Raw genomic sequence first — 55,561 nt, 5'->3', positions numbered from 1 at the left:
AGTCGCTCGCGACGATCGGCGAGCAGCTCTACCGCATCGCGTATGCATGGCTGCTGGCCGGCATGATCGGCTCCGGTACCGGATTCGCGCTCGCGCTCGAATGCGTAGCCGTGCTGCTCGTGGCGCTGGCCGCGGGCGGGTTCGCCGCGCGCTGCAGTCCGCGCGGCTCGATGATCGGCGCGGACCTCGCGCGGGCCGCGCTCGCGCTGTTGCCGATCGTCGCGACGGCCGGCCATCGCCTGTCGGTGCCGGCGCTGCTGGTGCCTTCGGTCGCGCTCGTCGCGATGCGACCCCTGTTCGATCCCGCGCTGCAGGCGAGCCTGCCGTGCCTGGCGCGCGATCGGCAGATCCTGGTCGGTGCCAATGCGTTGATGGATGCCACCGCAAGGATCGGCCGGCTGGTCGGGCCATCCGTCGCCGGCGTGCTCGCGGCGGTGTTGCCGACGGTGGGGCTGATGGGCGTCACTTCGGCGTGTTTCGTGGCCTCGGCCCTTGCCGTGCACAGCCTCGACCCCAGGCTCGCGCCCACGCGTGCCGACGCCGGGGGCACGCCGTGGCGCGCACTCGGCCAGGGCTGGCGCGCGGTGCGGGCGCAGGCGGGATTCTGGTTCTTCCTGTGCGCCGGCGGCGTCATCAACGGCTTGTGGAGCGTGGCGATGTGGCTGGCCTTGCCGCTCGCACTGCGCCAGGTGCCGTCGCACGTCGCCGGACGCGATGGCCTTGCGCTGGTGTCCTTCGTCGTCGCCGCATACGGCGCCGGCAATCTGCTGAGCAATCTGGTGACCGGCAGCCGGTGCGTGCAGCGGCCCGTGCGCTGGATCTTCAGCGGCCAGGCTGTCATCGCGATCGGATTCATCCTGCTGGGCGCGCTGTCGGGACACGTGACGAGCCGGCCGGCCTTCGTCGCACTGACGGCTGCCGCCGGCCTCGCCGGCATGGGCGCGCCGCTGTCGGACATTCCGATGGCGACGCTGCGTCAGAGCCTGTTCGCGCGGCAGGACATCGCATCCGTCTTTCGCCTCAAGATGATCTTCGACTGGTCGGGCATGCTCATCGCGAACCTGCTCGCTCCGCTGGCGCTGCGTTACGCCGGGGCGAGCACGCTGATCGTCGCTTGCGGCACCGGCATCGGCCTGGTGCCGCTCATCGGCGTGCTCGCCCCGCGTCTGCGCGCCGCGTCGGTGGCGTGGTCGGTCAGTGCGCCGCGTCCGCTGCCGCGATCGCGCGAAGCCGCGCTGCCAGCAGTTCACGCACTTGGGCATCGTCCAGGGCCGCCATCGTCGTGATCGGATAGGTCATCGCGAGGTCGCGCGCGACCAGCAGGCCGATGTAGTAGCCGCTGCGCGGCGGCGCCCCGGGCGGATGCGCGCCGCCGGTGAAGTACTGCGCGAAAAAAGCGGGATCGGCGTCGTCCAGGTGTTCCAGCATCGCCGCCGCCAGGGTCGCCTGCGGCGGCATGGCCGCTGCGCGCAGGTCGGCGTTGAGCAGTGCCTCGTCCAGCGAACTACCCGGATTCATCTGCCAACTCGCATAGGTGGCCAGGCCCTCGCTCCACGCGGACTGGTAGGTCTTGGGAACGCCGACGCTGAAGGATCCGAAGGCACCGTGCGTGACCTGCCACTGATAGATGTGGAACAGCTCCTGGTCGATGATCATCCGCAGACCGTCGCGCTCGTGCTGCTTCGCGATCACGTCCGGGGCGAACACGATCATCGCGCGACCGTCGTGCACAGCGGCCGATCCGTCCAGATGCCCGAAGCCCGGGGCGATGTAGAAGGTGAAGTCGCAGCGGAAATCCGGGAACGCCTTCGCGAATCCCTCGAGGTATACCGGCACGTCGCGGACCAGTTGCCGGTGGACGGCCCGCACTTCGTCGCGATGCGCGCGCACCCAGGCGAGGCTGTCCTGTTCGGTCACGGTGAACGTGGGTGCGAGCAGGGCGTTCACGTATTCGGCGTTGTAGATCTCCGCGTGGTCGCGGGTCACTGCGTCGCGGAAGCGGTCGATGCCACTGTCGGTTGCGAGCACGCGCTCGTAGGCGGGCATCAGGTCCACGACCGGGCAGTCTTCCTTCGCGGCCGCGGGCAACGCCATCGAGAAGGCCGCCACGGCAAGGCAGCATCGGATCGTATCGTTCACGTGTTCATGTCTCCGGAATCGGGATGTCGGCGCGGACATCGACCGCGCCCGAATCAGTGTGTCACGCACCGGCACGCCGGCGATTCGGTTTGGCACTCATGCGATACAAGTTGGCACGCTGCGTTGCACGCGCCGTGCGCCGACGCGAACGACAATGGCGCATCTCCCCCAAGGAAATGCCCATGGACGCCTTCGTCGAACGCCCGCGACGCCTGCTTGACATCGCCGGCGCGCCACGCCATCCCAGCCCCCTGGCCGCATCAGCGCTCGTCGTGATCGACGCGCAGCTCGAGTACCTCACCGGCGCGCTGCCGCTGAAGGGCATCGACGCCGCCGTGTGCGAAGCGCGGCGCGTACTCGACCGATGCCGCGAGCACGGCGTCCCGGTCTTCCACGTCGTGCACCACGGGCGCGCCGGCGCTGCGGCCTTCGATCCGCAGGGGCCGTACGCCGGCTTCATTCCGCCGCTCGCGCCGATCGCGGGCGAGACCACGATCGTCAAGTCGCTGCCCAACGCGTTCGCGAAGACCATGCTGCACGAGGCCCTGCAGGCCACCGGCCGCAAGGAACTCGTCATCGTCGGATTCGCCACGCACATGTGCGTCAGCGCCACCGCGCGCGTGGCGCTGGACCTGGGCTATCGCACGACGATCGTGGCCGCGGCAACCGCTACGCGCGACCTGCCGTCGGCGAGCGGCGATCGCGTCACGCCGGCGGAGGTGGTGTTCGAAGGCACGCTCGCCGCGCTGGCCGACCGGTTCGCGGTGGTCGTGCCCGACGCGGCGGCGCTGGAACGTTGATGCGCTACGGGCACACGGCCACGCGCTGCGAACGCTGGTCGATCAGCAGCACGTGATCCTGCAGGGCGTGCGCGCCGACCAGCAGCTCCGGGTAGCGGTCCGACACGCGTACCTCGACATCGGCGATGCTGACGCCGCCGATGCGGAACGGACCGTGCACGGTCGCGCGGTCCGCCGCGACTGCGCCGTTGGTGAGTTGCCCCGGCGCTGCGGCCAGCAGTGGCCCGGCGGATACCCGCTCGTACAGCGTGCGGGGCAGCACGAAGTTCACGTTCGCGCCGGTGTCGAGGTTGCCCTGTACCTGCACGTCGCCGATCGCCACCGGAACGCGGAACGCGCGCTCGTAGGCGAGTGCATTCGTGGCGTCGGGAGAGAGTCCGCGTGCACGGCTGAAGGACAGGGTTCTGCGCGGGTAATCCAGCACGAGGAGTCCGTCGGCAAAGAACTCGCGCGCCAGGATTCCGGAGAAGGCGGACTCCGGCGACTTGCGGCTCCTGTAGTCGCGCGTGATCACGTCGAAGTCGTGCCGAACCAGGCCGCCGAGCTCGAGCGAAGCCAGGTGCGTGGTGTCCACCGTCGCATCCTGCACGCCGTCCGACGTGCTCGCCGTGCCCCGGACCGGCAGATCCAGCGCGGCGACCAGGCTCGCGTCGGCGCGCGCGAGGCCGCTCGCACCCGTATCGACGGCGAATCGATACGGTCCGCGTCCATCGACCCGCACCTGCACGTAGATGCGGCCGTCGATCACGTCGAAGGGTACGCGTACCAGCGCATCCGCCGCGGGCATCGCCGCGAGCGTGCACGTATCGTCGGACGCGCCAGCGGCGCGCGCGGCACCGGGAGCGAGCAGCGCGGCGACCAGCGCCAGCGGGGGAAGCAGGCGCCGGGCGGCGAGATCGAAAGCGGATTCCGTGGGCATCACGCGGGTCCTTTGCGATGGGCGGTGGGAGGCGAGCGTCGCGGCGTCGATTGCGCCTGGGGGTGCGGTGCCCCCGGGCCGCGATGCTCCGCACAAAGCTGCATGGCCAGGCGCGCGCAGACAAGGTGCCTGCGACGAAACCACGCGACGGGCGATGAAGCGGCTGGTCCGTGGACTGAAGCGGCGTCGCCGTCTGCATTTGCGCCGCGCGCGATTGCGAACAAGAAGTCCTGCGACGCCGGGCGCGTGGTGTTTGCAGCCAGTGCGCACAGTCCGTACAACGTCATTGCCGGCGCAGAGGCCGCAGCCTCAGGCAACAGCGACGCGCCGGCCATCACGGACGATGGATCATCACCATCGTTCATCACCACACGATACGGAGATCGCAATGAATCTCGTGGTTGAAGAGCAGGAACGCCCGCGCACCAACGTCGCATCGCCCGAAGGTCCCACCACCGATCCGCGGGTTTTCGCCACCGTGCCGCTCGGCGATCAGATCGCGGCCGACGGCGGCAACATCCTTCCCGGCACCGACATGCTGCCCACGCAATGGGCCGCATCCGCCAACGACGGATACGTGCTGATACTGCAGACCGACGGCAACCTGGTGCTGTATCAGGTCGTCGGTGTGCCTCCGCGGGCCGGCGCCTCCATCACCGGTAGCCCGCTATGGGCGAGCAGCACCACGGACGGTGCGAAGTTCTCGATCCAGACCGACGGCAACCTGGTGCTGTACAACGCCGCAGGCGACGTGTCCTGGAGCAGCAACACCTGGGACGATCCGCAATCGCTGCGGTTGCAGGACGACGGCGACCTCATCGCCTACGACACCGACGGCACTGCGCAATGGTCGTCCTTTACCAGTCACCTGCAGGTCTGGCCGCCGCCGCGCTGGGTGTACGTGCAGAACACCGTGCAGCAGGGGTCGGACGGGACGCCCTGCGTGCTCACCGTGGGCGACGATGGCGTGACGCTCGCACCGCGGGTGCCGGGCTCGCCCACGCAGCTGTGGCAGATCACGCCGGACGGCCGTCTGGTGAGCGGACTGATCAACGGCAGCGTGCTCTCGCAGAGCGGCACGGCCGCGATCAGTGCCGCGCAGGATCTTCCGGCATCGGACCAGCAGACCTGGCTGTGGAGCAATGCGCTGGGGCCGACGGCGATCCGGAACGATGCGAGCAACGGCTACCTGTGCGCGGCGTCGGACGGTTCGTCGGTAATGGTCGGCGACTCCGATACGCCCGCGCAGTGGTACTTCCTCTCGTCCAGTCCGCTGGATGCGATCATGGCGATGCCGCCGTCGAATCCGTCGTTCCCGGCGTTCACGGCCGAGGGCGATGCCGTCTACGCGGCCATCAACACCCAGCTGGCGCAGCACTTCAGGCAGCCCGACCTCGTCCTTCGCGACGAGTACGCCAACCTCAGCGCCGACATCGACGGTTATCGGCAGCAGCTACCGAAACTCGACTACAGCGCCTTTCCCGACGACGTCTGGAAACCGGTGGCGGACCAGCTCGAGGCCGAACTCGATGCCGCGATCAGCGTGCGCAACGTGTTCCAGCTGTACGGCGACTTCCACGAGAAGCTCTTCGAAGACAACGGCTTCCTGCTCAACAAGCTGGGGCAGCTGGCGGGCTTCGAACAGGGCGACCAGACCAGTGTCGGTGGCCTGATCCTCGCGATCGTCTCCGGCGTGATCTACACCGTGTTGTCGGATATGGGCGGCGCCTACGGCGTGGCGGCCAACGTGCTCCAGAGCGGCATCAACGCCGCGGTGGCTGCGCAGAAGAGCGACATGTCGCCGAGCCTGTTCCAGGTGGCCTACGCGGACCTGTGGACCCAGTTGAGCGGGACGTTCGAGGCGTTGCTGGCGACGTTCGACGACATGCAACAGGCGATGCTGACCGACTGGGCGAAGATGAGCGCAGTCAGTTCGCTCACCACCTCGAAGAGCCCCGACAGCCTGGCGTGGCCGGCCGGCAAGGACTCCCATCTGCTCGACGTCGCCGCCAATGGCTACACGATCGCGGTGATGCAGATGCTGTTGCCGGCCAGGTTCCAGATCTACCAGTACGTGGACGACAACGACGACCCGATCGACAAGGTGCCGCAGTACGCGCAGCACATCACGCCGTACAAGGACGGCTACTACAAGTACTGGATCGCCGATCCGGTCTATCAGTACGTATGCCCGGACGAGGCGGCACTGGATGCAGTGTGGGCCGCCGGTGCGACGCAGGACGATTTCTTTGCCGGCAGCAACGGCTGGGCCTTCGCCAAGACCATGCCGAACACGTTCGGCGGCAACGACGCGAACCACCTGATCATTGCGCTGACCAATCTCGGTCCGAACCCGGTGGTCGTGGTGAGCCAGGGACTGTCCGCCCTGGTGAAGCCCGACAAAGTGACAATCCCCGGCTACCGGACCGCGTTGATCCAGTGCACGGCCATACCGATCGAGGATATCCGCGTGGGCGTGCAGGTCTTCGACCCCTCGCGCGGGTTCAATGCCGACCAGCCGGTGGGCCAGTTCGTGGTGCACCAGAACTATTCGGTGGCCAAGGGAGGCGAGATCACCATCGAGTCGATCAGTTCCGCCGGCAACTACCAGCTGTCGACGCCGCTGTGCAACCGGGGCGCGTACAACAGCTATCCCGGCGCGGTACAGGTGAGCATCTTCGCCCAGTAACCGCGGCTCGCTTCCGCAAACGACGACGCCCCGCGCGAGCGGGGCGTCGTGATGCAACTGGAGCGGGAAACGAGACTCGAACTCGCGACCCCGACCTTGGCAAGGTCGTGCTCTACCAACTGAGCTATTCCCGCGAAGGGCGCGCAGTGTACGCAAACGGCCGCGTTCTGGGAAGCGGTGCGCGCACCCGGGGGACGGAGCGGTTGCTGCACCATCTCGACGGCGGCTCGCCGTTGCAGGTGCCGCACATCGCACAGAACAGTGCGCGCGGCCGTCACAGCTGCAGCGGTTCGTGGGTCCACAGCGCAGTCGTGAGCAGATCGCGCGTCATCCGGCGGTCGTTGAGCCGGGGAAACGGGACGTCGGGCACGTCGACACCGAGGAATCCGCACAGCGGCGTCCAGCCTTCCGACACGCGGAATTCCAGCAGGCGATCGGCGGGCACGTCGCGGCGGACGGCGTCCACGTGCCGCTGGTAGGCGGCGATGTTCGACGCGCGTTCGATCTTGCCGTCGAAGTGATGCTCCAGCAGCGCATGCAGGACCGGCAGGAACCGGTGGTAGCGGACGATGCGCGCCGGATCGTTGGCGTCCGCGATCGCCTGCCACAGCGCCTGCCAGGAATCGAACCAGTCATCGGGATCGCGCGTGGTGAGCACGACGCGCGCCTCCGGAAAGGCCTGCATCAGTTCGCGGTAGTGCAGGCAGCCGGGCACGTCGACGGAAGCGCGGTAGTGCCGGAACAGCTCGCGCCAGTCCACCGGCGCGCCTTCGCAGCAGTACGCGTGCCAGGCGTCGAGATGGCCTTCGTTGCATCCCGCCCGCGGCAGGGCCATTTCCGCGCCGTGATAGCACGGCGCGAAGCCGAGGTATTCCAGCGCCGCCTTCATGCTTAGCGTGCCGGTGCGGCTGAGCCCGGCGCCGATGATCTGCAATGCCATGTCCGGCCTTCGCTCAGTCGAGGATGTCCATGAGTACTTCGCCGATCAGATGACGAATGCCACGGCGCAGCGAGGGCCGCCGCAATTCCACGCGCTCGGCTTTGGCGCCGGCCACGTAGAAGATCTGCGCGAAGATCAGCGCCACGACCGCCATGAACAGCGATACGAGCCAGGCGAAGGGCAGTATCGCAGTGCCGAGCGTGCAGCCGAACCAGCCCAGGTGATGCCCGACGCAGCCCCAGGCAGCGAAGTAGAGCAGCGCCAGCACGCCGACGATCACGCCGAGCAGCGACAGCAGCGTCCACGCGAGCGCGAACAGGCGGATCAGGCCGAGAACGGGATGGCGGGGCTGGATCGTGGTCATGCAACACGCTGTCGGGATCGCGGGAGCGTGAGCCTAGCGGCTGGCAGCGTGGCGGCCAAGACGGATGCGTCCCGCGGTGACGTTCCGCGCGATCAGAACACCGGGCCGGGCGGCGCCGCGTCTTGCTCGGGCTCCCAACGCAGGCGCCGGCGCGCCCAGGTCTCCGCCGTCTGCGGTTTGATGAAGACCGCCATGACCGCCGGATGCCGCCGCTGTACCGCGTGCTCGATCCGCAGCACGCACTCCTCGATCTGCGGCGTGGTCAGGCGGTCGTGGAAGTCCGCGCTGAGCGCGGCCACGATGCTGTCCGGCCCCAGTTGCCGGGTGAGCACGCCGTTGGCGCAGCGCACGTCGGGATCGTCGCCGGCGATGCGCAGGATGTCCTCGTTGACCTCCCGTTGCGCGACCTCGCCCAGCAGCAGGCCCTTGGTCTCGATCGCGAGCAGGAGCGCGGTGACCGCGAGTACCAGACCGATGCCGAGCGAGGCATAGCCGTCGAAACGCGGGTCGTCCAGCACCTGCGCGGCGATCACGCCGGCCAGCGCGATCAGCAGGCCCAGCATCGCGGCGACGTCCTCGAACAGCACCGTGAACGTGCTCGCATCCTTGCTGTCGCGGACGGCGGCAATCCAGCCGCGCTTGCCTTTCGCGCTACGGAACGCGCGCAGCGCCACCGCGGAACTGCTGCCCTCGAACAACAGCGACACCGCGAGCACCACGTAGTTGACCGTCGGGTTCGCCATGGCGTGCGGGTCGCGCAGGTGCACCAGGCCTTCGTAGAAGGAAACTCCTGCACCCGCGGCAAATACCAGCAGGGCGACGATGAAGGCCCAGAAATACAACTCGCGCGCGTGGCCGAAGGGATGCGCCACATCGGGCGGACGCGCGGCGCGATGCATCCCGTACAGCATCAGCAGCTGGTTGCAGGTGTCCACCAGCGAATGCACGCCTTCGCTGAGCATGGCCGAGCTGCCGGTCAGGGCGGCCGCGATGAATTTGGTCACCGCCACGCCCAGGTTGCCGAGCAGCGCGGCGATCACGACCTTGCGCCTAGATGCGGCCATCGCGCGTCTCCGGAAGTCGAGCGTCGCATCATCCTCTTTGGTCCGCGGGCAAGTCCGTGTGGACGCGCAGTTCACGCAAGGACCACGCAGCCACGGCAGCGCTACGCCGGCGTGAGCAGCGTGCGAAAGCCCGCGTCCTCCCGCAGCTGCCTCACGCAGCGTGCAACCGCAGCGGGCGTACGATCGCTCCGTCATGCTGTTGCTGCCTGCCATCCGTCTCGCCACGCCGGCCGATGCGCGCGCCATTGCCGAGTTGTCGCGCGACGCCATCGAAGTCGGCCTGGGCTGGACCTATACGCCAGACCGGATCCTTACCGCGATGCGCAGTCGCATCACCAACGTCGCCGTCGTCTACGAAGGCTGGCATCTGCTGGCCGCCGGGATCATGGATTACGGAGATCTTTCCGCCCACCTGGTGTTGCTGGGCGTGCAACGCGCGCAGCGCCGCCGCGGGCTGGGGCGGCACGTGCTCACCTGGCTGGAGGCCTGCGCGCTCACCGCGGGCGTGCGGCGGATCAGCGCCGAAGTGCGTGCCGACAATCCGGGTGCCATCGCGTTCTACGAGGCACTCGGTTACGAGCTGCGCGATCGCGTGGCCGGCTACTACCGCCCCGGCCTGGATGCGCTGTGTTTGAGCAAGCGCATGGGTGCCTGAACACTGCTTCACGCCTGCGCGCGGCAGCAGGGCGATATGCAGCGTTCCGCCGCGCGCATGCCTGCGTCGATCGATACGCGCACACTGCGGCCTCCCCCACGCGAATGCGCGATGCGCAGGTCCCATGACTTCCGAATTCCCCAATGCTGAGCAATACGCCGCCGAAACCGCGCGGTTTCCCGGCCGGGCCATCGTCGACATCCGCGCCGAAGCGGCGGCGGTCACCGAGGCGTACCGCAACCAGGTGCTGTTCGACGTCAACGGCGACTGCCTGCGGATGTCGGTGTTCGAGGGCGAGTACCGCTGGCACCAGCATCCGGATTCGGACGAGCTGTTCCTGGTGGTGGCCGGTGAACTGGAGATCGACTTCGACGACGGCGGCCGCGCGCGGCTGCAGCCGTGGCAGGCGCTGGTGGTGCCGGCGGGCACCGTGCATCGCACGCGCGCGATCGGGCGCACGGTGAACGCGACCTTCGAACGGCAAGGCGCGCGCACGTTGTTCGTGGAGTAGCGGGCACCGCGTTTGGGGCGTGCGGGCCGTGCACACCGTCGCTTACGCGATGCTTACATCGCGCTAATGATTCGTTTACGAGTTCGTTTTGCGGTCGCTTTCGAGCGGCGATTCGCGTGCGTCGTGCGCAATGTTCCTGACTGAAACCCCGGTGCGCATTCATGCTTGCGCCACGTCGAACAGCGCGCTTCGCAAGAAAGCACGCTGCTTTGGAATCGCGGTTTTTCCGATCTTTTTGCCCCTGTTTTTGCCTTGGGGATCCGCGCATCGCGCGCGCCTCCGCCTGTTCATCGCGCGCGCTTTTCCGACTCGTCGCTGAACAAATCGCCATGCATCGCACGCGCAAGCGTACGAGACGCGCATCGGAATTTGCCGATGCGCAATGCGCGGCCGAAGTGTGGGCCGTCGCACAAATCACCCTGGATCGCATTCGTAGAGTCCGCGCCCGGTCGTGGAAAGGAACCCACGCCGTTCCTTTTCGGATCACGCGGAGAAGCGAATGTCCTTTACGAAGTTCCTTGTTTCACTTTCCCTCGGTCTTGCCGCCATGGGGTCTGCCCATGCCACGACCTATTACGTACGTACCGACGGCGGCACGGCCTCGCAGTGCACCGGTCGTTCGGATGCGAAATACCCCGGTAGCGGCACTGCCCGCGCCTGCGCCTGGAACAATCCCAGCGTCGCGCTGCCGTCCTCCGGCTCGCGCCGCATCAAGGGTACCGACACGCTGGTGATCGGCCCGGGCTCCTACAAGGTCGGCAGCAACGGCTACATGCAGCCGGTGCCGAGCGGTACTTCCACCCGCAAGACCCGCATCATCGGCAAGTCCGGAACGCGGCCGAAGCTGGTGGGCGTGGGCGGCACGCACCGCGTGCTCAACCTCGATGGCAGTTCCTACGTGGAAGTCGCCAACCTCGACATCACCGACGCCAGCGACTGCGTCTACAACCACTCCGTCTCCGCCGCGCGCTGCACCAGCAGCATGCAGTGGGCGCGCGTGGGCGTGTACGCCCGCAATTCGAAGCACGTGTGGCTGCATGACCTCAACATCCACGGCCTGGCGGCGCGCGGCATCAATGCCGGCGGCCTCGCCTACTGGACCGTGCAGCGCACCAAGATCAACCGCAACGGCACGGCCGGCTGGGACGGCAACGTCGGCGACAACGGCTCCAACTCCGGCACGATGATCCTGCGCGACGTGGAGATCGCCTGGAACGGATGCGGTGAACGCGTGTCGACGGGTGCAGCCTGGGCCTGCTGGGCGCAGCAGACCGGCGGCTACGGCGACGGCTTCGGCACCACCAGCACCGGCGGCCAGTGGCTGGTCGAAGACGTCTTCGTCCACCACAACACCTCCGACGGCCTCGACTTCCGCTACATGAACGGCGCGAGCACCTCCAAGGTGACGATGCGTCGCGTGTATGCGGTGGCCAATGCCGGTAACCAGGTCAAGGTCCGCGGCAATTCGCTGATCGAGAACTCGGTGATCGTCGGTCGCTGCACTTACTTCCGCGGCAAGTACTACATGACCACCGGCGACCTGTGCCGCGCGTACGGCACTTCGCTGCTGCTCGTGCTCACCGGCGGCGATACCGCGACCGTGCGCCACAACACCATCGCCGGCGAAGGCGATGCGCAGATCGCGTATGGCGAAGGCACCTCGAGCGACCGGGTCAACATCCAGAACAACCTGGTGGTGGGCTTCCCGTACTACCGCGACACCAGCACGCGCACGTTGTTCTCCGGCGGCAGCGCGCCGGCGGTGAAGTCCTTCTCGGGCAACATGGGCTGGCACACCCGCAACTGCCCGACCGGCACGAGCTGCTCGCGCGATCCGAAGCTGGCCAGCATGACGTTGTCCACGTTCGATGCAGAGCCGCTGGCGGGCAGTGGCGTGATCGACCGCGCGCCGAAGATCAGCGCGGTGACCACCGACTTCCTCGAGGGTAAGCGCCCGGTTGGTGCGGCCAACGACATCGGTGCCTACGAGTACCGACCGTAATTGCCGCCGCTGCAGGAACGCAGCCAATGCAGCAGGAGAGCCCGGGGTTCCCGGGCTCTCTTTTTTGTGTGCGACCGATCAGCCCCCCGAATCGCTGGTCGCCGCCGCCGCTTCCGCCAGGAATGCCGCCAGCGGCCGCGGACGATCGAACAGATAACCCTGGGCGAAGTCGACCCCGAGCCCGGCCAGCGCGTCGCGTTGCGCGGGGGTCTCGGTGTGCTCGGCAATCGTCGACTTGTGCAGCACGTGGGCGATGCGGGTGATCGAACGGACCACTTCCAGCGCCAGCGGCGACTGGTCCATGTCGCGGACGAAGCTGCCGTCGATCTTGAAGCAGTCGACGTCGAGCGCGCGCAGGTAGTTGAACGAGCACAGCCCGGTGCCGAAGTCGTCGAGCGCGAACTGGCAGCCGAGTCCGCGCAGTTCGCCTACCACGCGCTGCGCGCGCGCCATGTCGCGCACCGCGCTGGTTTCGGTGATCTCGAAGCACAGCCGCTGCGGCGCGACCGGACTGCGGCGCACGCGTTGCACCAGGTAGCCGATGAAGCTCTCGTCGGCGAGCGCGTGGCCGCTGAGGTTGATGGCGCAGATGGCGACCTGCGACGCGGCCTCCGGATGGGCTTCCAGGCAGGCCAATGCGGTGTCGACCACCTTGCGGTCGATGCGCGCGCTCAGGCCGAAGCGCGTGGCCGCGGGCAGGAACTTGTCCGGCGTATGCAACGCGCCGCCGTTGGGATCGCGCAGGCGCAGCAGCAGTTCGAAGCGGTATCCCGCGGTGGCCGCGGCCAACGGCACGATCGATTGCGCGTAGAGCTGGAAACTGTCGTCGGCCTTCAGCGCCTGGCGGATGCGCAGCGTCCAGCGCATTTCCGAGGTGGCATCGGTCAGCGCGCCGGCCAGCGAGCCGCCCAGCGCGACGCGGTTGCCGCCCTGTTCCTTGGCGGTGAAGCAGGCGGCGTCGGCCTGCGACAGGACCTCCGCCAGTGACATCTCGTTGGGCTGGAACGGCACCAGCCCGATGCTCGCGGTGGTGGACAGGCGTTGATCGCCGAATTCGCACTGGCAGTGCTCGACCGCGCGCAGCAGCGCCTGCGCGCGTTCGCGTGCGGCGGTGATGCTGCAGCCGTTGAGCAGGACGATGAATTCGTCGGCGCCGTAATGGCCGAGCAGGTCGCGCGCGGTGACCTGGCCGCGCAGCGCGGTGGCGACTTCGGCGATGAGCGCGTCGCCGGCCGCGTGCGTCGCGGTGTCGTTGATCAGCTTGAGGTTGTCGAGGTCGAGGTAGACCAGCGCCATCGACGAACTTGCCGGATCGGCGAGTAGTGTCGCCGCCTTTGCCTCGAAGCCGGCGCGGTTGGGCAGGCCGGTCAAGGGATCGGTGGTCGCGCGGCGCTCGAGCGAACGCGCGCTCGCGCGCTGCGCGCGCATGGCCATCGCCAGCACGCCGGGCATGGTCGCCAGCAGCGACAGGTACACCAGCAGGATCACCGCTTCGAGCGTGCGCGCCGGCGGCCGGAAGCCGGCGAGGCCGTACCCGGCGAGCATGCCGACCAGGCCGACCGTGAGCAGCACGGACGTGGCGGTGCGCAACGCGGAGAAGCGCAGCGCGCTCCACAGCATGATCGCCAGCGGCAGGCTGGTGAGGCCGAGCACGTACTTGGGCGCTTCGGTCGCGCCCCACGCCATCAGCAGGAAACTCGCGACCAGCGCGATGTTCCAGACCTGGCGTTCGGCTTCGCTGCCGGGCCCCGGATCGATCGCCTGCGGTCGCTCGCGCGCATCCAGCAGCAGCAATACCGCCGGGGCCACGCTGACCACGCCGAGCAGATCGCCGAACATCCAGCGCAGCCACGCATCGGCGAGGCGATCGGCGGGCACCATGTGCGCAAGCCACATGCCGAACGTGCCGACGGTGGCGCCGGTCACCGCCATCAGCAGTCCGGCGACGGGCAGGCGCGTGACCTGATGCATCACGGTGGGTCGACCCTGCCGCCCCGCCCAGGTCGCGCCGAGCCAGGCGCCGACGGCGTTGGACAGCAGCGAGAACGGCAGGAACGCCGCAGGGACCGGCGCGAAGGCCTGCACCAGCAACTGCGCCAGCGGCACCAGCACGACCCAGCGCGCGCCATAACGCATCGCGCCGGCCAGGGCGATGCCCGACGCGGGCCAGTACAGCGCGACGTCGTCGGGTTCGGCCACGGCTTTCACCGCGAACGCGCCGGCCGCGACGTAGGCGGCGATCCAGCCCAGCGCGAGCGCGACATCGCGGGCGAGCGGCCGCTTCACGACAGCGGCTCCGGCGCGTGCGCGGCCGACAGCAGCAGCTGCAGGCGTCCCGCGGCGAGCATCGCGTCCAGGTCGCGGCGTGCCTCGTCGATCAGCGTGGCCAGGTCCGTGCGCTCCGTCGGCAACAGCGCGACCCAGCTGTCGCGTCCGCGGCGGCGCGCGCGATACAGCGCGCAGTCGGCGAGTTCGGCGATCTGTTCCCAGCCCAGCAGCTGGCGGCTGTCGCGATGCAGCGGGTATTCGGCCAGGCCGATCGAACAGGTCAGCCGCACCGGCTCGGCGTCGCCGATGTCGAAGGGGAAGCCGGCGATCGCCGCGCGCAGGCGTTCCCCGATCCTGTTCGCTTCGCCCGCGGCCATCGGCCGGCACACGAGCAGGAACTGCTCGCCGCTCCAGCGCACCAGATAGTCGCCTTCGCGCACGATCGACCGCAGCAGGTGCGCGACCTGCTGCAGCACGCGATCGCCGTTGCGGCGGCCGTGGCGCAGGTTGACCTGCTTGAAACTGTCGAGGTCGATCATCGCCAGCACCAGCGCGCGCTCGTAGTCGCCCAGCCGCTGCTGTTCGCGGTCGTAGTAGGACAGGTCCGCGGGCAGCTGGTTTGCGAGGTAGCGGCGGTTGTGCAGTCCGGTCAGTGGATCGGACAGGCTCGCGCCCTCGAGCCGCGCGTTGGCCGAATGCAGCTGCTGGGTGCGGTCGTGCACCTCGTGTTCGAGCCGGTCGCGCTGGCGCACGTGCAGCCACTGCTGACGTCGATAGATCGCGTACAGCAGGACGGCGAGCAGCGCGACCGCGAGCATCTGGAACAGCCGCGTCTCGTGAAATTTCGGCGCGATGGTGAAGCGCAGGATGGCCGGCTTGCGACTCCACACGCCGGCGTTGTTGGCGCCCATCACTTCGAAGGCGTAACGGCCGGGTGGCAGATTGGTGTAGTTGACGCTGCGCTGGCTGCTGTCCTGCACGCGCTGCCAGTACTCGTCGTAACCGAGCAGGCGGTAGCGCAGCTGGTTGCTGTGCGGATCCTGGAAGCTCAGCACGGTGAATTCGAAACCCAGATCGCGTGCGGCGGCCGGGAGGGCGAGGGTTTCACCCGGGCGCGGCACGTGCCAGTCCTGCTGCGTGCGCACGCGTTCCACCACCACCGGCGGCGGCAGCGGGTTCTTCACGATCGCGTGCGTGTCCAGCGCGACCACGCCGTCGCGCGAGGGCAGCCACAGCACGCCGTCGGGATCGCGCAGGCCCTTCGACATGCCCGCGCCGTTGCAGCACAGGCCCGGTTGCCCGGCGTGGGGTGCGCTGCGTTCGGACAGGACGATCTCGCCGGGCAGCGGCAGGCGCGGCTCCCCGGCGCCGGTGGGCAAGGCCGCGGTCGGCACGCGCGACACGCCGCGGATGCCCGCGATCCACAGCGTGTGCTGGGGATCCTCGGTCATGTAGTACGCGGAATTGGCGGGAATGCCGTCGGGCGCGCCGTAGCGGTGCCAGCGTCCGCCCGCGAACACCGAGATGTGCTGGTCGAGCGTGCCGATCACGATGCGGCCGTCGTGCAGTTCGAGGATGCTGGTGACGTCGAGTTCGGGCACGAGTCCGGCATCCAGGCCGATCTGGCGCGCGTGGCCGTCGCGCAGTTCGAACAGGCCCGATTGCGTGCCGATCAGGCGCCGCCCGTCGCGCAGGAACGCGATCACGCGCACGCGCGGATCGCGCAGGCCCTGTTCCTGCGCATAGCGCTGCAGGTGCCCGTCCTGCCAGCGGAACAGGCCCTCGGTGGTGGTGATCCACAACGCGCCCGCGCCGTCGCGCACGATGCCGTTGATCTGCGCGGTCGCCATCGGCGCGAACTCCGGCGGCGCGACGAGGCGGCCGTGGTCGAGCACGACCAGTCCGCGCCGCGTGCCGATCCACACGCGGTCCCGTTCGGCCAGCAGGTTGTAGGCGTGCGGGTGCGGCAGATCGCTGCCGGGCACGACCAGCCGGAAGCGGCCGTTCTCGAACAACGTCAGCCCGTCGTTGGTGCCGACCCACAGGCGACCGTCCGGTCCGCGCGCAAGCGACCACACCACCGCGTTGTGCAGGCCGTCGCTGGTGCTGTAGCGGCGCGTCCAGCCGTTCCACACGCGCGCCAGGCCATCGGGCTGGGTGCCGAGCCACAGGTTCCTTTCGCGATCCTCGTAGATCGATACCACCTGCGGTACCGAGCGTGGATGCGTTTCGGGCACGAATTCGACGAGCTTCGCGTCGCGCAAACGCGCCAGTCCGGGATTGGTGCCGATCCACAGGTTGCCGTCGCTGTCCGCGCGCATCGACAGCACCGGGGCGCGCGCGAGCACCGGTAGTGCATCGAAGCGCTTCCAGCCGTCGGCTTGGAGACTGAAGAAGCCCTGTGCGGTGCCCGCCCACACCTTGCCCTGCGCATCGGCCAGCTGGCTGACGACCGTGTTCTGCGCCGCGGCCGGCAAGGGCAGGCGGGCGCGCCGGCCATCGGCCATGCGCACGACCGCACCGAGTGTTCCGACCCACACGCCGTCGCGGCGCACCAGCAACGACGAAGCGGGGCGTGGACTGCCTTCCATCGCGACCAGGCGCCGGCGTTGCGGATCGATGCGGAACACGCCTTCCGATGTCGCCGCGAGCAGCCTGCCGTCGGGGGCTTGGGCCAGCGCGTACACGTCGAGCGTCGGCATCGCCGGATCGGCGGTCGGTATCGGCGTGAAGCCATCGCGTTCGCGCAACGCGAGGCCCTTGTAAGTGCCGACCCACAGACGGCCGGCGCGATCGGTGAGCAGCGCGCGGATCCAGATGCCGGGCAGGCCGGGCGTGTCTTCCGGCGTGTACGCGGTAAAACGCATGCCGTCGAAGCGCGCGAGTCCGCCCTGCGTGCCGACCCACAGATAACCGTCGCGATCCTGGGTGATCGCCAGCGCCGAGGTCTGCGGCAGACCGCTCTGCGTGGTCCAGCGGTCGATGACGTAATGGCGGAAGGCCTTGTGCGGATCGAGTGCAAGCACGCACGTCGCCCGAAGCAGCAGAGCGACGAGAACGAAGCACTGCGTCAGGCGGAGGGCCGACATGGCGAGCGAAGGTTCCGCCTATCGCCGCAGCTTGTCCAGTTGCAATGCGGGCGTGTCGCGATGCGTTGCGGCGCTGGCTGAACCGATCAGCGTGCTGCAGGCGTCACCGCATCGGGGGAAGGGCGCGGCTGTCCGGTCCGGGAGCGTGGTTGCGTTGATGCAGGATTGCCCCGGGGCGCGTCGGGCCGACATCGCTGCGACGCGGCCCGTGCATGCGCCGACCAGCCGCGCGGCGCAGCCGGTCGTCGCCTCGCAGGCCGCGCTACGCGCGCGCGGCCAGGCCCTGTCGCCATGCCGACAGCAATACCGCCACGGCCACCGGTATCGATGCCGCGTGCCAGGCCAGCGTCGTCATCGGCGCGGCGAGCGTGTCGAGCACCAGCGCGCCCTGCACGCTGATGTAACCGGCGACCAGCAGGCACAGCTCGAACGGTCGCGGATTGCGGAACACCGCGCCGAGCGCGAGCGCCCACAGCGCCACCGACATGGCGACGACGAGCGTGGCGACCGCGGCGGACGGATGCTGCACGGCCAGTCGCAGCACGGCCGGCAGGACTACGGCGCAGGCCAGACCGGTCGCCATCGCGATGCGCGTCCACAGCAGCGTCGAGCGCATGCCCGCCGCGGTGAACACCAGTGCCGCCGTGCGCGTCTCGTGTTCGCGCAGCACCAGCCGCGAGAACACGTCCATGCACAGCAGCCACGCGGCGATGATGCCCGCTACGAGGCCCTGGTCCGGCGCTGCCAGTTGCACGATGCCGGCGATCGCCATGCCCGGCCACCACCACCAGCGCCGCGAGCGCAGCGTCAGTCGCAGTTCCGCCGCGAGCAGCGTGCCGGCGGTGCCGCGCTGCAGCGGCGCGAGCAGGCGATCGAACACAGAATCGAGCCAGCGCAGTGACGCACCGCGTGGACGCGCCACGCTGGCCGTGCCGGCGCGCGCGGCGAAACGATCGAGGAACGGCGTCGCCGAAAGCAGCAACACGAAAGCGAGCGCAAGCCAGAACGCGCGTCCGGCGAGCAGCGATGCCCGGACGTTCCAGTGCGACCACTCGGCCAGCACCGGCGGTGTGCCTTCCAGCGGCTGCGTGCCCACGCTCAGGCCCGGCGTGGCGTCTTCGTGCGCCGTTTCGGCCCGCTGCGTGCCCGCGCTTTGCGCCTTCGCTGCGAGTCCTGCGCGATCGCGCGTGATTTGCTCGAGGGCCGAGCGCGCCGCCGGCCAGCGATGCGTGACGTCGTACTCGGCGCTCACCAGACCCTGGAAATCGCCGGGGAAGGGCGGCGGTGCGCCGGGCGCGCGGTTCGCCTGCGACACGCCCACGCTGATCAGCACGATGAACACCACGAAGAACAGCACGTTGCCGGCGCTGCGCCGCAGCCACGGCACCAGGTCGAACCACACCGCCAACGCCGCGGTGAGTGCGAGCGCGGGCAGCGTGATCAGCAGCACCGGCTTCACCAGTTCGACCAGGTCGATGTGCAGATCCTCGGCGCGCAGCAGTTGCAGCGCCAGCGCCACGCCCAGTCCGACCAGCAGCGTGGCGGCGAACACGGCGAGATGGCTCAGCCACTTCGCCACGAGGTAGGCGTGCCGGCTCATCGTCGTTGCGACCAGCAATTGCCACGTGCGCGTTTCCAGATCGCGCGCCACGGTGCCGCGGACCAGGTAGAAGCCGGCCAGCGACAGCAGCGGGCTGTAGATCAGCGCCATCGACAGGCCGATCCACGCGCTGGAGTAGCGCCCGCGGACGTGTTCGCCCACCGAGACGGTGAGGTAATCGGCGTCCGCCGGTGGCAGGCACCACCACATGAAGGCGCCCAGCGCGAACACCACGATCCAGAAGCGCGGCGTGCGCACGCGCTGGAGGAGGTCGGCGCGCAGGATGGCGGCCGTCGCGCGCAGGGTGGCGTTCATGCCTCGACTCCCGCGCGATGCAGCAGCCACAGGTAGGCGTCTTCCAGATCGGGGATCGCCGGCATCGCGTCGGCGGACGGCGCGCGTTCGCCGACGACGCGAACTTCGACGCCCTGCGCGCGGCGCTGCGCACGACTGATGCGGAAGCGCGCGCGCACATCGGCGAGGCGGTCGGAAGGGATCGTCCAGCTCCATGCGTGTCCGGCCGCGGCGGCGATCAGGGTTTCGGGCGCGCCGTGGTAGCGCAGGCGGCCGCCGGCCATCACCGCGAGTTCGCCGGCGCTGGCTTCGATGTCGGACACGATGTGGGTGGAGAGGATCACCAGGCGCTGCCCCGCCAGTTCGGCGAGCAGGTGGCGGAAGCGCGCGCGTTCCTCGGGATCGAGGCCGACGGTGGGTTCGTCGACGATCAGCAGGCGCGGATCGTTGAGCAGCGCCTGGGCGATGCCCACGCGCTGGCGCATGCCGCCGGAGTAGTCGCCCAGGCGGCGGTCGGCGACGTCGTGCAGGCCCACCATCTCCAGGCACGCGTCGACGCGCCCGGCGACGCTGCGCGCCGGCAGTCCCTTCACCGCGGCGAGGAAGGCGAGGAACTCGCGCGCGGACAGCGCCTCGTACACGCCGAAGTCCTGCGGCAGATAGCCGAGCTCGCGGCGCAGCGCGTCGGGCTTGCGGGCGATGTCCTCGCCGCACCACAGCACCCGGCCGGTGCTTGCCCGGGCCAGGGTGGAGAGCACACGCATCAGCGTGGACTTGCCCGCGCCGTTGGGGCCGAGCAGGCCGACGACCCCGGTGCCCAGCGTCAGGCCGACGTCCGACACCGCGAGGTGGCCCCGGCGGTAGCTGTAACTTACTGATTCCAAAGACAGTTCCAACATGGGCGCGGGTCCTGAGGGGCAAGATGTTTAGGTATTGTAGTGATGTATAACACCTAAAGACATAGGACCTTCGACAGGGGCCAACCCCGGCAACGGCCGTCATCCCCCGACCGTCGTCATCCCGGCGAAAGCGGGGATCTCGTCTTTCGGCGCCTGCCAAGCAGCGGAAATTCGCCGGATCCCCGCCTTCGCCCGATGACGCCCGGGCGGACGACGGGTCGCCATTCGCGCGCGCCGCCAACACACGCCGTGCATGCCGCAACGGATCCCACTAAGTTGCGACCTCGGAGCGCCAGCGCATCTCGAAAGGAACCGCCATGCCCGCCCAGACCTCCCGCACGCCGGCAACGGCGCCGAAACGGACGGCCGCGAAGAAGGTCGCGGCGAAACCGCATTCGGCGATGCAAATCACCGGCGAGAAGGCCGCAACGAAGAAGCGTGCGGCGAAACAGCGCGCGACGATCCAGGCCCAGGGCAGAAAGGGCGCGACAAAAAGGCCCGCGCCCACCACGGCCGCGAAGCAGCAGGCACCCGCCGAAGCAACCAAACCCCGGCTCCTCGCCGGCGGCAACCCGCAGATCGCCAAGGGCGAGGGCGAGGCGCCGGTGCAGGCCTACCTCGCCGCGATGCCGGGATGGAAGCGCGATATCGGCCGGCGCCTGGACGACCTCATCACCCGCGCCGTTCCCGGCGTGCGCAAGGCGGTGAAGTGGAACTCGCCCTTCTACGGCGTCGCGGAGCGCGGCTGGTTCCTCAGCTACCACTGCTACGACCGCTACGTGAAAGTGGCGTTCTTCCGCGGCGCTTCGCTGCATCCGCAGCCACCGGGCGCCTCGAAGCAGGATGACGTGCGTTACCTGGATATCCGCGAAGACGACGCGATCGACGAGGCGCAGTTCGTCGCGTGGGTGGCGCAGGCCAGTGCCCTGCCGGGCTGGATGGCGAAATGACGAGGATCGAATCGATGAGCGATTCGGCGGGCGAGGCGATGGACGATCGCGAGTGCGATCCGACGCTCCGTTCCCCGGACGCGTCGGTGCCTCGCACCGAAGCGATGACATCCGCACCGCCGCTGCGCGCAAGCGGGCAGGACCCCGAACTGCTGCGCCGCCTGCTGCGCGCGAAGGACCGCATGGACGCCGCTTCGCACGAGGAGTGGCCGGTCGCGCGGCTCGCGCAGGTGAGCTGCGTGTCGGAGGCGCACTTCGCACGCTCGTTCAAGGAGGCCTTCGGCCTGCCGCCGCACCGCTACCTGCTCACCCGCCGCATCGAACGCGCCAGCGCCCTGCTGCGCGACACCGATCTGCCGATCATCGACATCGCCTTCCAGACCGGATGGAAGAGTCTGGGCACCTTCGGCCGCACCTTCCGCGACGTCACCGGCGAGAGCCCGGGCGAACTGCGTGCGCGTGTGCAGGCCGAGCCGCAGCAGCGCGAACGCGTGCCGGGCTGCTTCCTCAGCGCGGCCGAGCGGCCGGACCTCACCATCGCAGTTTCGGAGAAGCGCCGGCAGGAGGCCGCCGCTATAAAAGGCGCGTCCGAATGACGGTCGAAAATCAGGGAGCGGCAATGAGCCAGGGTGTCGGAGTAGTGGGTCTGTACGTGCGCGATCAGGACGAAGCCTGCGCGTTCTATGTCGACAAGCTCGGCTTCCGCGTGCATACCGATGCGCGCAACGGCGACTATCGGTGGCTGACAGTGCAGCATCCCGAGCAGCCGTCGTTCCAGCTCGGCCTGTTCGCGCCGGACCAGCCGACGCTCGATGCCGCCACCGTGCAGAGCCTGCGCGAACTGGTGGCGAAGGGCGCGATGCCGCCGCTGGTGCTGGTGGTGGGCGATTGCCGCGCCGCCTTCGAGCAGATGCGCGCCCGCGGCGTGGAATTCACCCAGGAACCGGTCGAGCGCTACGGCGGCGTCGACGCCAGCTTCCGCGATCCGTCCGGCAACGGCTGGAAGATGATCCAGGCACGACCGGCATGAGCGGCGCGCGCTATTTCAGGAACGGCCAGGCGCCGCTGCCCGCCGTCGGCGAGCGCGAGGCCAAACCGGGACCGGGCGAAAAGGAGAACGCAGTGAATACGAATCGCTGGATCCGCCAGTTCCACCGCTGGCTGTCGATCACCTTCACGCTGTGCGTGATCGCCAATTTCGTCGTCCTCGGCAAGGGCGCGATCGCCACCTGGGTCGGCGTCGCGACGCTGATCCCGCTCGCCCTGCTGCTGCTCACGGGCCTGTACCTGTTCGCGCTGCCGTACCTGGGCAAGTCGCGCGGCAGGCGCGAAGCCGCCGGCGAAAATCCGCAATCCCCCGCATTCATGGAGTGAACACGATGACCGTCGGCTCGACGAGGAAGGTCGCGACGAAGAAGACCGCGGCGAAGAAGGTTGCAGCGAAGAAGGCAGCGGCAAAAAAAGCTGCAGCGACGAAGACTGCAGTGAAGAAGATTACGGCGAAGAAGACCGCGACAAAAAAGCCTGCCGCGACGCAGATCGCAACGAAAAAGCCCGCGGCGAAGCAGCCCGTCGCCGCAGAATCCCTGCGGACCGCCGCCCGCAAGCCGCCAGGCCTCGGCGGCGCCAGCGCGTCGCAGCGCATCGACGAACGCATCGCCGGACTCGGCGACTGGCGCGGCGAACGCCTCGCGCAGATCCGCGCGCTCATTCACGAGGTCGATCCCGACGTGGTCGAGGAATGGAAGTGGATGGGCACGCCGGTGTGGTCGCACGCCGGCATGTACGTGCTGGCCAATCCGCACAAGGACAAGGTGAAGCTGACCTTCTTCCACGGCGCGCAGCTGGACGATCCGGACGGCCTGTTCAATGCCGGACTCGACGGCGGCAAGTGGCGCGCGATCGACCTGCGCGAAGGCGACCGCATCGACACGGCGGCGCTCGCGCGCCTGCTGCGCGCGGCGATTGCCTACAACACCACGCACCGGGTGGCGAAGAGCCGGGGTTCGCGCGCGTAGCCACGCGCGCGTCCCCGTCGCGCGCGGGCTTGATCCGCTGTTGACGTGGCTGCGCACACGCTGGAACTCCCCGCCGGAGGACCGCGCCCGGTGACTGCCATGAACACGACCTTCCCGCGTATCTGCGCGTGCGCACTGGCGCTCGTTGCCCTGTCCATGCCCGCCAATGCCTGCTTCGCGCAGGCGCTCGCCGCGACCGCCACCGAACATTTCGAAGCGCTCGACAGCAACGGCGACGGGCGCGTCGACGCAAGCGAGTACGGCAGCAGCAACCTGTTCGCGCAGCTGGACGGCGACCGCAACAACCGCATCACCGCCGAGGAACTCGATGCGATTTTCGGCCCGCAGCAGGACGGCATGCCGTCGGCCGCGGACCGCATCCGCATCGCCGACGGCAACGGCGACGGCGAGCTCAGCGACGAGGAGCTGCGCCGCAACGGCGAAATGCAGTTCGCGCGGCTGGACGGCAACGGCGACGGCTACCTCGACCTCGCGGAGATGAAGTCGGGCTTCGGCATCCCCATCGTCGCCACGCCGCGCTAGGCTGCACCGGACTTCCGACCGCTGCCGGCCACGCATGACCCTGCTGGACGCACTCGGGCGACGGCTCGCCCGCTACCTGTCGGCGCCGCGCGAAGGGCACAGCCTGCTGCCTCCGACCGTGGCGGAGGATCTGTCCGGCGTGCTGCAGGTCGGCGATGTCCTGCTGGTGGAAGGCACCAGTCGCGTCGCCACCGCGATCAAGTACCTGACCCAGTCGACCTGGTCGCACGCGGCGCTGTTCGTGGGCGATCGCTGCGGCGGCGAGGCGATGCTGATCGAAGCCGATGTCGTCGCCGGCGTACGCCTGGTGCCGCTGAGCGCGTTCCATCCCCTGCACGCGCGCATCTGCCGTCCCGTCGGGCTGTCGGCCGCCGACGTGGACGCGCTGATCGGCTTCCTGCAGGCGCGCCTGGGTTATGCGTACGACCTGCGCAACCTGTTCGACCTGGCGCGTTACCTCGTGCCCCTGCCGGTGCCGGGGCGCTGGCGGCGCCGCCTGATCGCGCTGGGCAGCGGCGATCCGACGCGCGCGATCTGCTCGACGCTGCTGGCGCAGGCGTTCGCGAGCATCCGCTATCCGATCCTGCCGGAAGTCGAATCGATTCCGTGGCGCCCCGGTGCCGAGCGCGCGCGCCGCGAGATCCTGCACATCCGCAACTACGCGCTGTTCGTGCCGCGCGATTTCGACGTCTCGCCGTACTTCCGCATCGTCAAGCCGCTGCTGGACGACGGCTTCGATCCGCACCGGCTGGCCTGGGGCGATGCGCCGCGTCCCGTGGAATCGCGCCCCGCCGGAGCGTGACGGCGTGCGCAAAACGCGCGATCCGACGGCGTGCCGGGCGCTGCCATCACCTCGTCTTTTCGCCCGCGGTCCTAGCGTCCACGATCGGGCACCGGCGACCGCGAGCCATGGACGATCCTGCTGAATCCACCGAAGCAGCGTTGCGCGAACGGCTCGCGCGCGCGGAAGCGCGGCTTGCGCAGGTGCTCGATGCGCTGCGCGCGCTGCCGGACGGCATCGTGCTGGTCGATCGCGACGGCCGCATCACCGACCTCAACCTCGGCGCGATGCACCTGACCGGCTGGACCGAAGCGCAGGCGCTGGGCCGGCCGCTGCATGAAGTGCTGGCCTTGCACGATTCGCACGGTCGCAGCATCGACCTGCTCGCGCCGGGTCGCGATGCCAGCGGCGAAGTGGCCAGCCTGGTGCGGCGCGACCGGCACGAGGTACTCGTCGACGCGGGCATCGCCCCGATCCTCGATCGCGCCCAGCAACCGTCCGGCGCGGTGATCGCCTTCCGCAACGTCACCGCCGCCAAGCGGATGACCGACGAACTCACCTTCCACGCGACCCACGATGCGCTGACGGGCGTGCTCAACCGGCGCGCCTTCGAATCGCACCTGCAACGCGCGACCGAACATGCCGCGCGCCACGGCACGCCGTACGCGCTGCTGTATCTCGACCTGGACCGCTTCAAGGCGGTGAACGACACGGCCGGCCACGTCGCCGGCGACGAGCTGTTGCGCGTGTTGTCGGCGCTGCTGCAACGCAGTCTGCGCGACCACGACATGCTGGCGCGGCTGGGCGGCGATGAATTCGCCGTGCTGCTCGAACACTGCGAGCCCGCGGAGGCCGAGGAAGTCGCCGAGCGCATCCGCGCCGCGGTGGAAGCATTCCGCTTCCGCTGGGTCGACCGCGAGTTCACCGTGGGCGCGAGCATCGGCGTGGTGCCGTTCCGCACCGGTGGCCTGGCGCCGCGCGACGTGCTGCGGCTCGCGGACGAGATGTGCTATCGCGCCAAGGCCGAAGGACGCAATCGCGTGCAGTTTCATCAGCCCGATGCGGGACCGCCGCCGCGCCGCACGCGACCGGCGCAGGCGCGACGGAAGACGCCGTCCCTGCGGCACTGAGCGCGCGTTGCGGTGCGCAGCGCGCGAGCACGCGTCGGCGTCCGCACGCGACGGGTCACTGTCGCCGCCGCGCGCGGCGTCCTATGCTCGCGACGGGACGTCCCTCGCCCGGCGACGGCATCCCGATCCCATCTGAAGCAGACCCGGTGCGGACCGCATGACGCGTCGCAATAGCAGCGGCCGTGCCTCACGACCACAAGGAAGGATTCCGTGAACAAACTCACCGCTGTTTCCGCGCAGCCTACGCTCGACACCACGCTGACCCTCGCGCTCGCCGCCGCTTCGCAAGCCGCTTATGCCTACTACAGCGGCGGACCGAGCGTTCCGCCGCAGGGCTATACGCAGGTGGCCGGCTGGACCGGCTGGGACGCGATCCTCAGCACTGGTTCCGAGGAAAAATACGGACTGGTGTTCCAGTCGCAGACCGATTCGGGCACGTTCATCTTCGCGTTCCGCGGCACCGATTCGGATCTGGATGCGTGGGAGGACGTGCATTTCCTCACCACCGACTTCCAGCCGACCTCGGGCAGCATCAGCCCCACGCCGCGCGTGGCCTCGGGCTTCTACGGCATCTACGACGGCAAGGGCGGCAGCATGACGCAGTCGATGCGGCAGCAGCTGTTCGCACTGCTTGCGAAGTACCGGCCGACGCAGCTGTACGTCACCGGACACAGCCTCGGCGCCGCGCTGAGCCAGCTGTTCTCGCTGGATGTGGCGATCAGTCAGCCCATGCCTGCGCTCAACATCAACTTCGCCAGTCCGATGGTCGGCACCGACAGCTGGCAGAGCGCCTACCAGGCGACGATCCCCGCGGCCAACAGCATCCGCGTGTACAACTACTGGGACTACGTGCCGTCGCTGCCGCCCGATGCGTTCGGCTATCGCACCGTCGGCGAGGGATTCCTCACCTCGTTCTACGTGCAGGGCGAATGGTTCCCGCACGAACTGTCGCGGCATTCCATCGTCAACCTCACCACCGTGCTCGCCAACGCGTTGCCGCTGAATCCGCAGCAGTGGAACGGCACGTTCCCCGATTACGTCGAGCCGTCCTGGACCATGCTCAGCACCCCGCCGCCGACGACGGCGCCGGTGCGCTGGGTCGAGAAGATGCGCGAGCACATGGCATACGAGCGTGCGCTGCGGCATCCCGCGCCGGCGGCGGAGTTGGCGCCGGCGTGACGGGCGACGAGGGCGGGCATCCGGTGAAACGATGCTGGCGATCGCCCGGTTCCGCGTTACGGCGATATGTCCGTACGGCGCCGACCTGTGGCGACATGCTCTGACCTCTGATACCGCGAAAAACGCAAGGGCCGGCACGAAGCCGGCCCTTGCGGACGATCCGGTCGACTTACTCCTGCGGGCGCACGCCGAGATAAGCGCCGGCCATGTGTTCGCTCATCCACGGGTCGTCGCTTTCGAGCTCCAGCGCGCGAGCGAACATGTTCTCGGCGGTCGCGCGGTCGCCATGCAGCATGTAGTACGCGCCGACCTCAGCCAGGCCCTTGGCGTCTTCGGGATTGGCGGCGAGGAAACGGTCGAACAGGGGCTTCGCCTTGTCCCATTCGCCCGCTTCGGCATACACGCGTGCGATGCGGTACACGTCGCTGTCCTCGTGCTTGCCATTGAGGATGGCGTCGAAGACGGCCTGGCCTTCGGCCTTCATTCCGCCGAGGTAATACACGCGTCCGGCGCCGATGCGTTCCCAACTGCCGTTCTTGCCGGACTGGACCAGGGCCAGCTCCAGCAGCGCCTTGCCGGCGTCCGCGGGGGCCTTGTTCTGGTACGTGGCGGGCGTGGGCCGGAGCTTGGCGCCATAGCCGACGCCGATGCCGGCAACAAACAGGACCGCGGCGGCGGCCGCCGTAAAGCGTTTCGTCATTGCATTTCCCCTTTGAGTGACGCGCAGGGCGTGGCGCTCCACGGCGGCCCGGCGGTACTCAAGTCTAGCCGGTGCCCGGACCCGGTTCGATCCCGGGCCGCATGCCACGCGCCCCGCAAGCCCGCGCCTACTGACCGAAATCGCGCAGGTAGCGCACGCTGAAGCGCAGCGTGTTGGCCGTGGCCACCAGTTCGCCGGCGAAGTTGTGGGTGTCGTGCGTGGCTCGCCATTCGTTGGGCAGGTAGACGCCGGCGCGCTGTTCGGCACGGCTGCGGATCGCTTCGATGGAAGCGAGTGCCGCCGCGTAGTCCTCGGCGGCGACCTGCGTTTCCACCTGGTCGATCAGCGCCTGGAACGGCGGCTGTTCGCCCGACGGCAACTGCGCGGTGATGTCGCGCAGCCACTGCAGCTTCTGCGCGATCACGGTGCCGGTGCTGCGCAGGTCGATCAGGATCAGGAACTGCGAGAAGCCGCCGTACGTGGTACGTGCCCGCACGCTGCCCGGGGCGATTTCATCGGTGACATCCCGGAACGGACCGCCCAGCGATGCCTTGAACACGCGCAAGGACGTGCCCGCGTTGTACGGCAACAGATGCGTGTGGATCTCCATCCGCCCGGTGTTGCGGAAGGACAGGCCACCGTTGGCCGGCGGTTCGATCGTGAGCAGCAGCGGCAAGGTATTGGTGAGGCCGGTGAGGCCCAGGTCCGGCAGGCGCGAGAGCAGGGCCTGGTCGAGCAGGTCGACCAACTGCGCGGTGGCGCCCAGGCTGGCCGGGCTCAGCCCGCTCGCGTCCTGGAAGTCCAGCGACACCTCCGCCAGCGGCAGCAGCGTCAGGCCCACGCGCACTTCGGCATGGTTGTCCGCTGCGGTGACCGAAACCGGCAGCAGGCCGGAAATGGTCTGCGTGGGCGGAATCAGTGCGAGGTCCGTGGTGCCCTGCGCGGCGGCGTTCGAAGCCACCAGGCACAGCGATACGACGGCAGTCCATGCGATGGCCGACAGTCTCATGCAGCGTTCCCCCCGAGCCGACGATCCGTGTGCGAGGCGTCCGCGCCCCGGCCCTGACGCGTTCTAATCCCGCCGGTTGCGCCCCGGCAAGCCCGGGCCGCTCCCGACCGCCGCAGGGCCGACGGACGGTCCCGCTGACGGCATGGCAGGCGTTCGCTATGCGCGCAGGCCCCCGCGAGTGAAGCGATGAACCCTTCAGCGTGGCCCGCGCCGCGTCGCGCGCCATGAGAACCCGCCGCCGCATGATGGAGCGGTGAAGAAGGGAGCCCGTCCATGACCCGACGATCCGGCAGCGCCGACCTGCCGTTGCACGGCGGTCGCGTGCCGCACTGGCTGGCCCAGCGCATGGCGCGGCTGGGCGCGGTGCTGTGCCAGGCGATCGTGCTGGAGTATGGGCGCGACGAATTGCTGCGACGCCTGGCGCATCCGTTCTGGTTCCAGTCCTTCGGCGCGGTGATGGGAATGGACTGGCATTCCTCGGGCATCACCACCAGCGTGATCGGTGCGCTGAAGCGCGGGCTGGCGCCGTTGTCGGGCGAACTCGGCCTGCATGTCTGCGGTGGACGCGGCCGGCATTCGCGCGCGACGCCGGGCGAGCTGGTGGCGGTCGGTGAACGCGTCGGCTTCGATGGTTCCGCCCTGGCGCAGGCGAGCCGGATGGTGGCGAAGGTGGACAGCGCAGCGGTGCAGGACGGATTCGATCTGTATCTGCACGGCTTCATCGTCGCCGACGACGGCCGCTGGGTCGTGGTGCAGCAGGGCATGAACGGCGAACGCCGGCAGGCGCGCCGCTACCATTGGCTGTCGGAAGGGCTGACGGGCTTTCTCGACGATCCGCATGCAGCCATCGACGGGCCCGCACAGGGCCGCATCGTGAATCTCGCCGATGCGCGCGCGCAGCGGTCGCGTTCGGCGCAACTCGAACTGCTCGGCGCGATGGCGCCGGAGGCGATCGCGCGCGAATTCGCCCGGATCGAAGCGGACTCGCGTGCGATCGCGAGCGCGCAGACGCCGCCGGAAACGGGCACGCAGCTGGCGCTGCTGCCGCATCTGACGCTGCCGGACCATCACGACGTGCGTGCGTCCGACGTCGTGGTGCGCCGACTGCACGGCGCACTGGCGGCCGCCGCCGAGTGCGGCCCACGCGATTTCGCCGAACTGCTGCAGGTGCCGGGCGTCGGTGCGCGCACCGTGCGCGCGCTGGCGCTGGTCGCCGAAGTCATGCACGGCACGCCGTGCCGCTTCACCGATCCGGCGCGGTTCTCGCTCGCGCACGGTGGCAAGGACCGCCATCCGTTTCCGGTGCCGACCAGGGTGATGGATCGCACCATCGCCGTGCTGAAATCGGCGGTAGGCAACGCGAAGCTCGGACGCGACGAGGAACTGGCCGCGCTGCGTCGCCTCGATGCGCAGGCGCGCGAACTGGAGCGCACTGCAAAGGGCCCGACCGTGGACGAATTCATCGCGCAGGAGCGCCGCGATTCGCACGGCCATGGCGGCCGCAGCATCTTCGGCTGGGAACCGGCGCGGGAAGCGGAACCGGGTGTCGTACCAGGCAAGAAGGCTTCGGCGCGTTCTTGCTGATTCTCCGTTCGCTTTGCGCGAACGCAGCGCGCTGCATCGCGATCGCACTCTGCAGCCGGATCTGCGGCTTCGGCGGGACGCGCTGCCCGTCGGGAGGGGGTGCTGCGCCCCCTGACGGCATCCATGCCTTCAAGTCGGGCCGCGGATCATCCTGATCCGCTCTCCGCACCCCCTCCCGACGGGCAGCGCTCATCGCAACCGTGGCGATCGCGACTTCGACAAGAAGAAGGGCAACAACAAGGAAAAGCCGAACTGCTGATCGTCGTAACGCCCAAGGTGTGGCAGGTCGCGCAGCGCTGATCGATCGCACCCCCGAAGCGCGGGCTGCGGCGCGTTCTGCTGCCGAGGTTCGGCGGCAGCTGCAGGGCGACGACTGTCGGCAAAAGAAAAGGGACGGGCAGTGCCCGTCCCTTCCTGTATCGCGGCGCGACGTCCGGCTTACATGCCGATCGCGGTTTCCGCCGGCACGTAGGCCAGGTTGTGCGCCTGGGCGACGGGCTCGCAGGTGACCTTGCCTTCGCAGACGTTGAGGCCGTTGCGCAGGTGCACGTCCTGCGCCAGCGCCTGCTTCCAGCCCTTGTTGGCCAGCGCCAGGGTGAAGGGCAGGGTGACGCTGTTGAGCGCGAAGGTCGAGGTGCGCGCGACCGCGCCCGGCATGTTCGCCACGCAGTAGTGCACGACGCCGTCGACGACGTAGGTCGGATCGGCATGCGTGGTCGCGTGCGAGGTTTCCACGCAGCCGCCCTGGTCGATGGCGACGTCGACGATCACCGCGCCCGGCTTCATGGTCTTGACCATTTCCTTCGTGACCAGCTTCGGCGCGGCGGCGCCCGGCACCAGCACGGTGCCGATCAGCAGGTCGGCGCGGCGCACGAGTTCCTCGATGGCCGAACGGGTGGAGAACACGGTCGAGATCGAGGTGCCGAACTGCGCGGCCAGGCGCTTGAGCGCATCGGCCGAACGGTCGACGACGGTGACCTGCGCGCCCATGCCCACGGCGATCGTGGCCGCGTGCGTGCCCGACACGCCGCCGCCGAGGATCACCACTTCCGCCGCCGGCACGCCCGGCACGCCGCCGAGCAGCACGCCGCGGCCGCCCTGGGCCTTCTCCAGCGAATGCGCACCGACCTGCGGGGCGAGACGGCCGGCGACTTCCGACATCGGCGTCAACAGCGGCAGCGAGCCGTTCGGCGCGGTGACGGTTTCGTACGCGATGCAGATCGCGCCCGAGTCGATCAGGTCCTTCGTCTGCGGCGCGTCGGGCGCGAGGTGCAGATAGGTGAAGAGGATCTGGCCCTTGCGCAGCTTCTTGCGCTCCTCGGCCAGCGGTTCCTTCACCTTCACGATCATGTCGGCGCTGGCGAAGATCTCGTCGGCGCTGTCGATGATCTTCGCGCCGGCGGCGACATAGTCGGCGTCGTTCAGACCGGCGCCCAGGCCCGCGCCGGTCTGCACCAGCACTTCATGGCCGTGGTGCACGAGCTCCTGCACCGACGACGGAATGAGGCCGACGCGGTACTCGTGGTTCTTGATTTCCTTCGGTACGCCGATACGCATGACTGGGTTCTCGCGGCTGGGTGGGCGCCGGGCATCCCGACGCTTTGAGGTCGGGGAGTATGGACGAAGGATTGCGCATTTTGTCGCGAATTTTGTTGAGTCCGGCGGCCGTTTGTCGCATTGTTGTTCGTGAATCTGACTATTGGTCGAACAAAGTGCGAACTTTCGAGCCCCCCATCGACGACCGCGACCGCGCCATCCTGCGCCTGCTCCAGGAGGACGGCCGGCTGACCAACCAGGAGCTGGCGCAGCGGATCAACCTGTCGCCGTCCGCGTGCCTGCGCCGGGTCAAGCTGCTGGAGGAAGCCGGGCTGATCTCGCGCTACGTGATGCTGCTCGACGAGAAGGCGGCGGGCCTGCCGGGCACCGCCTTCGTACTGGTGACGCTGGACCAGCAGGGGCGCGCGGCGCTCGACGCGTTCGAGGCGGCGATCCAGCAGCATCCGGAAGTCACCGAGTGCTGCCTGCTCGCCGGCCAGGCCGATTACATGGTGCGCGTGGCGTATGCCGATTCGGCGGATTTCGAACGCATCCACACCGAGATCCTCACGCAGCTGCCCGGCGTGGTGCGCGTGCAGTCGACGCTGGCGCTGCGCACGGTGAAGAAGACCACGGCGCTGCCGGTGTAGCGACGCGACGCATTGCCGCGCTGCGTGCGATCGCGCGAAAGCGCGAGCACCGGCGCCGCTACATTCCCGAGTCGCTCAGGAACGTCGCGCCCGTCTGCGCGCTTTCGCACGCTGTTCGATGTCTTCGACGCGGAACCCGAGGGTGACGCGGCTGCCGGGCATCACGCCCCAGCGCACGCCGATGCGCGCCAGGCGCGCTTCCACTTCGTCGCGCAGTTCGGGGGACGCCAGCGCCAGGATGGCGTCGTGGCGCTCCGCCCAGGCATTGGCCAGCGCAAACATGTTGGTCTCGCGCGTGGACAGGTGCGGCATCTCGGCTTCCAGTTCGCGCAGGCGCGCGTCGATCACCGGATCGAGGCCGTCGTCGGCCGTATCGATGGAATGCATCGCTCTCCCTCGCCGACGTCCGTGTCGTTGTTGTTTGTCTTGGCGCTGCGCGTGCGCGCAGCCCGGGCGAGGGTAGTCCGGCCAAGCTGGCTGGAAACGAAACGGGGCTGGCATGGTCCCTGCGTGCCAGGGACCGCTGCCATCGCGAAGCGCGCCGCTCACTCCTCGAGCGTGAAGCCGACCTTCAGCGTGACCTGCCAGTGCGCGACCTTGCCGTTCTCGACGTGGCCGCGCGTCTCCAGGACCTCGAACCAGCGGATGTTGCGCATCGATATCGACGCGCGTTCGATCGCGGTGCGGATCGCGTCGTCGCTGCCCGTCTTCGACGAGCCGGTGAGTTCGAGGGACTTGTAGACGTGGTCGGTCATGACGGCGCTCCGCGGGGCAGGCACCTTCAACCAACGCCGGCCCGGGTCGCGTCCGGTCACTGCGCCGAAACGAAAACGGCCGGGCGATCGCGCCCGGCCGTTGCGGTTGCCTGTCGAGGCGCGGGTATCAGCGCGCGTTTGCCGCGCGCTCCATCGCGATCAGGTGGTCGGCGATGCGCAGCTTGTCTTCCCAGCTGCGGCCGCCGGTCACCCGGTACTTGCCGTCGATGATCAGCGTCGGCGTGCCTTCCACGCCGCTGCGCATCATGAACTGCTTGCCGCGGTTGATCTTGCTGCTCACGGCGAAGCTGTTCATCTGCGCGAGGAACTGCGCGGGATCGGCGCCGTAGCCGGCGTAGAAGTTGGCGATCTTCTGCTCGTCGGGCTTGTCGCCTTCGCCGGGCATCGTGTGCGTCACGTGGATCGCGTTGATCAGCGCGTCGTGCGAGCGCTTCACCAGGCCCATCGACTCGGCGACGTAGAAGCCCTTCGCATACGGAATCCACTCGGGGCCGAACGGCGCGGGGACGTAGGTGAAGCGCACGTCGGCCGGCAGCTTCTTCTCCCATGCGCTCACGGCGGGGTGGAAGCTGGCGCAGGCCGGGCACACGTAGCCGAACACTTCGACGACTTCGATCTTGCCGTCGAGCGGCTGGTACGGCTGGCCGCCGGAGATTTCCTCGTAATCGGTGCCGACGACGGGCGCCGGGCCCTGCGGCGGCACGATCGGATTGTTGTTGGGGGGCTCCGGTTCGGCCGCAACCGGTGCCGGAGCCGCAGCGGTCGCCGGCGTGGCGGCCGTGTCCGCGGGCGCGGTGGCGGCGGGCGCCGGCGTCGCGGCGGGAGTCGTGGCTTCGGGCGCCTGCTGTTGCGAACAGGCGGCCAGAGTCAGCGCGATGAGAAGCAGGGAAGCCAGGCGCACATTCATGGAGGAAATCTCTGCGTGGACGGGATCGACGGCGCGGTGCGCCATGCGGGGGGCAAGGATAGCCGCGACGTGCGGATGGCGCGAATCCCGGCTCCGATCGGCACGCTCGCGCAAAAGCAGGACGCCCGGTCATACCGGGCGTCTGCGTCGTGTGTGCGATCGGTGTCGCGTGGCGATCAGTACGGCCGCAGGTTGAGGATCGCCTGCAGCACCGAGGCAAGGATCACGTAGCTGCCGTCGTCGTCGTAGCGGCCGTAGCGATAGCCGCGTCCGTAACCGTCCTCGTAGCCGCGGCGGAACGCCTCGCGGAAGTAGTGGTTGTACTCGCTCTGGTCGACGTAATAGCCGTAGTAGCCATAGTTGGCGTCGAGGTAGGCGAAGTTGTTGCGGTAGTCGTAGCGCCAGCCGTCGAGGCGGTCGGCTTCGCCGGCACGGTAACCCTGGTCGTAGCCCAGGCGTACTGCCTGCTGCAGCAGGTCCGCCGCATAGCGGTTGACCGAATACCAGCGACTGCCGCGCTGGTACCGGTAGCTGGCGGGCGTGTAGTAGAACGGGTCGTTGGCGTAGCTGTAGTTGCGCGCGTACCAGCGGTTGCGCAGTTCGCGCTGGCGTTGCCAGTAGCGCTGCTGGTAGCCGTACTGGCGCAGGCGGCGCTCGTGCTGGAGATTGCGCAGGCGCGCGCGTTCGGCCGCCTGCCGCGCTTCGGTCTCGCGCCGGTACTGCTCGACGCGCTTGCGCTGCAGCGCGATGCGACGCTGGCGTTCCTGCTCGGACAGGCGTGCCGCGCGGCGCGCATCGTCATCGCGAGCATCGCGCAGGACTTCGCGGCGTCGCGCGTCGCGCTCGGCGATGCGGGCCTGGTTGCGGCGCTCTTCGGCCAGGCGTGCTGTTGCGCGTTCGCGCTGGTCGTCGTTGCGGCGGAGGGCGGCGCGGCGTTCTTCGTTGCGCTGCGTGGCCAGATGCTGGGCGGCTTCGCGTTGCCGCTCGGTACGCGCGCGCTCGATGCTTTCGCGCCGGCTGCTTTCGAGTCGGCTGCTTTCGAGTCGATTGTCCTGCTGGCGTTCACGCGCGCGCTCCTGCCGGTCGCGCATCTGTTCGCGGATGCGTGCCTGCTGCGCCTGAGTGCGTTGCTCGCGGGCCTGCTCGCGCTGGATCGCTTCGCGCTGATGCGCCGCGCGGACCTGCGCGGCTTCGCGTGCCTGCGGTTGCGCCTGTACCGGGCGCGCATCGTGGCGGGGCGCGTGGGTGGCCTTGCTCTGCTTGTGTTCTTCGCGCTTGTGTTCCTCGCGCTTCTGCTCCTGCTGCTGCTCGGGGCCGCGGTCGCGGGCGAACACCGGGCCCGCCAGGCTGATCGCCAGTGCCAGCGCGATCGCGCGGCCCGACAGCGAGGTGTGCATCGTCTTCATGTCCGTCTACCTGCGTAGGTTGCTGCTGGGCAGTTAGCGGCGAACGCGCTTAATCCACTCTGATAATCGGCGCTGCGGCCGATGCGTGTTCAGCCTGCGCTGGGCGTGCCGACTGAGCAGGGCAAATCCGGGCTTGCCGGGCACTTTCACGCCGCAGCGGCCGTGCCGGGCCTAGCGTGCGCGCATGCTCCGGCGTTCCGCCCTCGCCACCGGCCTGCTGCTCCTGGCGTTGCCTGCATTCGCTCCGGCCCGAACCGTGTACGAATGCATGCGCGACGACACGCTGAGCCTGGCCACCGCGCCGGAACCGGGCTCGCGCTGCACGCCGCGCCATGTCGATGACCGCAAGGCCAAGGTCGCCAATTTCTGGGGCGAGCTCGGGCCGGTGCGTGCGCCGCACTACGAAGGGCGCATCAACGGTCGCAGGGTGATCAGCACGCGCGCGTTGCCGGGCTGGAAGCAGGTGGATTCGGTGGTCTCGCTGCAGGCGCCGCGCGATTCGTGGGCGCATGCGGGCCTGGGATCGGTCGGGCGGCCGCGCCTGGATGCGTTCCGCACGCAGTTCCGCGCCGCCGCGCGGCGCAACGGTGTCGACGAAGCCTGGCTGCGCGCGATCGCGCATGCCGAAAGCGGCTTCGATCCGAGCGCCGTTTCGCCCAAGGGCGCGCAGGGTGTCATGCAGCTGATGCCGACGCTGGCGCGCGAATACGGCGTCTCCGATCCGTTCTCCTCCGCCCAGTCGATCGATTGCGCGGCCCGGCACCTCAAGGCGCTGATGCGCCGCTATCGCGGCGACATGGCCCTGGTCGCCGCCGCCTACAACGCGGGCACCGGCGCGGTGGACCGCTTCGGCGGCGTGCCGCCGTACGCCGAAACGCGCCTGTACGTGGACAAGGTGCAGGCGCTGCATGCGCGCTACCGCACGGCCTTGCGTCGCGCGTCCGCGCGCAGTTGAACACGCGGCCGGATCAGCCGGCGCCGAGGTGCTCGTAGAGGATCGCCGCGCCCACGGCGATCAGGATGACGCCGCCGGCCAGTTCGGCGCGCCGGCCGATGATCGTGCCCAGCGCCTGGCCGAGCATGATCCCCAGCGTCACCATGGTGAACGTGCACAGGCCGATGACGAGCGCGATCACCGCGATGTGGACGTCGGCGAAGGCGAGGCTCACGCCGACCGCCATGGCATCGATGCTGGTGGCCAGTCCCGCGATGGCGAGCTTGAGCAGGCTGCCGCCGTTGCTGGCCTCGGTCGCGACTTCGTCGTCGGCGGGCTGTAGCGACTGCCAGATCATGTGCAGGCCGAGCGCGGCGAGCAGGGCGAAGGCGATCCAGTGGTCCCAGGCCTCGATGAAGCGCGCCGTCGCCGTGCCCAGCAGCCAGCCGATCACCGGCGTGATGGCTTCGACCACGCCGAAGACGAGGCCCGCACGCAGCGCCTGCGGCAGGCGCGGTCGCGTCATCGCCGCCCCCTTGCCGATCGCCGCGGCGAAGGCATCGGTGGACATGGCCAGACCAATGAGGAGGATCGACAGTGGGTTCATCGCGTGCCGGCGGCGTGGCAAGGGCGCCATGATCGCCCGGTTGCGCGGGGAGCGCGATGACCGAGTCCGGCGGATCGGGCGCGCGCATGCAGCGCAACGCGTAGCATGTGGGGCCCGGGCGGCCCACGACGCGCCAGCGAGATCCCCATGTCCAGGAATTCGAAACTCCGGCGCGACACGCGCCGGAAGAAGGAACCCCGCCGCCCGATCCGCCGCCTGGGCGGAGCATTGCAGCCGCACGCGCAACTGGAAACCGCCGATGGCAACAGCATCGGCGGCGCGGGCTGGCGCGACGGCGAGTGGCTGACGGTGCTGGGCGGGCAGGTCGCCGCACGCACGTCGAGCGCGGCGATGACGCTGGCGATGCTCCGGCATGTCGTCGCGGTGCAGGAACAGGCCGGCCAGACGCTGACGCTGACGTTTTCGCCCGCGATCGAAACGGCGGCCACGCGCGAAGCCGCGGCGGCCGGTCACAGCCTCGACGATTACCTGCGCCTGCTGGAAGAGGAGCGGCTCGAGCGCACGATATCCGCGCCGGTCGTTGCGGCGGAGCCGGCGCCGACCGCGCATTGAACGCACGGGTCGCCGATGCGACCCGTGCCAGCACGACTCAGCCCAGCGCGGCGAACTGCTCGCGCGTCAGGTTGAGCGGATCGCCGTCGGTGCACACGACGTCGTCTTCGATGCGGATGCCGCCGAACGGCTTGAACGCCGCGACGCGCTCCCAGTTCACGCTCGGACCCAGGCCTTTGTCCTTGAGCTCCTCGAGCAGCATGTCGATGAAGTACAGGCCCGGCTCGATGGTCACCGCCATGCCCGCTTCGAGCGTCCGCGTCAGGCGCAGGTAGGGATGGCCCGGAGGCTTGGGAATCGTGCCGCCGCGGTCGCTCTGCGCGAAGCCGGCGACGTCGTGCACCTGCAGGCCGATGCCGTGGCCGATGCCGTGCGGGAAGAACGCGCCGCTCACGCCGGTTTCCACCGCGACTTCGGCCGACACGTTGATCAGGCGGAAGTCGTTGAGGATGCGCGCCAGTGCCAGGTGCGCATCGAGATGCAATTGCCGGTAATCGAAACCGGCGCGGACCTGCGCGCACATCGCCTGCTGGGCGCCGTCCACCGCGTCGACCAAGGCCTGGAATTCGCCGGCAGCATCGCGTGCATAGGTGCGGGTGATGTCGCAGGCGTAGCCGTGGAAGCTGGCGCCGGCATCGATCAGGAAGCTGCGGCTGTCCTTCGGCGGCAGGCGATCGCGGTCGGTGTAGTGCAGCACCGCGCCGTGTTCGTTGAGGGCGACGATGTTGTTGTAGGGCAGGTCGTTCGCATCCTGCAGCGCGGCCTGGCAATACACGAGGTGGATGCCGAACTCGCTCGCGCCGGCGCGGAAGGCGCGCTCGGCCGCGCGGTGCGCGCGCGCGCCGATGCGCGAGGCCTCACGCATCATCGCGACCTCGTAGGCGGTCTTGTAGGCGCGCTGGTATTCCAGATAGGCGATCACCGCCGGCGGATTGTTCGGTGCGAAGGCGCCCAGCGTGCCCTGCGGCTCGCCGAGGATGGCGCAGCGCGCCGGATCGCGCGGGAGGTGCTGCTGCGCTTCCTCGGGCGTGCGGATCACGACGATGTCGAAGTGTTCGGTCCAGTAGCCGTTCGGCGCTTCCGGCACGGCATGCCAGTAGTCGAAGGGCTGCAGGTAGATCATCTTCGGCCGCTGCCCGGGCGTGGCGACCAGCCAGCTGCCCGGATTGCGCGTCAGCGGCACCCAGGCCTTGAACTGCGGATTGACGGCGTACGGATAGTCGCGATCGTCGAATACCTGGTAATGCAGCGTGCCGCTGGGCACGACAAGGTGCTCGAAGCCGCCGCGTTGCAGGGCTTCGGCAGTGCGCTGCTGCAGGATGTCCTGATGCTGCGCGTACAGCGCGGCGATGTCGCTCTTGGGGCTCATGCGCGGTCAACCGTGTGGGGGTTGGCGCATTCTACGGCGCACGCGCGCTGTCGCCGGCACGCGGATTGGCCGAGTCTGCCGGCATCGCCGGCAGTGCGATTCAGGCGTAGTGGCTGCCCGGTGCGTCGATCCAGCGGCGCAGCTGCTGCATCTGCTGGTCGCTCATGGTGATGAAGCGGAAACCCGTCCACGCCTGCCCGGGTGCACTGGCCTGGTCGCGCCAGAGGAGGTGCGCGCCGACTTCGAAGGCGAGCCGGGAGATGCCGTCCGGCAGGGCGAAACGCAGCTGGTAGAGCGCGTCCACCACCAGTGGGGCGTTGGACATCACCAGCATGCCGCTCTCGGACACGTTGCCGACGTGCCCGATCACCACTTCCGTCATGCTGTCGGTGACGTGGATGATCTCGGCCACCTGGCGGCGACGGCTGCGGCGGAATTCCTTCATGCCTCTTCTCCGGGATGTGGCTCGCCGGCAGGCGCATCGGCCGCGTGCTTGCCGCTGACGAAACCGCGCAGCACGCCCAGCGCGCTGTGCCACGCGCGATCGACCAAACTGCTGTGTTCGACCGTGACGATGCGCATCTGGCCGCTGGCGAGCATGCGAGCGAGGCTGTCGAGCGACTGCTCGCCCACGCGCTGGCCGCGCTGGTTCACGAACAGCGCGTGATCGGTCATCGGGCTGTACCAGGACAGGCGCCGGCGCACGACGTCGCCCTGCTGGTTGGTGATGAATTCGAACCAGGCGCCGAACGGCAGCGTGCGCAGCATGTCGTAGGCGGCCTGCTCGCGCTCGTTGCGCGGCGGCAGCGGCGGCTTCTCCGCGACGCTTTCCTGACCGAGCCGGCCACGCGCCTTCAGGCGCATCGCCAGTTCGGTGCGCGAGGCCGAATCCGTTTCGTCGTCGTCCACATTGGCGGTCAGGCGGCGCGCGATGTCGCCGGCCTCGTCGCTGTGGTAGCCCACGAGCGTCAGCGCATGCTCGATCTGCGCAGCCAGGCCCGGAGGCGGCGAGGTCGGCTGGTTCAGCGACGTGGCGTGCACGATGGCCGTCGTGGCTTCGACCTGCCGTTGCCACTCTTCGGAGTCCTCGCCGTTGCGCAGCACCACCAGCGTGAGCACGTCGGTCCACGAATTGGCCAGCAGCGTCTGCACGAAGCGCGGCAGCTTGTGGCCCTCGGAAATCCCGGCGATCACTTCGGTGGCGCGCCGCTTGGCCAGTTCCAGCTTTTCCTTGCCGCGCGCGGCTTCGACATGACGGCGCTCGGCGACTTCGGCGCGGCGGGCCATGAGGCCCAGGTGCTGCTGCACGCGCTGGTTGGCGGCGTCGAAGACGTTGGTATCGCCCTGGTAGTGCGCGACCACGTCTTCCACCGCATGGCTGAGCTGGTCGTTGAGTTGCGTGTCGACTTCGTCGTCGCCGACCCAGTTGGCGCCGGATTCGGCGACCGCATTGAGCAACTGGCGCGCGGGATGGCCTTGCTGGACGAAGAAGCCGCGGTCCTTCAGCACCAGCCGCAGCAGCGGCACCACCAGCTTGTGCACGAGGCGGTTGCCGGGCGCGTCCTGGCGCAGTTCGCGCTGGATTTCCGCCAGCAGGATCGCCAGCAGTTCGAACGCGTCGTTGTCCTCGCGGGACAGCGCGGTGGCCTGCCCCTGGCTCTGCCGGCTCTGCGCGAGCAGGGCCTGGCGGACATCGTGCACGCTGCGCGGGCGCGAGGTTTCACCGGCAGGATCGCGCGGCGTCGCCTGCATGCGCGCGAGCGCCTGCATGACGTCGTCCGTGCTGAGTTGCCGGCGCGCGGCCGAATCGGCGTTGTTGTTGCCGGGCGTGAGCTTGTTCAACAGGTCACGGCGCGAAGCCAGCATTTCCTGCAGCAGGGTGAAGCTCTCCGGACCCTCCTGCGCGCCTTCGTCGCCGCTGAACCAGCCGGTGTACGGCATGTTGCGCGTGGCGGCGCCGGACCGTTGCGCCGCGAGCGCCTGCTCACGGCGCTCGCGACCGGCCTCACCGGTGAGTTCCGACTGCACGGCTGGCCGCACGCGGATTGGCACGTAGGCGAGATTGGGAAGGATGTTCTCGCGCGCGAGCATGGCGTTCATCGCTTCGACCAGCTGCGCGTAACCGTTGAGCGCGTAGTGGTCGAAGCAGCGGAACAGGTCCAGGCGCGGCTGCAGGTCGATCTGCAGCACGCGGCTGGAGCGGGCGAGGATCTCGCCCAGCTGGCGCGGACCGACCGGCAGGCGCTCGGCTTCGAACGCCGGCGTGCCGGCGAGCACGCCGAAACGCTGGCCCAGCAGATGCAGCGGCAGGCTGGTGCGGGACTCGTGGCGCGCGGCGATCGAACGCAGCACGGCGTCCTCGTCCAGCTCGTGCTCCTCGACCAGGCGCAAGTTGCCGAAGTGCAGGTGACCGGTGGTCTTGCCGGCCGGCTGTGGCGGTTCGCGGATGCTGGCGAGCGCGGCCTCGAGGCCCCCGAGAAATTCGGGGATCAGGTCGGCGCGGTTCTGCCGGACCAGGCGCAGCGTGTCGAAGTAGGCCTGCTGCAACCCGGGATTGGCGGCCTGGTCGGCGAGGCGGAACTGCTGCTGCTCGAATTCCGCCAGCATCCGTTCCAGCGCCCGTGCCATCTCGTCGGCCGCGAGGTTGTAGACCTGCTCCAGCGCCCGCCGGACGCGACGCGGCAACTGCACGGAGGCCAGGGTGAGGTGCAGGGCTGAGTGTTCGAAGGTCACCGACATGCATCCTTTCCCGGGCCGCCCGGAGTGGAGACCGCGATCTTAATCACGGCCGTGGCATGGCTGCCAGCAGCGACCTCCGGAAGCAACGCAAAAATCGCGCCAGATGCGGCCATTCGCGCATCCGCGTCGCCGGCGTCAGAGAAACAGCGATATCAGGTCGTTGGTGAAGCGGCGGCCGGTGTCGGTGGGGCGCGCGTGCCCCGCGTCGATCGCGAGCCAGCCGTTGGCGACCGCCGCGTGCAGTTGCGGGGCGATCGCGTCCACCGGCAGGCCCGTGCGCAGTGTGAACAGGCCGAGATCGAAGCCGTCCACCAGGCGCAGCGCATTGAGCATGAATTCGAACGGACGACGTTCCGGTTCGATGCGGTCGTCGCCGCCGATCGCTTCCGGTCGGCCCGCCGATGCGAGATACGCGGCCGGATGCTTGATCTTCCAGCGCCGCAGGATGCTGCCGTCGTGGCCCAGGGTCAGCTTGCCGTGGGCGCCGGCGCCGATGCCCAGGTAGTCGCCGTAGCGCCAGTAATTGACGTTGTGCGCGCATTGGCGCCCCGGGCGTGCGTAGGCGCTGACCTCGTACTGGGCGTAGCCGTGCGCCGCCAGCAGCGCCTGGCAGTGTTCCTGCATGTCCCAGCTGGCGTCGTCGTCGGGAATGCCCGCCGGCGGCCTGGCGGCGAACACGGTGTTGGGTTCGAGCGTGAGCTGGTAGTGGCTCACGTGCGCCGGTTGCAGGGCGAAGGCGCGTTCCAGGTCGCGCTCGGCCATCGCCAGCGTCTGCTCCGGCAGCGCGTACATCAGGTCGAGGTTGATGTTGTCGAAGCCGGCGTCCTGCGCCAGCTTCACGGCGGCCTCGGCTTCGCCGCTGTCGTGGATGCGGCCGAGCCGGCGCAGGCAAGCGTCGTCGAAGCTCTGGATGCCGAAGCTGAGCCGGTTCACGCCGGCGGCGCGGTACAGCTCGAAACGGTCGTGCTCGGCGGTGCCCGGATTGGTTTCCAGGGTGATCTCGCAACCCGGCGCGAAGCGCAGGCGGCTGCTCGCGCCCTGCAGCAGGCGATCGATCGCCTCCGGCGGGAACAGGCTGGGCGTGCCGCCGCCAAAGAACACGGTCTGGATCGTGCGGCCCCACGCCAGCGGCAGATCGTGGTCGAGATCGGCCAGCAACGCGTCGACGTAGGCGGCGAACGGCAATGCGCCGCGGCCTTCGTGCGAGTTGAAGTCGCAGTACGGGCACTTGCGCACGCACCACGGCAGGTGCACGTAGAGCGACAGCGGCGGCGGATGCAGCGTGCCGCTCTCGCCTGCGCTCGATTCAATGGCGGTGGCGGTGTTTTCGCTCATGTGCCGCTATACCAGCCGATGCGGCGTTCCGCGGTCGTGAGCGCGTCGCCGCGGGCGTCGATCTGCGCGTAACGCGCCTTCGCGGTGGCGAGGAAGGCTTCGTAGGCGGCCTGCGAGCGCCAGCGATCGATCGTCACGAAACGGTTGTCGGCGCCGGCATCGCGCAGCAGTTCGGTGCCGAGGTAGCCGGCGTGTTCGCGGAACAGCGCGACCCAGTCGCCGTCGGCGCCGTACAGCGCGCTGAAGGCCGCTTCGCTGCCCGGACGCACTTCGTATTCCCAGACCACGACGAACATGGCTACAGCGGCGTATCCGCGAGCTTCTGCCGCAGCGCTTCCAGCGCGCGACCGCGATGGCTGAGGCGGTTCTTCACCGCCGGCTCGAATTCGGCCGCGGACAGATTGTTTTCCGGATCGAGGAACACCGGGTCGTAGCCGAAGCCGCCGTCCCCGCGCGGCGCATCGAGGATCAAACCGGACCAGCGACCCTCGGCGATCAGCGGCTGCGGATCGTCGGCGTGGCGCAACAGCACGATCACCGCGACGAAATGCGCGGTGCGCCGTGCGCGCGGCACGTCCCGCATCGCGTCGAGCAGCTTGGCGATGTTGGCGCGTGCGTCGCTGGGCTCGCCGGCGTAGCGGGCCGAATACAGTCCGGGCGCACCGCCGAGCGCATCCACGCACAGGCCCGAATCGTCGGCCAGCGCCGGCAGACCCGTCGCGCGTGCGGCATTGCGTGCCTTGAGCAGGGCGTTCTCGACGAAGCTGAGCCCGGTTTCCTCGATGTCCGCGACACCGAGTTCGCCCTGGGTGACGAAGGCATAGCCCGCGTCGTCGAGCAGTTCGCGGAATTCGCCCAGCTTGCCCGGGTTGCTGCTCGCGATCACCAGTCTGGTCGGCGCCGTATTCACGCGTGCAGCTCGATCAGGTCCCAACGGTTGCCGTACAGGTCGACGAACACCGCGACCGTGCCGTACGGCTCGTGTCGCGGCTCCTCGGAGAAGCGCACGCCGCGCTCGCTCATGGCGGCGTGGTCGCGGGCGAAGTCATCGGTATGCAGGAAGAAGCCGACGCGCCCGCCGACCTGGTCGCCGATGCGCGTGCGCTGCGCCTCGGTGTCGGCGCGCGCGAGCAGCAGCGCGGTGCCGGTGGCATTGGGCGGGGCCACGCGCACCCAGCGCTTGCCGTCGCCCAGGTCGGTGTCCTGCAGCAGGGTGAAGCCGAGCGTCTGGGTGTACCAGGCGATGGCTTCGTCGTAGTCGCCGACGAGCAGCGCGATGTTGGCTAGATGTTGCTTCATGGACATCCGGTAGGGCGGGCCGGGCCCGCCATGGGGTTTGCGAACTACTCAAACGGGATCTGCGGCCCGCTCCGGCGAGTGCCGGAGTGGACGCGGGTGTGTGCTGCGCGGACGTGCGGGGCCGCGGGCCGGAGCCCGCCCTACGCGAGGGCCTCGCGCTGCCGGGCGATGAGGGTGGCGATGCCGGCCTGGGCCAGGCCGAGCAGGGCATCGAGTTCCTCGCGGCGGAAGGCGTGGCCCTCGGCCGTGCCCTGCAGCTCGATGAAGCCGCCGCCGTCGTTCATCACCACGTTCATGTCGGTGTCGCAGTCGCTGTCCTCGGCGTAGTCGAGGTCGAGGACCGGCGTGCCGCGATAGATCCCCACCGAGACCGCCGCGACCGCGCCGAACACCGGGCTGGTCGCGACCAGCTTGCGTGCCTGCATCCAGCGCACCGCGTCGACCAGCGCGACATACGCACCGGTGATGGCCGCAGTACGCGTGCCGCCATCGGCCTGCAGCACGTCGCAGTCGAGGGTGATGGTGCGTTCGCCCAGCGCCTTGCGATCGATGCACGCACGCAGCGCGCGACCGATCAGGCGCTGGATCTCCAGCGTGCGCCCGCCCTGCTTGCCGCGCGCGGCTTCACGATCGTTGCGGGTGTTGGTGGCGCGCGGAAGCATGCCGTACTCGGCAGTGACCCAGCCTTCGCCCTTGCCGCGCAGGAACGGCGGCACCCTTTCGTCGACGCTGGCGGTGCATAGCACGCGCGTATCACCGAAGCTGACCAGCACGGAACCTTCGGCGTGGCGCGTGTAGCCGCGTTCGATGCGCACGTCGCGCAGCTGGTCGGCGGCGCGGCCGCTGGGGCGGAGCAGGGGGGTATTCATCGTGCGCAGTCTAGCAGCGGCGCCGGGCGTCACCGCCCGCCGTCTCGTTCAGCGGCGAGGCGCAGCCCGGCGCGCCGGGCCTGCAATGGCATACTGCGCGCCCGCAATTCCCGCCGCCGCACGGAGCCCGAATGATCCGCAGCATGACCGCCTTCGCCAGCGGCGAACGCACCACGCCCTGGGGCACGCTCGGCTGCGAACTGCGCTCGGTCAACCACCGCTTCCTGGAAATCGGCGTGCGCCTCCACGACGAACTGCGCTCGCTGGAGCCGCAGTTGCGCGAACGCATCGCGACCCGCGTCGCGCGCGGCAAGCTCGATCTCAGCCTGCGCCTGCGCGCACCGGAAGGCGGCGCAGGCCTGCAGCTGGATCCAACCCGCCTGCGCGAACTGAGCGAACTGGCCATCGACATGGCCGCGCGCTTTCCCGGACTGCACACCGATTTCACCCAGCTGCTGCAGTTCCCCGGCGTGCTGCAGGCGCCGGCGGCCGACGTGTCGGCGCTGCAGGAACAGGCGCTCGCGTTGCTGGACGAAGTCCTCGACGAATTCATCGCCTCGCGCGAACGCGAGGGCGCCAAGCTCGCCGCCGTGATCAGCGAGCGCGTCGACGCGATCGCCCGCATCGCCGGCGAGGTGCGCACGCTGATGCCGACGATCCGCGCCGGGCAGCGGCTGAAGCTGGAGACGCGCCTGGCCGAGCTGGCGCAGCCGCTGGAGCCCGGCCGGCTCGAGCAGGAGCTGGTGCTGTGGCTGCAGAAGCTCGACGTCGAGGAAGAACTCGACCGGCTCGAATCGCACGTCGGCGAGGCGCGCCGCGTCCTCAAGCTGAAGGAAGCCGTGGGCCGCCGCCTCGACTTCCTGCTGCAGGAATTCAACCGTGAGGCCAACACCCTGGGCTCCAAGTCCGTCGACGCGCGCAGTTCGGCCGCCGCGGTGGAACTGAAGGTGCTGATCGACCAGGTGCGCGAGCAGATCCAGAACATTGAGTAGCCGGGATTCGTGACTGGTGATTCGTGATTCGCAAGGGCCATGATCAGCGATTCCCGAGTACCGATACGCATCGCGTCTGTCGTTAACCGCCGCTTCTTCGAATCACCAATTACGAATCACGAATCACGAATCACGGCCCATGCGCGGAACCCTCTACATCGTCGCGGCCCCTTCCGGCGCCGGAAAATCCAGCATCGTCAACGCCGTGCTGGCGCGCGATCCGAACATCTGCCTGTCGATCTCGTTCACCTCGCGCCAGCCGCGCCCGGGCGAGCGTCATGCCGAGCATTACCACTTCGTCAGCGCCGCCGAATTCGAGGCGATGGTCGCTGCGGGCGACTTCTTCGAGCACGCGCTGGTGCATGGCGACTGGAAGGGCACGGCGCGGCAATCGGTGGAACCGCAGCTGGCGGCCGGCAAGGACGTGCTGCTGGAAATCGACTGGCAGGGCGCCCGCCAGGTGATGAAGAAGGTGCCCGATGCGGTGAGCGTCTTCATCCTGCCGCCCTCGCGCGAGGCGCTGGAAGAGCGGATGCGGCGACGCGCGCAGGACAGCGAGGAAACCATCCGCCAGCGCCTGGACGCGGCGCGCGAGGAGATGTCGCACTACACCGAGTTCGACTACGTGATCGTCAACGAACACTTCGACACCGCCGTCGACGAGATGTGCGCGATCTTCACCGCCAGCCGCCTGCGCCGCGAGGCCCAGGTGGCCCGCCATTCCCGCCTGATCACCCAGCTGCTGGCGGACGAGCAGGCGCCCGCGCGCCAGGACCGGTAGCGCGCCGACGGGCGCACTGGCCGCCGCAACCGCAGGAGCGCCCCAAAGGCGCGACCGGGCCGGCCCGTAGGAACGCCCCATGGGCGCGAACTCGTGGCCGATGCTGTCGGTTTATGCGGTCGCTCTGGCGATAAGTAACTGATTTGCAAGGACCGGCTTGCATCGGTGCCGCCCCGGCCCCTACAATCCACGCCCCCTCAAAGCCTGCATGGACGGCCACCGGCCGCCCGGAGTCCCCATGGCCCGCATCACCGTAGAAGATTGCCTGGAAGTGGTCGATAACCGCTTCGAACTCGTCATGATGGCCGCCAAGCGCGCGCGCCAGCTGGCCAACGGCGTCGAGCCGATGCTCGACAACAGCGAGGCCCAGGACAAGCCGACCGTGCTGGCGCTGCGCGAGATCGCCGCGCGCCGCATCGACACCGACTACATCGACGCCGTCGAGAAGTCCGAGCGCGAGCGCAAGGAGCGCGAGGCGCTGGAATGGGCCGCCGCGGAAGTGGTCGCCGACGACGACATGTCCAAGGGCGACGACTGATCCGACCGGCGGTAGGTCGGGCGACGTCCGAATACCCCATCCGATCCACAACGGCCCCGCCTCGGCGGGGCCGTTCGTTTTTGCACCCGTCCGGAGCAGGCGGAACCGCATTGCGCCGCACCCATCCCGCCCTTAGATTCCGATCATGACCCCCGCTTCGCCCGTGCTCACTCCGGCCCTCTCCGCTTTCGACGAAGCGGACCTGCCCGACTACGTGCGCGAGCTGGAGCAGGCGACGCATTACCTGCCCGAAGCGCAGCGCGGGCAGCTGCGCCGTGCCTGGCGCATCGGCGCCGCCGCGCACGCCGGGCAGACGCGCAAGTCGGGCGAACCGTACATCACCCATCCCGTCGCGGTGGCCAAGGTGCTGGCCGACCAGGGGCTGGACGTGGAAACGCTGGTCGCGGCGATCCTGCACGACACGCTCGAGGACACGCCGCTCACGCCCGAATCGATCACCACCGAATTCGGCGCCACCGTTACCGAACTCGTCGACGGCGTCACCAAGCTGGACAAGCTGCAGTTCCGCGACCGCCAGGAAGCCAACGCGGAAAGCTTCCGCAAGATGCTGCTGGCGATGTCGCGCGATCTGCGCGTCATCCTGATCAAGCTCGCCGACCGCCTGCACAACATGCGCACGCTCGGCGCGCAAAGCACCGAAGCGCGCCGCCGCATCGCCGCCGAGACGCTGGAAATCTACGCGCCCATCGCGCAGCGCCTGGGCATGAACCTGATCAAGGCGGAGCTGCAGGACCTCGGCTTTCGCGCGCTACACCCGTGGCGCCACGCCGTGCTGGAAAAGCGCATCCGCACCCAGCCGGTGATGCGGCGCGAAGCGATGGTGCAGATCGAGGCGCACCTCGCGCAGAAGCTGGCGAAGGAGAAGCTGCAGCACCGCCTGGTCAGCCGGGTGAAGTCGCCGTGGAGCATCTACAGCAAGATGCGCTCGGAGCACAAAAGCTTCACCCAGGTGATGGACGTGTTCGGCTTCCGCGTCGTGGTCGGCGCGGTCGCCGACTGCTACCACGCGCTGGGTGTCGTCCACGCGGCGTACAAGCCGCTGGATGCGCGCTTCCGCGACTTCATCGCGATTCCGAAGGCGAACGGCTACCAGTCGCTGCACACGGTGCTGTTCGGGCCGTACGGCTCGCCGATCGAAGTGCAGATCCGCACTGAGGACATGGATCTGATCGCCGAGCGCGGCATCGCGGCGCACTGGTCGTACAAGCACGGCGGCCGCGACATGCCCTCCAGCGCGCAGAGCCGCGCGCAGGGCTGGATCACCAGCCTGGTCGAATCGCAGCGCGCGACCGGCTCGTCGCTGGAATTCCTGGAAAACGTCAAGGTCGACCTGTTCCCCGACGAGGTCTACCTGTTCACGCCCAAGGGCGACATCCTCTCGCTGCCGCGCAATGCCACCGCGCTCGACTTCGCCTATGCCGTGCATACCGACGTGGGCAACCATGCGGTCGCCTCGCGCGTGGACGGCAAGCTCGTCCCGCTGCGCAGCAAGCTCGCCAGCGGTCAGCGCGTGGAAATCATCACCGCGAAGTCGGCCTCGCCCAAACCGCAATGGCTGGAATTCGTGGTCTCCGGCAAGGCGCGCACCTCGATCCGCCAGCAGCTCAAGCAGCTCGAGCACGAGGACGCGGTGCAGCTGGGCCATCGCATGCTCGACCGCGCGCTGGAAGCGCAGGCCACCTCGCTCGAGCGCGTGCCCGCGCCGCGCGTGGACGCGTTCCTCGCCGAGCACCGCTATCCGCGCCTGGAAGCGCTGCTGGCCGACATCGCGCTGGGCAACCGCATGCCGCAGCAGGTCGCGCAGGCCCTGGTACGCGAAGCCACCGCGAAGAAGACCCGCAAGGCGGCCCCGGAACCGGAGCCCATGCCGCGCCACGGGGACAACATCCTCATCACCGGCGCCGAGCGCGGCGTGATCAGCTTCGCCCAGTGCTGCCTGCCGATCCCGGGCGACGAGATCATGGGCTACCACACCACCGGCAAGGGCATCGTCGTGCACCGGCTGGATTGCCCGAACGTCGCCGAATACCGCAAGTCGCCCGACCGCTGGGTGTCGATCGGCTGGGACCGCGAGGTCACCGGCGATTTCCCCACCGCGATGCGCATCGAGCTGGACAACCGCCCCGGCGCGCTGGCGCAGGTGGCCGCGGCCATCGCCGAAGCGGAATCGAACATCGACCGCCTCGAATACATCGAGCGCGACACCAACGTGTCGGCGATCCGCTTCCAGATCGAAGTGCGCGACCGCAAGCACCTGGCCGAAGTCATGCGGCGTGTGCGCCGGCTCAAGGTGGTGCTGGGCGTGCAGCGGATCTGAGGGGCCGGAATTCGGGATTGGGGATTCGGGATTCGGGATTGGGGCTTCGTAAAAGCAAGTACGATTCCCGGATCCCCACCGCACCGGATTCCGACATGTCACGCGACATCATCCACACCGACCGCGCCCCCGCCGCCATCGGCCCCTATTCGCAGGGCGTGCGCGCCGGCGACACCGTGTACCTGTCCGGGCAGATCCCGCTCGATCCCGGCACCGGCCTGGTGATCGAAGGCGACATCGAGGCGCAGGCGCGACGTGCGTTCGAGAACCTCAAGGCCGTGTGCGAAGCGGCGGGCGGATCCCTCGACCGGATCGTGCGCGCCGGCCTGTTCCTCACCGATCTGGGCGATTTCGCCAAGGTCAACGCGGTGATGGGCGAGTACTTCACCGCGCCGTTCCCGGCGCGCTCCACCGTGCAGGTATCGGCCCTGCCGCGCGGCGTGCAGTTCGAAGTCGACGCGATCATGGTGCTCGACTGATCGCGTAGGCAGCGTCACCGGCGTCTCGCGCCGGGCCGCGCCTGCATCCCGACGACGCCCGCCGCACGTGGGCGTCGGCGTTTTTCAGCCGGAACGCACCGCCCGCGGCGCCACGCCGGTCCAGCGCTTGAACGCGCGGCGGAATTCGCGCGCATCCCGGAACCCGACCGCCGCGCCGACCTGGGCGATGCTCAGGCGCGGATCTTCCAGCAGGCGTCGCGCCGATTCGCTGCGCACGCGATCGTGGATCGCCATGAAGCTGGTGCCCGCAGCCTGCAGCTGGCGTCGCAGCGTGCGTTCGGTCAGATGCAATTCGGCGGCGATGTCGACCAGACGCGGGTTCTCGGACAGATCGCGGCGCAGCACGCGCTCGACCACGGCGACGATCTCGCTGCGTTCCTCGCCTGACGGCATCTGCGCATCGCACAGTGCGCGGACCTGCTGCGCCGACAGCGTGTTGTGCGCCGGCATCGGCGTCGACAGCCACGCGCGATCGATCACCACGCGATGCCGCGCGCAGTCGAAGCGCACCTCGCAGCCGAACAGATCGCGGTACGCCCGGGCATACCGCGGCGCCGGGTAAGCAAGCTCCACGACGCGCGGAGCGAACCGCGGACCGAGCAATCCCCGGCACAGCCCCAGCGAACTGGCGAACAGCTCCTCGCACAGGAACGGTTCGACTTCGCGGTCGTGTTCGTGGGTGCCGGCGATGACGGCGAGACCCTCGCCGTCCTCCTCGATCGCCAGCGCGACCATCGCGCCGGTGATCGGCGCGTAGTGGACGCCCAGGCGCAGGGCGTGGGCGAAGTCGGGCGCGGTGAGCATCGCCAGCCCGAGCAGTCCGAAGCTGCCTACGTCCTGCCGGGTCCCCAGCGCGAGGCCGTGGCCTTCGCCGGGCAGACTGCGCAGTGCGCGGCGGATGATCTGACTGGCCTGCCGGTACGACAGGTACGGCGGCGATTCGCCCGGTTCGACGGCGAAATGCGCGGGGCTCAGGCGCAGCCCGGCAAACCAGCCTTCGCACGGCACGCCCTGTTCGCGCGCCATCGCCACCAGGCCGGCGACGATCGTGCTCTTGATGCTGGCGGCGCTCAGGCGTGGGTCGCTGCGGTCGAATCCGTCGCCGTCCAGAGCGTCGACGTGCACGATGTCGGGATGCCGCATGGCCTGCATGGTTGTCCGGTTTGCCCCCCGCAGTATGCCGGCTTTGCCCTCCACCGCGTGTCCCGGTCGTCACAGACTGGCGGAATCTCATGGGGATGGGAGCAGGGCATGGCGGTGAAGTTGGCGAAGGGCCTGGTACTCGGACTGGCGTGCGCGCTGGTCGGCTGCCAGCCGCAGGGAACGCCGCCGAAGGCGGTCGACCGCGACTACCAGAAGGTACTGATCGAGCGCCTGCTGGATGCGAAACCCGGCGACGTCATCGAGATTCCCGCCGGCACCTACGCCTTCGACCGCAGCCTCAACCTCCGCGTGGACGGCGTGACCCTGCGCGGCGCGGGCATGGACAAGACCGTGCTCAGCTTCAAGGGACAGAAGAGCGGCGCCGAGGGCCTGCTGGTCAACGCCGGCAACTTCACCATCGAGAACCTGGCCATCGAGGACAGCAAGGGCGACGGCCTGAAGGTCAACGAAGGCGAGAACATCGTGATCCGCGGCGTGCGCGTGGAATGGACGCGCGGCCCGCACACCGACAACGGCGCCTACGGCCTGTACCCGGTGCAGACGAAGAACGTGCTGATCGAGGACTGCGTGGTGATCGGCGCCTCCGATGCGGGCCTGTACGTCGGGCAGTCGGACAACATCATCGTCCGCCGCAACCGCGTCGAGCAGAACGTCGCCGGCATCGAGATCGAGAACAGCACCCGTGCCGACGTTTACGACAACACCGCCACGCACAACACCGGCGGCATCCTGGTCTTCGACATGCCCAACCTGCCGCGCCGCGGACACAGCACGCGCGTGTTCAACAACCGCGTGGTCGCCAACAACACCGACAACTTCGCCCGCAAGGGCGCGGCGGTGGCGAGCGTGCCGGCGGGTTCGGGCGTCGTGCTCAACTCGGCGGACAAGGTCGAGATCTTCGACAACGACATCGCCGACAACGCGACGGCGAACGTGATCATCTCCAGCTACTGGTCGACCGGCTACATGAACAAGTACGGCGTGTCCAAGGACTACGACCCGTATCCGGAAGAGGTCTACGTGCACGGCAACCGCTTCAAGGGCGGTGGCGACTCGCCCGACGGACTCGACCTGAAGGCGCTGAAGGTGGCGATGTTCGGCCTGTCCGGCCGCCTGCCCGACGTGCTGTGGGATGGCTACGCGAATCCGAAGCGCAGCCAGGGGCCGCAGATCTGCGTCGATGGCGCGTCGGGTGTGCTCAACGCGGACGGACCCAACAAGTACAAGAATCCGGACCTGATGGGCGAGCGCATGCGCTGCACGTTGCCGCCGCTGCCGGAAATATCGCTGCCGGGCGCCACCGTGGCCACGGCCGCGAAGGCGGCGCGGGCGGCATGAGGCGGTCGGTTTTCGCAGGTCTCGTCCTGCTGGCAATGCTCTCGCTCGCCGCCTGCAGGCAGGAACCGCAGCCGGTCGCCTTCCACGCGGAAGGGTTGCCCCAGCGCCTCAGCGACTGGCATGTGCTGATCGCCGATGGCCAGCGCCTGCGGCTCAATGGCGGCGTCGAGCCCTATGCGCTCAACACCGCGCTGTTCAGCGACTACGCGCACAAGCTGCGCACGATCTGGATGCCGAAGGGCGTGCACGCAACGTACCGCGCGAACGAGGCCTTTGACTTCCCGGTCGGCACCATCATCAGCAAGACGTTCTACTACCCGCGCTTCGCCGGCAGCCGCGACGCGGTGGTGCAGGTGGCCGAGCAGCGCGGCGAGAGCCGCGAGGGGCTCGACCTCGCGAAGATGCGTCTGATCGAAACGCGCCTGCTGGTGCGTCGCCGGGACGGCTGGATCGCGGTGCCGTACGTGTGGAACGCCGGGCAGACCGAAGCCACGCTCGCGCGCGCCGGCGACAGCATCGCGCTGGAAATGCTGACGCCCGGCGGCAGCCGCGCGCAGCAGTTCAATTACATGGTGCCCGACGAGAACCAGTGCGCCGGCTGCCACGACACCGACAACCGCAAGCGCGCGATCCAGCCGATCGGGCCGCGCGCACGCCACCTCAATCGCGACGATCCCTGGCATCCGGGCGAGAACCAGCTCGCGCGGATGGCGGCGACGGGGCGCCTGACCGGCCTGCCCGCGGACGGCGTGCCGCGCAACGCGCGCTTCGACGATCCGCAGGCGTCGCTGGATGCGCGTGCACGCGCCTACCTCGACATCAATTGCGGCCATTGCCATAGCCCGCGCGGTGCCGCCGACACGTCCGGACTGTGGCTCGATGCGGCCAATCGCGATCCGGTCCACCTGGGCCTGTGCAAGCCGCCGGTGGCGGCGGGCCAGGGCACGGGCGATCACATGTTCGATATCGTGCCGGGCAAACCGGAAGACTCGATCCTCGTCTACCGCATGGACAGCCTCGATCCCGGCGCGATGATGCCGGAGGTCGGTCGTGCGACCGTGCATGAGGAAGGCGTCGCGCTCATGCGGGACTGGATCCGCGTCTGGGTCGGCACCTGCAGCGAGGGGGCCGTCGCGGCACGCCAGGGGTTGTAGATCGTCGCGGCGCGTGGCGTCGCGGCATGCAGCGTTTCAACGGAGTCTTTTGGGGAGAGTTCCGATGTCACCAAGCAAGAACCGGCTCGCCGTCGCGCTGGCCTACGCATTGTTCGGCTGCGCCACGTTGGGCATCGTGCCCGCGTCCGCGCAGGAAGCCGCGCCGGCGCAACGCACGGCCACCGACCTGGATGCGATCACCGTCACCGCGCAGAGCCGCGAGCAGGAACTGCAGGACGTGCCGATCGCGTTGCAGGTCGTCGACGAACGCCTGCTCGACGATGTCGCCGCCGAGGACCTCGGCGATATCGACAGCTTCGTGCCCGGATTGAAGGTCAACAGTCTGCAGCCCACGCAACCGAGCTTCCAGCTGCGCGGCATCGAGACCGACGACTTCGGCATCGGCACCGATCCTGCCGTCGGCGTGTACGTGGACGGCGTGTACGCCGGGCGCGGGGGCGGCGTGCTGCTGCCGTTCACCGACGTGCAGCGCATCGAAGTGCTCAAGGGGCCGCAGGGCACGTTGTTCGGCCGCAATACCGCCGCCGGCGCGATCTCAATCATCACCAACCGCCCCGGCGACGAGACGCATGCGAGCGGCAAGCTGCGCCTGGGCAACGACAACAAGACCTACGTCGAGGGCATGGCGAACATCGCCGTCAGCGAGAACTCCGCGTTCCGCTTCAATGGCCTGTTCAACCACAGCGACGGCTGGCTGCACGATGCGGTGACGGGCGAGGAGCTCAACCCCGACAACAACTGGGCCACGCGCGCCGCGTTCCAGACCCGCTTCGGCGACGACACGCGCGCGTGGATCGCGTGGGATCATGAGAGCCTCGACCAGAAGGGACAGGCGACCACCGGCATCGTCGCGGTGCCGGTGCTGCCGGCATTGCCGACGGCGCCGGCGGACAGCGATGCCTTCCTGGATCCGCTGGATGTGCCGACGGCCTCCGATGCGGCGAACGGTGAAACCCGGGAGTTCGACGGCGTGACGCTCATCGTCGACCACAACCTGGGCTGGGGCAGCCTCACCTCGACCACCGCGTGGCACCAGTACGACTCGTTGAACCGCGTCGAGGAGGACGGCACCAACCTCAGCTACCTGTATGTCGACTCCACCAACACCGAGAGCAACGAGAACTTCTACCAGGAGTTCAAGTTCAGCGGCAGCACCGACCATCTCGACTGGATCGCGGGCGTCAGCTATTTCCAGGAGGAAGCCGGCCAGACCAGCGAAGTCAACGTGCTCACCGATTCGGTCGACACGCTGGCGCAGAACCTGGGCCTCGCGCCGCCCGGCGGGCTGTTCGGGCCGGTCAGCGACCTGGCCAATTTCTTCGGCATTCCGGTGAACCTGCGCGGGCTGCCGTGGAACGAGAAGTTCGTCAATTCGCTCGACACCAAGGCCTACGCCGCGTTCGGCGACGTGATCTGGCGCGTCAGCGACAAACTCAACCTCACCGCCGGCCTGCGCTACACCCGCGACGAGAAGGACTTCACCTGGTTCAACGACCTGCGCAGCGCGCCCGAGCTGGACGCGCAGCTCGACCTGCTGGATGCGCTGGGCTTCTTCGATGCGATCGGGCTGCCGAAGGAAACGTTCGTCTTCGACGTCGCCTTCGTCGA

General features: G+C 68.9%; 53 protein-coding genes and 1 tRNA gene (2 of these 54 running past the window's edge). 27 read left to right on the top strand and 27 right to left on the bottom strand.

Annotated elements, in window-relative coordinates; translation table 11 throughout:
• On the top strand, positions 1-1,286 hold the 3' portion of the coding sequence (locus ACFPN1_RS08850; RefSeq protein ID WP_386754517.1) for an MFS transporter. The gene continues 55 nt to the left of window position 1, outside the view; 1,286 of the gene's 1,341 nt are visible here — the last part of the coding sequence; its start codon lies off the left edge, out of view; it ends in the stop codon at positions 1,284-1,286.
• Here the strand turns inward: ACFPN1_RS08850 and ACFPN1_RS08845 are convergent.
• The gene (locus ACFPN1_RS08845; protein ID WP_386754516.1) at positions 1,195-2,139 is read right to left on the bottom strand and encodes a hypothetical protein; all 945 of its coding nucleotides are present in this window, start codon (positions 2,137-2,139) and stop codon (positions 1,195-1,197) included. The two genes, ACFPN1_RS08850 and ACFPN1_RS08845, sit on opposite strands and share 92 nt — an antisense overlap.
• A gap of 182 nt (positions 2,140-2,321) precedes the next feature.
• On the opposite strand from ACFPN1_RS08845, the gene ACFPN1_RS08840 reads away from it, so the two are divergent.
• Positions 2,322-2,939 carry an isochorismatase family protein gene (locus ACFPN1_RS08840; protein ID WP_386754515.1) on the top strand — a complete coding sequence of 206 codons (618 nt, stop codon included), beginning with the start codon at positions 2,322-2,324 and terminating at the stop codon, positions 2,937-2,939.
• A gap of 4 nt (positions 2,940-2,943) precedes the next feature.
• On the opposite strand, the gene ACFPN1_RS08835 is transcribed toward ACFPN1_RS08840, so the two are convergent.
• Complete coding sequence (locus ACFPN1_RS08835) at positions 2,944-3,858, bottom strand: aspartyl protease family protein (RefSeq protein WP_386754514.1); 915 nt, start codon at positions 3,856-3,858, stop codon at positions 2,944-2,946.
• A 388-nt stretch (positions 3,859-4,246) separates the two neighbouring features.
• On the opposite strand from ACFPN1_RS08835, the gene ACFPN1_RS08830 reads away from it, so the two are divergent.
• Positions 4,247-6,547: a hypothetical protein gene (locus ACFPN1_RS08830; protein WP_386754513.1), complete on the top strand. Its 2,301-nt coding sequence runs from the start codon at positions 4,247-4,249 to the stop codon at positions 6,545-6,547.
• A gap of 58 nt (positions 6,548-6,605) precedes the next feature.
• Here the strand turns inward: ACFPN1_RS08830 and ACFPN1_RS08825 are convergent.
• From ACFPN1_RS08825 to ACFPN1_RS08810, 4 genes are all read right to left on the bottom strand, one after another.
• Positions 6,606-6,681, bottom strand: a tRNA-Gly gene (locus ACFPN1_RS08825).
• A gap of 140 nt (positions 6,682-6,821) precedes the next feature.
• Complete coding sequence (locus ACFPN1_RS08820) at positions 6,822-7,487, bottom strand: sulfotransferase family protein (RefSeq protein WP_386754512.1); 666 nt, start codon at positions 7,485-7,487, stop codon at positions 6,822-6,824.
• Between the two features lie 13 nt (positions 7,488-7,500).
• Positions 7,501-7,851, bottom strand: coding sequence for a hypothetical protein (locus ACFPN1_RS08815; protein WP_386754511.1), 351 nt, complete (start codon positions 7,849-7,851; stop codon positions 7,501-7,503).
• A gap of 92 nt (positions 7,852-7,943) precedes the next feature.
• Positions 7,944-8,915: a cation diffusion facilitator family transporter gene (locus tag ACFPN1_RS08810; protein WP_386754509.1), complete on the bottom strand. Its 972-nt coding sequence runs from the start codon at positions 8,913-8,915 to the stop codon at positions 7,944-7,946.
• Positions 8,916-9,108: 193 nt separating this feature from the next.
• Between ACFPN1_RS08810 and ACFPN1_RS08805 the strand changes: the two genes are divergently transcribed.
• The 3 genes from ACFPN1_RS08805 (at position 9,109) to ACFPN1_RS08795 (ending at position 12,083) form a co-directional block, all read left to right on the top strand.
• Positions 9,109-9,570, top strand: coding sequence for a GNAT family N-acetyltransferase (locus ACFPN1_RS08805; protein ID WP_386754508.1), 462 nt, complete (start codon positions 9,109-9,111; stop codon positions 9,568-9,570).
• Between the two features lie 124 nt (positions 9,571-9,694).
• Positions 9,695-10,081, top strand: a complete 387-nt coding sequence (locus tag ACFPN1_RS08800; RefSeq protein ID WP_386754507.1) for a cupin domain-containing protein — start codon at positions 9,695-9,697, stop codon at positions 10,079-10,081.
• Positions 10,082-10,628: 547 nt separating this feature from the next.
• Positions 10,629-12,083, top strand: coding sequence for a choice-of-anchor Q domain-containing protein (locus tag ACFPN1_RS08795; RefSeq protein WP_386754506.1), 1,455 nt, complete (start codon positions 10,629-10,631; stop codon positions 12,081-12,083).
• Positions 12,084-12,161: 78 nt separating this feature from the next.
• Here the strand turns inward: ACFPN1_RS08795 and ACFPN1_RS08790 are convergent, their stop codons facing one another.
• The 4 genes from ACFPN1_RS08790 to ACFPN1_RS08775 all read right to left on the bottom strand — a co-directional run bounded on the left by ACFPN1_RS08790 (position 12,162) and on the right by ACFPN1_RS08775 (position 20,233).
• Positions 12,162-14,369 (bottom strand): putative bifunctional diguanylate cyclase/phosphodiesterase, encoded by a 2,208-nt coding sequence (locus ACFPN1_RS08790; RefSeq protein ID WP_386754505.1) that lies wholly within the window; start codon positions 14,367-14,369, stop codon positions 12,162-12,164.
• On the bottom strand, positions 14,366-17,440 hold the full coding sequence (locus tag ACFPN1_RS08785) for a two-component regulator propeller domain-containing protein (RefSeq protein ID WP_386754503.1): 3,075 nt from the start codon (positions 17,438-17,440) through the stop codon (positions 14,366-14,368). The genes ACFPN1_RS08790 and ACFPN1_RS08785 overlap by 4 nt, the downstream gene beginning before the upstream one ends.
• A gap of 262 nt (positions 17,441-17,702) precedes the next feature.
• Positions 17,703-19,355 (bottom strand): ABC transporter permease, encoded by a 1,653-nt coding sequence (locus ACFPN1_RS08780; RefSeq protein WP_386754502.1) that lies wholly within the window; start codon positions 19,353-19,355, stop codon positions 17,703-17,705.
• The gene (locus ACFPN1_RS08775) at positions 19,352-20,233 is read right to left on the bottom strand and encodes an ABC transporter ATP-binding protein (RefSeq protein ID WP_386754501.1); all 882 of its coding nucleotides are present in this window, start codon (positions 20,231-20,233) and stop codon (positions 19,352-19,354) included. The genes ACFPN1_RS08780 and ACFPN1_RS08775 overlap by 4 nt, the downstream gene beginning before the upstream one ends.
• 317 nt (positions 20,234-20,550) lie before the next feature.
• Here ACFPN1_RS08775 and ACFPN1_RS08770 point away from each other — a divergent pair, with 317 nt between their 5' ends.
• From ACFPN1_RS08770 to ACFPN1_RS08730, 9 genes are all read left to right on the top strand, one after another.
• On the top strand, positions 20,551-21,183 hold the full coding sequence (locus ACFPN1_RS08770) for a DUF1801 domain-containing protein (protein WP_386754499.1): 633 nt from the start codon (positions 20,551-20,553) through the stop codon (positions 21,181-21,183).
• Positions 21,184-21,287: 104 nt separating this feature from the next.
• Positions 21,288-21,779, top strand: a complete 492-nt coding sequence (locus tag ACFPN1_RS08765; protein ID WP_386754850.1) for a helix-turn-helix transcriptional regulator — start codon at positions 21,288-21,290, stop codon at positions 21,777-21,779.
• Between the two features lie 23 nt (positions 21,780-21,802).
• The gene (locus ACFPN1_RS08760) at positions 21,803-22,213 is read left to right on the top strand and encodes a VOC family protein (RefSeq protein ID WP_386754498.1); all 411 of its coding nucleotides are present in this window, start codon (positions 21,803-21,805) and stop codon (positions 22,211-22,213) included.
• Entirely contained in the window at positions 22,210-22,557 is a 348-nt protein-coding gene (locus tag ACFPN1_RS08755) for a hypothetical protein (RefSeq protein ID WP_386754497.1), read from the top strand. Before ACFPN1_RS08760 ends, ACFPN1_RS08755 begins: the two co-directional genes overlap by 4 nt.
• A gap of 5 nt (positions 22,558-22,562) precedes the next feature.
• Positions 22,563-23,201, top strand: a complete 639-nt coding sequence (locus tag ACFPN1_RS08750; RefSeq protein ID WP_386754848.1) for a DUF1801 domain-containing protein — start codon at positions 22,563-22,565, stop codon at positions 23,199-23,201.
• 99 nt (positions 23,202-23,300) lie between these two features.
• Positions 23,301-23,744 (top strand): EF-hand domain-containing protein, encoded by a 444-nt coding sequence (locus tag ACFPN1_RS08745; RefSeq protein WP_386754496.1) that lies wholly within the window; start codon positions 23,301-23,303, stop codon positions 23,742-23,744.
• Positions 23,745-23,778: 34 nt separating this feature from the next.
• The gene (locus ACFPN1_RS08740; protein ID WP_386754495.1) at positions 23,779-24,546 is read left to right on the top strand and encodes a YiiX/YebB-like N1pC/P60 family cysteine hydrolase; all 768 of its coding nucleotides are present in this window, start codon (positions 23,779-23,781) and stop codon (positions 24,544-24,546) included.
• 107 nt (positions 24,547-24,653) lie between these two features.
• Positions 24,654-25,655 (top strand): diguanylate cyclase domain-containing protein, encoded by a 1,002-nt coding sequence (locus tag ACFPN1_RS08735; RefSeq protein ID WP_386754494.1) that lies wholly within the window; start codon positions 24,654-24,656, stop codon positions 25,653-25,655.
• A gap of 210 nt (positions 25,656-25,865) precedes the next feature.
• On the top strand, positions 25,866-26,834 hold the full coding sequence (locus tag ACFPN1_RS08730; protein WP_386754493.1) for a lipase family protein: 969 nt from the start codon (positions 25,866-25,868) through the stop codon (positions 26,832-26,834).
• A 169-nt stretch (positions 26,835-27,003) separates the two neighbouring features.
• On the opposite strand, the gene ACFPN1_RS08725 is transcribed toward ACFPN1_RS08730, so the two are convergent.
• Both ACFPN1_RS08725 and ACFPN1_RS08720 read right to left on the bottom strand, forming a co-directional pair.
• The gene (locus tag ACFPN1_RS08725) at positions 27,004-27,534 is read right to left on the bottom strand and encodes a tetratricopeptide repeat protein (protein WP_386754492.1); all 531 of its coding nucleotides are present in this window, start codon (positions 27,532-27,534) and stop codon (positions 27,004-27,006) included.
• Between the two features lie 127 nt (positions 27,535-27,661).
• A complete protein-coding gene (locus ACFPN1_RS08720; RefSeq protein ID WP_386754491.1) occupies positions 27,662-28,543 on the bottom strand; it encodes a DUF6689 family protein in 882 nt (293 codons plus the stop codon).
• Between the two features lie 273 nt (positions 28,544-28,816).
• On the opposite strand from ACFPN1_RS08720, the gene ACFPN1_RS08715 reads away from it, so the two are divergent.
• Positions 28,817-30,127, top strand: coding sequence for a DUF763 domain-containing protein (locus ACFPN1_RS08715; protein ID WP_386754490.1), 1,311 nt, complete (start codon positions 28,817-28,819; stop codon positions 30,125-30,127).
• A 438-nt stretch (positions 30,128-30,565) separates the two neighbouring features.
• On the opposite strand, the gene ald is transcribed toward ACFPN1_RS08715, so the two are convergent.
• On the bottom strand, positions 30,566-31,684 hold the full coding sequence (gene ald / locus ACFPN1_RS08710) for an alanine dehydrogenase (protein WP_386754488.1): 1,119 nt from the start codon (positions 31,682-31,684) through the stop codon (positions 30,566-30,568).
• A 155-nt stretch (positions 31,685-31,839) separates the two neighbouring features.
• Between ald and ACFPN1_RS08705 the strand changes: the two genes are divergently transcribed.
• Positions 31,840-32,313, top strand: a complete 474-nt coding sequence (locus ACFPN1_RS08705) for an Lrp/AsnC family transcriptional regulator (protein WP_386754487.1) — start codon at positions 31,840-31,842, stop codon at positions 32,311-32,313.
• 75 nt (positions 32,314-32,388) lie between these two features.
• Here the strand turns inward: ACFPN1_RS08705 and ACFPN1_RS08700 are convergent, their stop codons facing one another.
• The 4 genes from ACFPN1_RS08700 to ACFPN1_RS08685 form a co-directional block, all read right to left on the bottom strand.
• Complete coding sequence (locus ACFPN1_RS08700; RefSeq protein WP_386754486.1) at positions 32,389-32,700, bottom strand: hypothetical protein; 312 nt, start codon at positions 32,698-32,700, stop codon at positions 32,389-32,391.
• 158 nt (positions 32,701-32,858) lie between these two features.
• A complete protein-coding gene (locus ACFPN1_RS08695) occupies positions 32,859-33,068 on the bottom strand; it encodes a dodecin (RefSeq protein ID WP_386754485.1) in 210 nt (69 codons plus the stop codon).
• A gap of 127 nt (positions 33,069-33,195) precedes the next feature.
• Positions 33,196-33,996, bottom strand: a complete 801-nt coding sequence (locus ACFPN1_RS08690) for a thiol:disulfide interchange protein DsbA/DsbL (RefSeq protein ID WP_386754484.1) — start codon at positions 33,994-33,996, stop codon at positions 33,196-33,198.
• A 176-nt stretch (positions 33,997-34,172) separates the two neighbouring features.
• Positions 34,173-35,402, bottom strand: a complete 1,230-nt coding sequence (locus ACFPN1_RS08685) for a coiled-coil domain-containing protein (protein WP_386754483.1) — start codon at positions 35,400-35,402, stop codon at positions 34,173-34,175.
• A 184-nt stretch (positions 35,403-35,586) separates the two neighbouring features.
• Between ACFPN1_RS08685 and ACFPN1_RS08680 the strand changes: the two genes are divergently transcribed.
• A complete protein-coding gene (locus tag ACFPN1_RS08680; RefSeq protein ID WP_386754482.1) occupies positions 35,587-36,357 on the top strand; it encodes a lytic transglycosylase domain-containing protein in 771 nt (256 codons plus the stop codon).
• Between the two features lie 13 nt (positions 36,358-36,370).
• On the opposite strand, the gene ACFPN1_RS08675 is transcribed toward ACFPN1_RS08680, so the two are convergent.
• Positions 36,371-36,943, bottom strand: coding sequence for a manganese efflux pump MntP (locus ACFPN1_RS08675; protein ID WP_386754481.1), 573 nt, complete (start codon positions 36,941-36,943; stop codon positions 36,371-36,373).
• Positions 36,944-37,090: 147 nt separating this feature from the next.
• Between ACFPN1_RS08675 and ACFPN1_RS08670 the strand changes: the two genes are divergently transcribed.
• Positions 37,091-37,516 (top strand): hypothetical protein, encoded by a 426-nt coding sequence (locus ACFPN1_RS08670; protein WP_386754480.1) that lies wholly within the window; start codon positions 37,091-37,093, stop codon positions 37,514-37,516.
• Positions 37,517-37,553: 37 nt separating this feature from the next.
• Here the strand turns inward: ACFPN1_RS08670 and pepQ are convergent, their stop codons facing one another.
• The 8 genes from pepQ to rph all read right to left on the bottom strand — a co-directional run bounded on the left by pepQ (position 37,554) and on the right by rph (position 45,127).
• Positions 37,554-38,885, bottom strand: a complete 1,332-nt coding sequence (gene pepQ / locus ACFPN1_RS08665) for a Xaa-Pro dipeptidase (RefSeq protein ID WP_386754478.1) — start codon at positions 38,883-38,885, stop codon at positions 37,554-37,556.
• A gap of 100 nt (positions 38,886-38,985) precedes the next feature.
• The gene (locus ACFPN1_RS08660) at positions 38,986-39,330 is read right to left on the bottom strand and encodes a PilZ domain-containing protein (RefSeq protein ID WP_386754477.1); all 345 of its coding nucleotides are present in this window, start codon (positions 39,328-39,330) and stop codon (positions 38,986-38,988) included.
• Complete coding sequence (locus tag ACFPN1_RS08655) at positions 39,327-41,624, bottom strand: DUF1631 family protein (protein WP_386754476.1); 2,298 nt, start codon at positions 41,622-41,624, stop codon at positions 39,327-39,329. Before ACFPN1_RS08655 ends, ACFPN1_RS08660 begins: the two co-directional genes overlap by 4 nt.
• 135 nt (positions 41,625-41,759) lie before the next feature.
• Positions 41,760-42,959, bottom strand: coding sequence for a radical SAM family heme chaperone HemW (gene hemW, locus ACFPN1_RS08650; protein WP_386754475.1), 1,200 nt, complete (start codon positions 42,957-42,959; stop codon positions 41,760-41,762).
• The gene (locus tag ACFPN1_RS08645) at positions 42,956-43,255 is read right to left on the bottom strand and encodes an antibiotic biosynthesis monooxygenase family protein (RefSeq protein ID WP_386754474.1); all 300 of its coding nucleotides are present in this window, start codon (positions 43,253-43,255) and stop codon (positions 42,956-42,958) included. Before ACFPN1_RS08645 ends, hemW begins: the two co-directional genes overlap by 4 nt.
• Positions 43,256-43,257: 2 nt before the next feature.
• Positions 43,258-43,869 carry an RdgB/HAM1 family non-canonical purine NTP pyrophosphatase gene (gene rdgB / locus ACFPN1_RS08640; protein ID WP_386754473.1) on the bottom strand — a complete coding sequence of 204 codons (612 nt, stop codon included), beginning with the start codon at positions 43,867-43,869 and terminating at the stop codon, positions 43,258-43,260.
• Positions 43,866-44,258 carry a VOC family protein gene (locus ACFPN1_RS08635; RefSeq protein WP_386754471.1) on the bottom strand — a complete coding sequence of 131 codons (393 nt, stop codon included), beginning with the start codon at positions 44,256-44,258 and terminating at the stop codon, positions 43,866-43,868. The genes rdgB and ACFPN1_RS08635 overlap by 4 nt, the downstream gene beginning before the upstream one ends.
• Before the next feature lie 140 nt (positions 44,259-44,398).
• Positions 44,399-45,127 (bottom strand): ribonuclease PH, encoded by a 729-nt coding sequence (rph, locus tag ACFPN1_RS08630; protein ID WP_386754470.1) that lies wholly within the window; start codon positions 45,125-45,127, stop codon positions 44,399-44,401.
• A 131-nt stretch (positions 45,128-45,258) separates the two neighbouring features.
• On the opposite strand from rph, the gene ACFPN1_RS08625 reads away from it, so the two are divergent.
• The 5 genes from ACFPN1_RS08625 to ACFPN1_RS08605 all read left to right on the top strand — a co-directional run bounded on the left by ACFPN1_RS08625 (position 45,259) and on the right by ACFPN1_RS08605 (position 50,255).
• Entirely contained in the window at positions 45,259-46,119 is an 861-nt protein-coding gene (locus ACFPN1_RS08625) for a YicC/YloC family endoribonuclease (protein ID WP_386754469.1), read from the top strand.
• A 139-nt stretch (positions 46,120-46,258) separates the two neighbouring features.
• On the top strand, positions 46,259-46,900 hold the full coding sequence (gene gmk, locus ACFPN1_RS08620; protein WP_386754467.1) for a guanylate kinase: 642 nt from the start codon (positions 46,259-46,261) through the stop codon (positions 46,898-46,900).
• 238 nt (positions 46,901-47,138) lie between these two features.
• On the top strand, positions 47,139-47,438 hold the full coding sequence (rpoZ, locus tag ACFPN1_RS08615) for a DNA-directed RNA polymerase subunit omega (protein ID WP_386754466.1): 300 nt from the start codon (positions 47,139-47,141) through the stop codon (positions 47,436-47,438).
• 145 nt (positions 47,439-47,583) lie between these two features.
• Positions 47,584-49,776, top strand: a complete 2,193-nt coding sequence (locus ACFPN1_RS08610) for a RelA/SpoT family protein (RefSeq protein WP_386754465.1) — start codon at positions 47,584-47,586, stop codon at positions 49,774-49,776.
• Positions 49,777-49,871: 95 nt separating this feature from the next.
• Complete coding sequence (locus ACFPN1_RS08605; protein ID WP_386754464.1) at positions 49,872-50,255, top strand: RidA family protein; 384 nt, start codon at positions 49,872-49,874, stop codon at positions 50,253-50,255.
• A gap of 84 nt (positions 50,256-50,339) precedes the next feature.
• Here the strand turns inward: ACFPN1_RS08605 and ACFPN1_RS08600 are convergent, their stop codons facing one another.
• Entirely contained in the window at positions 50,340-51,419 is a 1,080-nt protein-coding gene (locus ACFPN1_RS08600; protein WP_386754463.1) for an AraC family transcriptional regulator, read from the bottom strand.
• A 108-nt stretch (positions 51,420-51,527) separates the two neighbouring features.
• Here ACFPN1_RS08600 and ACFPN1_RS08595 point away from each other — a divergent pair, with 108 nt between their 5' ends.
• From ACFPN1_RS08595 to ACFPN1_RS08585, 3 genes are all read left to right on the top strand, one after another.
• The gene (locus tag ACFPN1_RS08595; protein ID WP_386754461.1) at positions 51,528-52,778 is read left to right on the top strand and encodes a parallel beta-helix domain-containing protein; all 1,251 of its coding nucleotides are present in this window, start codon (positions 51,528-51,530) and stop codon (positions 52,776-52,778) included.
• A complete protein-coding gene (locus ACFPN1_RS08590) occupies positions 52,775-53,932 on the top strand; it encodes an SO2930 family diheme c-type cytochrome (protein ID WP_386754460.1) in 1,158 nt (385 codons plus the stop codon). Before ACFPN1_RS08595 ends, ACFPN1_RS08590 begins: the two co-directional genes overlap by 4 nt.
• Positions 53,933-53,996: 64 nt before the next feature.
• Positions 53,997-55,561, top strand: partial view of a TonB-dependent receptor gene (locus ACFPN1_RS08585; RefSeq protein ID WP_386754459.1) — the 5' portion only. 850 nt of this gene lie beyond the right edge of the window; only the first 1,565 of its 2,415 coding nucleotides appear in the window; its start codon is at positions 53,997-53,999; its stop codon lies off the right edge, out of view.

Origin of the sequence: Lysobacter yangpyeongensis (assembly GCF_042655745.1) — a bacterium.
In the GTDB taxonomy this organism is placed as follows: domain Bacteria; phylum Pseudomonadota; class Gammaproteobacteria; order Xanthomonadales; family Xanthomonadaceae; genus Agrilutibacter; species Agrilutibacter yangpyeongensis.
Note: the sequence above shows the minus strand (reverse complement) of the source record. Positions and strands in the feature narration are given on the sequence as shown.

Coding starts and splice junctions, on each gene's coding strand:
- ald (WP_386754488.1), bottom strand. CDS start 31,684: ATGCGTATCGGCGTACCGAAGGAAATCAAGAACCACGAGTACCGCGTC.
- ACFPN1_RS08755 (WP_386754497.1), top strand. CDS start 22,210: ATGAGCGGCGCGCGCTATTTCAGGAACGGCCAGGCGCCGCTGCCCGCC.
- ACFPN1_RS08660 (WP_386754477.1), bottom strand. CDS start 39,330: ATGAAGGAATTCCGCCGCAGCCGTCGCCGCCAGGTGGCCGAGATCATC.
- ACFPN1_RS08600 (WP_386754463.1), bottom strand. CDS start 51,419: ATGCGGCATCCCGACATCGTGCACGTCGACGCTCTGGACGGCGACGGA.
- ACFPN1_RS08795 (WP_386754506.1), top strand. CDS start 10,629: ATGGGGTCTGCCCATGCCACGACCTATTACGTACGTACCGACGGCGGC.
- ACFPN1_RS08740 (WP_386754495.1), top strand. CDS start 23,779: ATGACCCTGCTGGACGCACTCGGGCGACGGCTCGCCCGCTACCTGTCG.
- hemW (WP_386754475.1), bottom strand. CDS start 42,959: ATGAGCGAAAACACCGCCACCGCCATTGAATCGAGCGCAGGCGAGAGC.
- ACFPN1_RS08605 (WP_386754464.1), top strand. CDS start 49,872: ATGTCACGCGACATCATCCACACCGACCGCGCCCCCGCCGCCATCGGC.
- ACFPN1_RS08750 (WP_386754848.1), top strand. CDS start 22,563: ATGACCGTCGGCTCGACGAGGAAGGTCGCGACGAAGAAGACCGCGGCG.
- ACFPN1_RS08745 (WP_386754496.1), top strand. CDS start 23,301: ATGAACACGACCTTCCCGCGTATCTGCGCGTGCGCACTGGCGCTCGTT.
- ACFPN1_RS08805 (WP_386754508.1), top strand. CDS start 9,109: ATGCTGTTGCTGCCTGCCATCCGTCTCGCCACGCCGGCCGATGCGCGC.
- gmk (WP_386754467.1), top strand. CDS start 46,259: ATGCGCGGAACCCTCTACATCGTCGCGGCCCCTTCCGGCGCCGGAAAA.
- ACFPN1_RS08840 (WP_386754515.1), top strand. CDS start 2,322: ATGGACGCCTTCGTCGAACGCCCGCGACGCCTGCTTGACATCGCCGGC.
- ACFPN1_RS08595 (WP_386754461.1), top strand. CDS start 51,528: ATGGCGGTGAAGTTGGCGAAGGGCCTGGTACTCGGACTGGCGTGCGCG.
- ACFPN1_RS08830 (WP_386754513.1), top strand. CDS start 4,247: ATGAATCTCGTGGTTGAAGAGCAGGAACGCCCGCGCACCAACGTCGCA.
- ACFPN1_RS08625 (WP_386754469.1), top strand. CDS start 45,259: ATGATCCGCAGCATGACCGCCTTCGCCAGCGGCGAACGCACCACGCCC.
- rpoZ (WP_386754466.1), top strand. CDS start 47,139: ATGGCCCGCATCACCGTAGAAGATTGCCTGGAAGTGGTCGATAACCGC.
- ACFPN1_RS08810 (WP_386754509.1), bottom strand. CDS start 8,915: ATGGCCGCATCTAGGCGCAAGGTCGTGATCGCCGCGCTGCTCGGCAAC.
- ACFPN1_RS08775 (WP_386754501.1), bottom strand. CDS start 20,233: ATGTTGGAACTGTCTTTGGAATCAGTAAGTTACAGCTACCGCCGGGGC.
- ACFPN1_RS08800 (WP_386754507.1), top strand. CDS start 9,695: ATGACTTCCGAATTCCCCAATGCTGAGCAATACGCCGCCGAAACCGCG.
- ACFPN1_RS08835 (WP_386754514.1), bottom strand. CDS start 3,858: ATGCCCACGGAATCCGCTTTCGATCTCGCCGCCCGGCGCCTGCTTCCC.
- ACFPN1_RS08715 (WP_386754490.1), top strand. CDS start 28,817: ATGACCCGACGATCCGGCAGCGCCGACCTGCCGTTGCACGGCGGTCGC.
- ACFPN1_RS08695 (WP_386754485.1), bottom strand. CDS start 33,068: ATGACCGACCACGTCTACAAGTCCCTCGAACTCACCGGCTCGTCGAAG.
- ACFPN1_RS08645 (WP_386754474.1), bottom strand. CDS start 43,255: ATGTTCGTCGTGGTCTGGGAATACGAAGTGCGTCCGGGCAGCGAAGCG.
- ACFPN1_RS08700 (WP_386754486.1), bottom strand. CDS start 32,700: ATGCATTCCATCGATACGGCCGACGACGGCCTCGATCCGGTGATCGAC.
- ACFPN1_RS08675 (WP_386754481.1), bottom strand. CDS start 36,943: ATGAACCCACTGTCGATCCTCCTCATTGGTCTGGCCATGTCCACCGAT.
- ACFPN1_RS08820 (WP_386754512.1), bottom strand. CDS start 7,487: ATGGCATTGCAGATCATCGGCGCCGGGCTCAGCCGCACCGGCACGCTA.
- ACFPN1_RS08785 (WP_386754503.1), bottom strand. CDS start 17,440: ATGTCGGCCCTCCGCCTGACGCAGTGCTTCGTTCTCGTCGCTCTGCTG.
- ACFPN1_RS08610 (WP_386754465.1), top strand. CDS start 47,584: ATGACCCCCGCTTCGCCCGTGCTCACTCCGGCCCTCTCCGCTTTCGAC.
- ACFPN1_RS08765 (WP_386754850.1), top strand. CDS start 21,288: ATGACATCCGCACCGCCGCTGCGCGCAAGCGGGCAGGACCCCGAACTG.
- pepQ (WP_386754478.1), bottom strand. CDS start 38,885: ATGAGCCCCAAGAGCGACATCGCCGCGCTGTACGCGCAGCATCAGGAC.
- rph (WP_386754470.1), bottom strand. CDS start 45,127: ATGAATACCCCCCTGCTCCGCCCCAGCGGCCGCGCCGCCGACCAGCTG.
- ACFPN1_RS08815 (WP_386754511.1), bottom strand. CDS start 7,851: ATGACCACGATCCAGCCCCGCCATCCCGTTCTCGGCCTGATCCGCCTG.
- ACFPN1_RS08670 (WP_386754480.1), top strand. CDS start 37,091: ATGTCCAGGAATTCGAAACTCCGGCGCGACACGCGCCGGAAGAAGGAA.
- ACFPN1_RS08590 (WP_386754460.1), top strand. CDS start 52,775: ATGAGGCGGTCGGTTTTCGCAGGTCTCGTCCTGCTGGCAATGCTCTCG.
- ACFPN1_RS08770 (WP_386754499.1), top strand. CDS start 20,551: ATGCCCGCCCAGACCTCCCGCACGCCGGCAACGGCGCCGAAACGGACG.
- ACFPN1_RS08725 (WP_386754492.1), bottom strand. CDS start 27,534: ATGACGAAACGCTTTACGGCGGCCGCCGCCGCGGTCCTGTTTGTTGCC.
- ACFPN1_RS08685 (WP_386754483.1), bottom strand. CDS start 35,402: ATGAAGACGATGCACACCTCGCTGTCGGGCCGCGCGATCGCGCTGGCA.
- ACFPN1_RS08690 (WP_386754484.1), bottom strand. CDS start 33,996: ATGAATGTGCGCCTGGCTTCCCTGCTTCTCATCGCGCTGACTCTGGCC.
- ACFPN1_RS08780 (WP_386754502.1), bottom strand. CDS start 19,355: ATGAACGCCACCCTGCGCGCGACGGCCGCCATCCTGCGCGCCGACCTC.
- ACFPN1_RS08720 (WP_386754491.1), bottom strand. CDS start 28,543: ATGAGACTGTCGGCCATCGCATGGACTGCCGTCGTATCGCTGTGCCTG.
- ACFPN1_RS08760 (WP_386754498.1), top strand. CDS start 21,803: ATGAGCCAGGGTGTCGGAGTAGTGGGTCTGTACGTGCGCGATCAGGAC.
- ACFPN1_RS08680 (WP_386754482.1), top strand. CDS start 35,587: ATGCTCCGGCGTTCCGCCCTCGCCACCGGCCTGCTGCTCCTGGCGTTG.
- ACFPN1_RS08735 (WP_386754494.1), top strand. CDS start 24,654: ATGGACGATCCTGCTGAATCCACCGAAGCAGCGTTGCGCGAACGGCTC.
- ACFPN1_RS08655 (WP_386754476.1), bottom strand. CDS start 41,624: ATGTCGGTGACCTTCGAACACTCAGCCCTGCACCTCACCCTGGCCTCC.
- ACFPN1_RS08635 (WP_386754471.1), bottom strand. CDS start 44,258: ATGAAGCAACATCTAGCCAACATCGCGCTGCTCGTCGGCGACTACGAC.